Origin of the sequence: Hazenella coriacea (assembly GCF_004341825.1) — a bacterium.
GTDB classification, from domain to species: Bacteria; Bacillota; Bacilli; order Thermoactinomycetales; family Thermoactinomycetaceae; genus Hazenella; species Hazenella coriacea.
The window spans coordinates 1-54,803 of the sequence record NZ_SMAG01000012.1; the positions used below are offsets into that span (position 1 = coordinate 1).

At 39.6% G+C, this 54,803-nt stretch carries 39 protein-coding genes and 2 rRNA genes; 33 read left to right on the plus strand and 8 right to left on the minus strand.

Going from position 1 to position 54,803, the window contains the following annotated elements; translation table 11 throughout:
* Positions 1-106: ribosomal RNA gene (gene rrf, locus EDD58_RS14080) — 5S ribosomal RNA — on the plus strand; the annotation flags it as partial.
* A 358-nt stretch (positions 107-464) separates the two neighbouring features.
* Positions 465-713: a helix-turn-helix domain-containing protein gene (locus EDD58_RS14085; protein ID WP_424321683.1), complete on the plus strand. Its 249-nt coding sequence runs from the start codon at positions 465-467 to the stop codon at positions 711-713.
* A 205-nt stretch (positions 714-918) separates the two neighbouring features.
* Here the strand turns inward: EDD58_RS14085 and EDD58_RS14090 are convergent, their stop codons facing one another.
* The gene (locus EDD58_RS14090) at positions 919-1,425 is read right to left on the minus strand and encodes a PadR family transcriptional regulator (protein ID WP_131926664.1); all 507 of its coding nucleotides are present in this window, start codon (positions 1,423-1,425) and stop codon (positions 919-921) included.
* A gap of 423 nt (positions 1,426-1,848) precedes the next feature.
* On the opposite strand from EDD58_RS14090, the gene fabI reads away from it, so the two are divergent.
* The 10 genes from fabI (at position 1,849) to EDD58_RS14140 (ending at position 14,559) form a co-directional block, all read left to right on the plus strand.
* The gene (gene fabI, locus EDD58_RS14095) at positions 1,849-2,619 is read left to right on the plus strand and encodes an enoyl-ACP reductase FabI (protein ID WP_131926666.1); all 771 of its coding nucleotides are present in this window, start codon (positions 1,849-1,851) and stop codon (positions 2,617-2,619) included.
* Between the two features lie 375 nt (positions 2,620-2,994).
* On the plus strand, positions 2,995-3,648 hold the full coding sequence (locus EDD58_RS14100; protein WP_131926668.1) for a response regulator transcription factor: 654 nt from the start codon (positions 2,995-2,997) through the stop codon (positions 3,646-3,648).
* Positions 3,649-4,109: 461 nt separating this feature from the next.
* A complete protein-coding gene (locus EDD58_RS14105) occupies positions 4,110-5,042 on the plus strand; it encodes an ACP S-malonyltransferase (RefSeq protein WP_131926670.1) in 933 nt (310 codons plus the stop codon).
* Positions 5,043-5,059: 17 nt separating this feature from the next.
* On the plus strand, positions 5,060-6,520 hold the full coding sequence (locus EDD58_RS14110) for a class I adenylate-forming enzyme family protein (RefSeq protein ID WP_131926672.1): 1,461 nt from the start codon (positions 5,060-5,062) through the stop codon (positions 6,518-6,520).
* Positions 6,513-7,727 carry an aldehyde dehydrogenase family protein gene (locus tag EDD58_RS14115; RefSeq protein WP_131926674.1) on the plus strand — a complete coding sequence of 405 codons (1,215 nt, stop codon included), beginning with the start codon at positions 6,513-6,515 and terminating at the stop codon, positions 7,725-7,727. Before EDD58_RS14110 ends, EDD58_RS14115 begins: the two co-directional genes overlap by 8 nt.
* Before the next feature lie 16 nt (positions 7,728-7,743).
* Entirely contained in the window at positions 7,744-9,423 is a 1,680-nt protein-coding gene (locus EDD58_RS14120; protein WP_131926676.1) for a thiamine pyrophosphate-binding protein, read from the plus strand.
* 38 nt (positions 9,424-9,461) lie between these two features.
* The gene (locus tag EDD58_RS14125; RefSeq protein ID WP_131926678.1) at positions 9,462-10,799 is read left to right on the plus strand and encodes a cytochrome P450; all 1,338 of its coding nucleotides are present in this window, start codon (positions 9,462-9,464) and stop codon (positions 10,797-10,799) included.
* Between the two features lie 79 nt (positions 10,800-10,878).
* The gene (locus EDD58_RS14130; RefSeq protein ID WP_131926680.1) at positions 10,879-11,529 is read left to right on the plus strand and encodes a hypothetical protein; all 651 of its coding nucleotides are present in this window, start codon (positions 10,879-10,881) and stop codon (positions 11,527-11,529) included.
* 14 nt (positions 11,530-11,543) lie between these two features.
* Positions 11,544-12,827 (plus strand): cation:proton antiporter, encoded by a 1,284-nt coding sequence (locus EDD58_RS14135; protein ID WP_131926682.1) that lies wholly within the window; start codon positions 11,544-11,546, stop codon positions 12,825-12,827.
* Positions 12,828-12,993: 166 nt separating this feature from the next.
* Positions 12,994-14,559 carry an NAD(P)-binding domain-containing protein gene (locus EDD58_RS14140; RefSeq protein WP_131926684.1) on the plus strand — a complete coding sequence of 522 codons (1,566 nt, stop codon included), beginning with the start codon at positions 12,994-12,996 and terminating at the stop codon, positions 14,557-14,559.
* A 287-nt stretch (positions 14,560-14,846) separates the two neighbouring features.
* Here the strand turns inward: EDD58_RS14140 and EDD58_RS14145 are convergent, their stop codons facing one another.
* Positions 14,847-17,336, minus strand: a complete 2,490-nt coding sequence (locus EDD58_RS14145; protein WP_165875989.1) for an FtsX-like permease family protein — start codon at positions 17,334-17,336, stop codon at positions 14,847-14,849.
* The gene (locus tag EDD58_RS14150; protein ID WP_243648755.1) at positions 17,299-18,030 is read right to left on the minus strand and encodes an ABC transporter ATP-binding protein; all 732 of its coding nucleotides are present in this window, start codon (positions 18,028-18,030) and stop codon (positions 17,299-17,301) included. Before EDD58_RS14150 ends, EDD58_RS14145 begins: the two co-directional genes overlap by 38 nt.
* A 288-nt stretch (positions 18,031-18,318) precedes the next feature.
* On the opposite strand from EDD58_RS14150, the gene fabF reads away from it, so the two are divergent.
* From fabF to spo0A, 11 genes are all read left to right on the plus strand, one after another.
* Complete coding sequence (fabF, locus tag EDD58_RS14155) at positions 18,319-19,560, plus strand: beta-ketoacyl-ACP synthase II (protein ID WP_131926688.1); 1,242 nt, start codon at positions 18,319-18,321, stop codon at positions 19,558-19,560.
* A gap of 13 nt (positions 19,561-19,573) precedes the next feature.
* Positions 19,574-26,512: a non-ribosomal peptide synthetase gene (locus tag EDD58_RS14160; RefSeq protein ID WP_131926690.1), complete on the plus strand. Its 6,939-nt coding sequence runs from the start codon at positions 19,574-19,576 to the stop codon at positions 26,510-26,512.
* A gap of 25 nt (positions 26,513-26,537) precedes the next feature.
* Positions 26,538-30,500: a non-ribosomal peptide synthetase gene (locus EDD58_RS14165; protein ID WP_131926692.1), complete on the plus strand. Its 3,963-nt coding sequence runs from the start codon at positions 26,538-26,540 to the stop codon at positions 30,498-30,500.
* A 19-nt stretch (positions 30,501-30,519) separates the two neighbouring features.
* On the plus strand, positions 30,520-31,998 hold the full coding sequence (locus tag EDD58_RS14170; RefSeq protein WP_131926694.1) for an argininosuccinate lyase: 1,479 nt from the start codon (positions 30,520-30,522) through the stop codon (positions 31,996-31,998).
* A gap of 16 nt (positions 31,999-32,014) precedes the next feature.
* Entirely contained in the window at positions 32,015-32,941 is a 927-nt protein-coding gene (locus EDD58_RS14175; RefSeq protein ID WP_207903313.1) for a GHMP family kinase ATP-binding protein, read from the plus strand.
* Positions 32,935-33,954: a cysteine synthase family protein gene (locus EDD58_RS14180; RefSeq protein WP_131926696.1), complete on the plus strand. Its 1,020-nt coding sequence runs from the start codon at positions 32,935-32,937 to the stop codon at positions 33,952-33,954. The genes EDD58_RS14175 and EDD58_RS14180 overlap by 7 nt, the downstream gene beginning before the upstream one ends.
* A gap of 40 nt (positions 33,955-33,994) precedes the next feature.
* On the plus strand, positions 33,995-35,236 hold the full coding sequence (locus EDD58_RS14185; protein WP_131926698.1) for an ATP-grasp domain-containing protein: 1,242 nt from the start codon (positions 33,995-33,997) through the stop codon (positions 35,234-35,236).
* A 4-nt stretch (positions 35,237-35,240) separates the two neighbouring features.
* Entirely contained in the window at positions 35,241-36,287 is a 1,047-nt protein-coding gene (gene ltaE, locus EDD58_RS14190) for a low-specificity L-threonine aldolase (RefSeq protein ID WP_131926700.1), read from the plus strand.
* A 55-nt stretch (positions 36,288-36,342) separates the two neighbouring features.
* Positions 36,343-36,747: a 3-hydroxyacyl-ACP dehydratase FabZ family protein gene (locus EDD58_RS14195; protein ID WP_131926701.1), complete on the plus strand. Its 405-nt coding sequence runs from the start codon at positions 36,343-36,345 to the stop codon at positions 36,745-36,747.
* 444 nt (positions 36,748-37,191) lie between these two features.
* Positions 37,192-38,511, plus strand: coding sequence for a DUF4139 domain-containing protein (locus tag EDD58_RS14200; RefSeq protein ID WP_131926703.1), 1,320 nt, complete (start codon positions 37,192-37,194; stop codon positions 38,509-38,511).
* A gap of 233 nt (positions 38,512-38,744) precedes the next feature.
* Positions 38,745-39,527 (plus strand): sporulation transcription factor Spo0A, encoded by a 783-nt coding sequence (spo0A, locus tag EDD58_RS14205; protein WP_131926705.1) that lies wholly within the window; start codon positions 38,745-38,747, stop codon positions 39,525-39,527.
* A 289-nt stretch (positions 39,528-39,816) separates the two neighbouring features.
* On the opposite strand, the gene EDD58_RS14210 is transcribed toward spo0A, so the two are convergent.
* The 4 genes from EDD58_RS14210 to EDD58_RS14225 all read right to left on the minus strand — a co-directional run bounded on the left by EDD58_RS14210 (position 39,817) and on the right by EDD58_RS14225 (position 42,885).
* The gene (locus EDD58_RS14210; RefSeq protein ID WP_131926707.1) at positions 39,817-40,869 is read right to left on the minus strand and encodes a 2,3-butanediol dehydrogenase; all 1,053 of its coding nucleotides are present in this window, start codon (positions 40,867-40,869) and stop codon (positions 39,817-39,819) included.
* Between the two features lie 287 nt (positions 40,870-41,156).
* Entirely contained in the window at positions 41,157-41,396 is a 240-nt protein-coding gene (locus EDD58_RS14215) for a hypothetical protein (RefSeq protein ID WP_131926709.1), read from the minus strand.
* 40 nt (positions 41,397-41,436) lie between these two features.
* Positions 41,437-42,441: a superoxide dismutase gene (locus tag EDD58_RS14220; RefSeq protein WP_131926711.1), complete on the minus strand. Its 1,005-nt coding sequence runs from the start codon at positions 42,439-42,441 to the stop codon at positions 41,437-41,439.
* A 156-nt stretch (positions 42,442-42,597) separates the two neighbouring features.
* A complete protein-coding gene (locus tag EDD58_RS14225; protein WP_131926713.1) occupies positions 42,598-42,885 on the minus strand; it encodes a DUF2627 family protein in 288 nt (95 codons plus the stop codon).
* Between the two features lie 121 nt (positions 42,886-43,006).
* Between EDD58_RS14225 and EDD58_RS14230 the strand changes: the two genes are divergently transcribed.
* The 9 genes from EDD58_RS14230 (at position 43,007) to lipB (ending at position 53,950) form a co-directional block, all read left to right on the plus strand.
* Positions 43,007-45,073 (plus strand): sigma-54 interaction domain-containing protein, encoded by a 2,067-nt coding sequence (locus tag EDD58_RS14230; RefSeq protein WP_131926715.1) that lies wholly within the window; start codon positions 43,007-43,009, stop codon positions 45,071-45,073.
* A gap of 213 nt (positions 45,074-45,286) precedes the next feature.
* Positions 45,287-46,216 carry a phosphate butyryltransferase gene (gene yqiS / locus EDD58_RS14235; protein WP_207903314.1) on the plus strand — a complete coding sequence of 310 codons (930 nt, stop codon included), beginning with the start codon at positions 45,287-45,289 and terminating at the stop codon, positions 46,214-46,216.
* Entirely contained in the window at positions 46,213-47,310 is a 1,098-nt protein-coding gene (locus EDD58_RS14240; protein WP_131926748.1) for a Leu/Phe/Val dehydrogenase, read from the plus strand. Before yqiS ends, EDD58_RS14240 begins: the two co-directional genes overlap by 4 nt.
* 20 nt (positions 47,311-47,330) lie before the next feature.
* Positions 47,331-48,449, plus strand: coding sequence for a butyrate kinase (buk, locus tag EDD58_RS14245; protein ID WP_424321684.1), 1,119 nt, complete (start codon positions 47,331-47,333; stop codon positions 48,447-48,449).
* Positions 48,442-49,866, plus strand: a complete 1,425-nt coding sequence (lpdA, locus tag EDD58_RS14250) for a dihydrolipoyl dehydrogenase (protein WP_131926750.1) — start codon at positions 48,442-48,444, stop codon at positions 49,864-49,866. Before buk ends, lpdA begins: the two co-directional genes overlap by 8 nt.
* A gap of 18 nt (positions 49,867-49,884) precedes the next feature.
* Positions 49,885-50,874, plus strand: coding sequence for a thiamine pyrophosphate-dependent dehydrogenase E1 component subunit alpha (locus EDD58_RS14255; RefSeq protein ID WP_131926752.1), 990 nt, complete (start codon positions 49,885-49,887; stop codon positions 50,872-50,874).
* Between the two features lie 17 nt (positions 50,875-50,891).
* Positions 50,892-51,875, plus strand: a complete 984-nt coding sequence (locus EDD58_RS14260) for an alpha-ketoacid dehydrogenase subunit beta (protein ID WP_131926754.1) — start codon at positions 50,892-50,894, stop codon at positions 51,873-51,875.
* Between the two features lie 32 nt (positions 51,876-51,907).
* Entirely contained in the window at positions 51,908-53,221 is a 1,314-nt protein-coding gene (locus tag EDD58_RS14265) for a dihydrolipoamide acetyltransferase family protein (protein WP_131926756.1), read from the plus strand.
* Positions 53,222-53,266: 45 nt separating this feature from the next.
* On the plus strand, positions 53,267-53,950 hold the full coding sequence (gene lipB / locus EDD58_RS14270) for a lipoyl(octanoyl) transferase LipB (protein WP_131926758.1): 684 nt from the start codon (positions 53,267-53,269) through the stop codon (positions 53,948-53,950).
* Between the two features lie 72 nt (positions 53,951-54,022).
* Here lipB and EDD58_RS14965 read toward each other — a convergent pair whose 3' ends face one another.
* The gene (locus tag EDD58_RS14965; protein WP_165875991.1) at positions 54,023-54,178 is read right to left on the minus strand and encodes a hypothetical protein; all 156 of its coding nucleotides are present in this window, start codon (positions 54,176-54,178) and stop codon (positions 54,023-54,025) included.
* Positions 54,179-54,708: 530 nt separating this feature from the next.
* On the opposite strand from EDD58_RS14965, the gene EDD58_RS14275 reads away from it, so the two are divergent.
* A 16S ribosomal RNA gene (locus EDD58_RS14275) occupies positions 54,709-54,803 on the plus strand; the annotation flags it as partial.

The window sequence follows — 54,803 nt, forward strand, 5'->3', positions numbered from 1 at the left end:
TGGCGGAGGGGATCCACTCGTTCCCATCCCGAACACGACCGTTAAGCCCTCCAGCGCCGATGGTACTTGGGGTGCAGACCCCTGGGAGAGTAGGATGTTGCCAGGCACCCAAAAAGCTGTTGATATATGTCAACAGCTTTTTGGGTTTTTCATGAAAGGAATAAAGTTTCTTCAATGAAAATGTCGGATTTGCCAATGGAAAATAAATCTTTAGTTAAAATATTTTATAAAAAGGTCTATTATTCTTCTGAAAAAGAGTTTTTCCGTCAGACCACTCTTTAAAGCATGGTTTCAAAAGCGTTCCATTCTTACTAGCATCAGTGTTCTCTCTGATTTCCTACATATTAACTGTATAATCACTTCCACATCTAGGAGGTGTGAAATCTTTTTCGTGCTAGATGAAATCTCTCCTTGCGAACGTGTGTGCCAATAGGTATGATGTTACGCAAGGAGGTGAAAAGCAAGTGCATCAAGCCTACAAATTTCGCCTGGATCCAACGAAAAAACAAGCAACACTCATGAATAAGTGCATCGATTGTAGTCGTTTTGTGTACAATCACTTTTGGGCTAAATGGAATGAAGCATATGAGGCAACGAACAAGGGTTTAACGTACAATGCTTGTTCGAAACAACTGACCACATTGAAAAAAGAGTTGGAATGGCTAATAGCGTTGAATCTGTTAGTGCAGAAACAGAGCTGTAAAGAGTCTTAGCTGGAGAGAGTGGGTATGTGTTCCAGTTATTGATCATGTTAGACAACCGATACAACTAATAAAGGCTTGTTACAACTTGGGTGACGACCCAGCTTGATCGTTAGTTGTTCTTTTTAATAGATTGAATGTAATTAAGAATATAGATTATTTTGGATGGTAAAACACCTAAGTGATGCTATCATGATGCAACAACTACTATGTAAAGTTAAGAATCCTTTAACTCTTCTTCAAGTAGGTTTAACCATTCAATATCAGCTTCTAAGTGCAATAAAGCTGCTTCGATAATCAGTTGGATGTTTTTTTCTTTTTTTGTATGTAATCCATTTTGTAGAGTTCTAAAATGCAAAATATTTTGTATTAAACTAGAGCGATATTGTGCAATCATATCTTGTATATTAGAAAAATGAATTTCTCTGGCACAAATAAGTTTGAATAAAAAATTATCTAAAACAGAACGTGGAACAGGAGTTAATAACCAATCGTGAAGCTCACTTTTACCTAATTCTGTAATGATATATTGCTTACGCCCTTGTTGATCTTGCCCTAAAAGTTCTACTAATGAATCACGAACAAGTCTCTCCAGTGTAGAGTAAATTTGCCCTTGGTTTAATGGATGAAACTGATAAAGCATTCTTTCAAACTCCAACTTTAGTTCATATCCATAACGAGGTTGCTGATAAAGAAGTCCAAGAATCGCATGCTTGACTGACATATATACCCTCCTCTCTAAAACGAGCTTAATCCATCATGATTGACAAGGTTGTATTTCATTTTTTGTGGATACTCTTTGTGGCTTGAGTGACAGTTACTCTGTTTCACGAAATTTAAAAATTCAAATATTCTTTTTATGTTTCTAGAAGAAATGCTAGAAGATTAATCGCCATATGATTTTTCTAAGGTGATGATGAGCTTAACATTAAATGTCAGTAAATTCTCTGCGACTAGTGAAGAGCAAATCATAGTTGATACTCCTTTTCTTTAGCTATATACTAGGTACCTATATACTAAGTATAGCTTAATTAAAAAACAATAAGATCATAGATTTCGTATTTTTATTTTTTGTTCTATTGACACTGATCGCCCTTATCAGATAATGTTTAATTCGTATTTAGAATAAAATAAAGGAGATTTATAAATGGATTTATTAGAAAAAAAACGAATTGTTATAATGGGCGTGGCAAATCAACGTAGCATTGCTTGGGGAATTGCCAAATCTTTATATGAAGCAGGGGCAGAACTAGCGTTTACTTATCAAGGAGAGCGTTTGGAAAAAAGAGTGAAACAGCTTATTGATGAGCACATGCCAGGCTCTCTATGTGTAGAGTGTGATGTTACCTCGGATGAGCAATTGCAACAAGCATTTTCTGTGATCCAACAAAAATGGGGGTATTTGGATGGACTTGTTCACAGCATCGCATTTGCAAAATCGACAGATCTCGATGGCGACTTTGTCCAAACATCTAGAGATGGGTATCACCTTGCACAGGAGATTAGTGCCTACTCACTAGTTGCGGTTTCTAGAGAGGCACAACCACTGATGAAAAATGGTGGAAGCATAGTAACTATGACTTATCTAGGTTCTGAAAAGGTGATTGCTAATTATAATGTGATGGGAGTAGCTAAGGCTGCTTTAGAAGCTAACGTGAAGTATTTAGCGAATGACCTAGGTCCTCATCAAATAAGAGTGAATGCCATTTCGGCAGGTCCAATTAAAACCTTAGCAGCTAAAGGGGTAAAAAACTTCAATACAGTTCTTGATGTCATCAAAGAAAAAGCACCTCTTCGACGTACAACAGACGCTTCTGAGGTTGGAGATACTGCTCTTTTTTTAATGAGTCATCTCTCAAGGGGAATTACCGGTGAAGTGATTCATGTGGATAATGGGTTTAATATTATTAGTATGTAAAAATTATGAATTCAAAAATAATGATTTAAGTTGTAGGCACCTTTAAGGTGTCTATGTTTTATTTAAATATTAATATAAAACAATCATCAAAATGTTTATCAATTGTTTAATTAAATAATTATAGAATAATTTTTAATAAAATTAATCAAATTGTAATAGAATCTATATAAAAATGAATAATTATATACATTAAACTTTTAATTAATGCTATATTAGTATGTATTAGCAAAAAAATATTAATATACAAAATATCACTAGGAACAATAGAACGAATATTTGTTCAAGTTTTTGGTGTGAATATTCGTATTTTGTGTTGCAACAACCATTTGAAAGTCAAATCACATTTACTTAACTAATAATGGGGTGAGGGAACAAATGAAACAATTCACTCGGGTTCTAATTTGGGAAAAAAATAAGGCATTTTTATTTAGGACTCAACAAGTTCTTAGAGAAGATCCTGAGATTGAAATGGTAGGTTCTGTATCTCAGCCGCTGTTACTCAAACAGCTCATGTATTTGGATATAGATGTTGATGTAATTCTAATTGGATGCTTAGACTTGGTATACGAACAGATGCTTCATTGTATGTCGAAAAAGCCATTTCCAGATGTTGTTTTGCTTGCTGATCAGTTGTCGGAAGAGTATTTCTCATGTATTAAATATGGGATCAGCGCTTTATTGCTAAAAGACAACATTCAAGAACTTCCCCAAGCGATTCGTGTTGTTCAAAACCAAGGGCTATATTTATGTAAGGATTCCAAAGATAAATTTTGGCATAAAAATAGAGTTAGGCATCAAATGCCTAAAGAGATTCCGTTGACAGATATGGAAAAGAAAGTGGTTCAAGAAATTATTAAAGATAAAAGCAATCAAGAAATTGCTGAAACCCTTTACATTAGCCGTCGGACAGTTGAATATCATATCACTTCAGCGATTCAAAAGTTAAAAGTGAAATCAAGAGTGGGATTGGCTGTAAAAGCATTGGGGTTATATGGGCAGGATTATTGGTTAAGCACTCATTCATCATAATAATTAAAATCTAGTTGCGGAAATCCACAAAAACCTCTGCGTGATTTACTGATGTACCGTGTTGGATTATCAATTACAATAAAATTGTCAACCTAATGAACTTTTATATAAATTATATATGTTTGTCTATTGTATCTAAAGAATAGGACCTCTAAGGCAGGAGCTATATTCGATTGTCAAGAAATATGAGTTCCTGCTTAAGTCCTACTCGATCAAAACCCATTCAATTTGATCTGTTTTTGAGATCTGGAAGGGGTGAGTGAAACTATTATTCCTCTTCAATCTCGTATTTTTTACGAGATGAATTTATATACATCAATTATACATAAAAATTGAACTTTTGAAAAGTTGCTGTATGATCTTTAGTATTGTTTTCAAGGGGTTTATTGTTTTTTGCTTGGATTATAGATTGAATAAAAATTCAATTATGTTTTCACTTTACTGTTTTGGAGTTGATTTACATGAGTAAAAAAGCCTATGTCTTTCCAGGTTTAGCTGCAATGACATTTGATCAAGTGAAAATGTTTATCGAAAATAGTCAATTCGCTTGGAAGCGCTTTGCTGAGGCTGATGAGATTTTGGGTCTATCCCTAAAAGAAAACTTTAAAAATGAATTGGAAGAGTATGGTCCATTTGCACAGTGTGCTTTTGTAGCTATGAGTGTGGCGGCTTTAGATTGGGTTGAAAGTCAAGATTCTGCTCCTGCCGATTATTGTGTTGGAGGAAGTTTTGGCGGAATGGTTGCAGCTGTCTATGCTGGAAGTATCACTTACCATGATGCGGTTCAGGCTACCTATCAAAGTGCTCTCTTGGAAAGAGAGTTAAAATCTCAAATAAAACAAGATTTTGGAACCCATTTTCTATATCGCTATCCTCTAGAAAAAGCAGAACAACTGGTGGAATACTTTTCTTCTAAGGGGGAATGGCTAGAGATTTCAGCTTACATTAATGAAAATCTACTGGCTGTAACAGGAAGCATAGATAGCATTGAGGAAGTCAAACAGATTGTAAAAGCTGAAAAACGGAGCATCTCACTGGATACGATTAATCGTATGATTCATTGTAGTCGTCTTTCTACATTAAATGAAAAAGCAAAAGAGCAAATTTTCGATCATATATCCTTTATGCCAATCCGCATACCTGTCATTTCAGATGTTGATGGTGTGATTGTGAAAGAGAGCCATTTGTTAAAACAAATGATTTTAGATGAAGTAGATCATCCAATTCGATGGGATTTAACAGTTCAAACAATGAAGGAGGTTGGGGTGACAGAAGTTTTTGTGATGGGCCCCACGGATATCTTAGGTCCAACCCTTAAGCATCATTTTAAAACTCACTTAATAACTCCTCAACATGTACTTGATGAGGAACGTAAAAGCTATTTAAGACAGTAAATGATAGGGTGAACATAATGAAAAGCGGTCGGATCATCTTGTCTAATTCCTCTTATTCCACTCATGACTTGCTACTAGCAATTAGTAGAACAACTCAGAGATTAAAAGAAAGGGGGGTTTCTGAACACGATCGAGTTTTGTTTCAATGTAGTAATTCATTTGAGTTTATTGTAAATTTCTTTTCCCTCATTCAATTAAATGCTTCGATTGTAATTATTGATAGTCAAATTACTGAAGAAGAAGTATTGCACACCTATTTCCCCGATTCACAAGCGAAGTGGATTATTACAGATCGATTGACGGAAAGTGCTCCTCATCTGATTTTTATCCATGAAGTCAATTCTTCAGATTGTCAAGATGAAAATGAACTAGTTCCATTTTTAATGGATCAATGGGTTAAAAAAGAAGATGCAATCATTCTTTATTCTTCAGGCTCTACTGGAAAGCCAAAAGGTATTGTTCGGTCAGGGCGTTCGTTTATTGAGAACATTAAACAAACAATGGAGCGAATGAATTACCACAATGATGATGTTTTTTTGCCATTGTTACCTTTTTCCCATTTTTATGGACTTTCGCTCTTGTTTATCTGGTGGTTTACTCAATGTTCGATCGTTATTACCCATGATCGATATCCAGGAAAAATTCTCAAAGCTATTTTTGATCATCAAGTAACCATTGTTGACGCAGCACCCTCATCCTATTATTCAATGATAAAAGTATTCCAAGCGAGACCTGCATTACTTGAGCAATACAGGAATTCTGAAGTCCGGATGTGGTGTGTGGGAGGAGCCGCTTTAACTGAAAAATTGGCTCAGGATTTTCAACGACAAATGGGACAGCCCTTATTAGATGGGTATGGAATGTCTGAGCTTGGCAATATTGCTTTGGCGACAGGCTCAAATCCGGTTGGATGTGGACAACCTCTTCCAGGAGTGATGATTAAAATCTTGGATCGTAATGGGCTAGAAAAGTCATTAGGCGAAGTAGGTATGATTTGGGTGCGATCAACCGCACGTATGTCTGGCTACCTACACCAAAAGGAGTTAACCCAACAAAAATTTATCAATCATTGGTTTGATACTGGAGACTTAGGGTTTTTAGATGAAAACGCCAATTTATTTGTAATTGGTAGAGCTGGACAAGCGGTGAATCGCATGGGTTACTTGATCGAACCAGCTCAACTAGAACAACGTGTAGAAAGCTTAGGGTATGTAAACAAAGTAATTACATTAGAAGATGATAAAAAGGGATCACTGATTGCCATTTTCATAGAAAATCCACGAAATAAAGAGATATCTGTAATTAGAAAAGAAATTATTAAAAGTATTCCTAACTACATGTATCCAGATTTGTTAATGCTATTAAATCAGTTTCCGCTGAATCGAAATGGAAAAGTTGATTTATTGCGGTTGAAAGAAATAGCTAAGCAGGAATTATTAGAAAGAAGAACCATGAAGGAGGAATTGATTTATGACTAACGTACTAAACCAAGAACTACAAGTTGCAGCTCCTTTTCCCGAAAGATATCAGGCTATTCAAGATTGTTTAGATTATATGAGGAATCATAAGGAAGAAGTCCTATCCGTACTTTTGCAAATTTCAAACCACTGTTCTGCTGTAGCTGAGTATGAATCATCTCTTTGTGCTTTGGAAGGAGCTTTAGCAGAAATCAATAAGAACAAACCTTCGAAAGTAAACCAAATGGCTGTTTTTATGCCTTCGAATGTGATTCTCTATTCGTATGTTTTATACTTGCTGATTCCTTCATTGTTTGTGGATAAAATCATTTTCCGTCCTTCTTCTTATGTGGCAAGTCAAATGAAGGAACTAGATGATTTGTTAAAAGCTGTTCATCAGTTGCCTATTCAATTGGAGCAAAGCAGTCAGAGGAAATTTGTAAAAGGGACGGTTGCTGAGTCTGAGATCGTTGTTTTTACAGGCACTTATCAAAATGCAGAAATTATTAAGGCTGGATTACGGAAAGAGCAACTATATATCTTTTTCGGACAGGGAGTCAATCCTTTCATTGTTGAATCAGATGCAAACATAGCCTTAGCTGTGGAAGATGCGGTTAAAATCCGTCTATTAAACTCAGGTCAAGACTGTATGGGACCAGACGTTTTCTTTGTTCACGAATCGGTGTCCGATGAATTTGTTGAACGACTGAAAGAGCGCTTAAGTCAATTGAAATTTGGTTTAAATACAGATCCTAACGCTGACTATGGAAGCATTTATTACAATTACATTTTAGAAACATTAGCTCAATATTTAAATAAACATATGAAATATATTGTACATGGTGGAGTTATAGATTTTGCTAAGAGTCGATTAGAGCCGACTTTGCTTTATAGTGATTTTGAGGAAGCTATTGAAGTTGATGAATATTTTGCACCAATCTTCAATGTAGTTCGTTATAAGGATGAGAAGAAATTAAAAGAATTACTTCACACTAGCTATTTCCGTGAAAGAGCGATGGGAGCCAGTGTCTATGGGAGTGGCTCTTTAGTTGAATTTTTGCAGAAGCGTCATACAGTCACAGTGAACCAAACATTAGGTGATATCGAAGATGGAAATGCACCATTTGGTGGGTATGGTCCGATGGCAAACTATATTTATTATCAGGGAGAGTTAATACTCAAACCAATTTTGATTTCAGAAGTGGTTAGTGAATTGATTACAGAATAAGAGGAGAATAGATTGAATGTTTGTTTATAAAAATGCTTGGGAAGCAATTGTTTCTTATCTTCAAGAGATTGAGACCAAAGTAGTGTTTGGTTTGCCGAGTGATGATTTAGATATTTTGGATGCAATGAAATCTTCGGATATCCAATTTGTTATAACTAAAGACCAACGAAATGCCGTGTTTATGGGGACTGGATATGCAAGAACTTCGAACTCCTTAGGGGTTTGTATTGTTGGGAAAGGACCCGCTTTTACGAATACACTTACAGGACTTTTAGAAGCTAAATCCCAACATGTACCTTTATTAATGATTGGGTTAGGTACTGGTAATGACCGAATGGGCATGCGAGCTTTTCAGGAAGCAGATCAGATGGCAATGATCCAATCGTTGACTAAGTGGTCTTATCGAATTGAACATATGGATCGATTGATCTGGGCCTTAGAAAAGGGAGTCTTTTTAGCAAGTAATGGAGTACCTGGTCCTGTTTATCTGGAGTTGCCAGAAAACCTCGTACTTAGTGAAGTAAAGCAACAGACTCCTTTTCAACAAAGAAAGCGTCTCTCGATTCTGCCTAGTGAGCCAGAGTTAGCATATAGCTTGGAAATGATCAGTGAAGCAAAGCGTCCTGTTCTATTAGTTGGAGGTGGATTAAAACAGTCCAACTCAAATAAAATGATTGAAAAGTTAGCGGAAAAATTGGGAGCGGCTTTGTTTGTAACTGCTTCGGGCAGAGGAATTGTGAATGAACAACACCCCTTGTTTTGTGGTCTATCAGGTTTGTATACTGTGGAATCCATGCAAGAGGTTTGGAAACAGACTGACCTTATTATTACGTTAGGAAGTAGATTAGAGGAAACAGCAACCTTTTATTGGGATACTTGTTCACAAGACACAAAAGTCATTCAGGTTAATGTAGAGCTTGATGATTTTGCAGTTCAGTTTCCAGGGATTTATCTTTGGGGTGAGGGAGGTGAAGTGACTCGTTATTGGTTGTCACATCTTCAAGAGGTTTCAGAACGAGCGGATTGGGTTCAGAAGATCCACAGCTTACAAAGTAAAAATGATCAACAAACTCAATCGATTTTCCAATCCTTGTCCTCATCTGAGGATGTACATGTCGCAGAGCTTCTGTCTACAATCCAACAGCTCCAAGATCAACCTGTGACTTATATCCAGGAAAACGGACTTCACGATATGTGGGGATATTTTTATCCTTATCTACAACTAAAGAGTGAGGATGAAGTCCTAGTCCCAAGTGAACAAACGAGCTTAGGCTTCGGGGCAGTCGCTTCATTAGGAGTGAAATGGGCACATCCAGATCGTGCCGTTGTAGCGATTGTAGGAGATGGAGCTTTTAATATGCTTCAAACAGATTGGTCCACCGTGATCGAATCCAAATTGCCGATTTTTTTCTTAGTGTTGAAAAATGGTGGTTATGGATGGCTTCAATATCAGTTACAACAAAAAGAGCTAGATTCTTATGGCTATAACTTTTTAACTTTGCAAGATGAATGGACTCATTCTAATCCAGTGGGATGGAGTTACTTTGAAATAAAAGAAAAACAACAGATTCATTCCACCTTAACGCAAGCGTTGAAACACTATCGACAAGGAAAAACAGTTGTCGTGGAAGCACATGTCAAAATGAATGATGTACCGAAGGAAATTCAGTCGGTCTATAGTGTTGCGCCTATGTGATCAATTCATGCGATATACAAATAAAGGTGGAATGATAGATGAAAGAAAATGCGAGTGCTCACTCAGAGGTAGTTTTTGATGATAGTAATCTTATATTTAAAAAGAATCCACTCCAATATGTATACTCGTTATCTCTGCAACACCCTGAGAGTAATATGTTGCGTTTACGATTTGGGTTCAAGTATGTCTATATTTTAATAAATCCTGATCTTGTACAGGAGTTATTAGTTACGAAGGAGCGTTATTTTAAAAAGACAAGTGGGTTGAAAACGTTTGGAGATTTGTTAGGAGAGGGTTTACTTACAAGCGAAGGAAAAACCCATATTCGACAACGTCGCTGGATGCAACCTTCCTTTCATCCGCAAAAAATGGAAGCATTTGTTGATTCTATGACGATTCAAACTGCTCAATTTATTGAGGATTGGAAGGATGGAGAGAGTCGGATTATCACTGACGATATGATGGAGCTCACTCTAAAGCTAATTATGGGGACGATGTTTGGCTCTTTGGTACCTAAGGAAAAAATGCAAGAAATCTATCAGATTTTAATGGATATTACGAAGTATACAACACAGTGGAAAATTTTCATGAAAACTCCATTGTGGTTGCGGAAACGGCTCTATAGGAAATATTATCAGGCGATTCAAGAGCTAGACTCTGTTCTATTTGAATTGATCGATCAGTTACGAGAACGAACCAATACTCCCACAACGATCTTAACAATGCTCATGGAGACAAAAGATGAAGTAGATGGTTCTCAGATGTCCAATCAAGAGATCCGAGATCAGATTATGGGCATCTTTTTAGCCAGTCAGGAAACGACTTCATTTTCTCTTTCTTGGATGTGGTATGCTCTTTCGCAACACCCAGAAGTAGAAGAAAAGTTAGTCAAAGAGTGGGAGCAAGTTCTTGCTGGAAGAGAACTGAGTCTGAAAGATTTTGTTCACCTAAGTTATACACAAGCGGTTGTTTGTGAATCTCTACGCCTTCATGCGACTCACTTTGGTAGAGAAGTAAAAGAATCAGTAGAATTGGGAGGTTATACAGTCTCCCCAGGTGACTCAGTGATTGTGAGTCAATATGTACTTCATCGAAATCCATTTTACTTTGATCAACCTGAATCATTTAAGCCAGAACGGTTTATGGGGGATTTACTTAAAAGAATCCCTAAATATCAATATATTCCTTTTGGGGCTGGCCAGCGAATCTGCTTGGGTAAACATCTCACCTTATTACTATCAACGATTGTTTTACAGGTGATTGGGTCCAAGTATTCTTTACAGTTGAAAGAAGGACACCCAGATATACAAATGCAGCCGATCATTACCTTAAAGCCCAGCCACAAAATTGAAATGATTACGACTCATAGAAGATAAAAATGGGTCGAATTATAGGAAAATATGATAAATTATAAATGACTGTTAAAGAAGGCTTGTGATTTGAAAGGGGATCAAGATGGAGTTTATTGCAGATAACAAATGGTGGCTGCTCGTTACTGCTGAGGTTATATTTTGGATTTCGCTCGTTGTCTTTTTTGTAGTAAGATATTGGTTTCGTAATGAAGGTGTCAGTCGTAAATTATTTATAATTACCATTTTGAACGAAATTTTTATTGCTTTTTTGGCAATCGTCGACTATATGGAGACAGGTCAATTTTCTAGATTTCAGGGCCTTGTGATTTTGATTCTTATTTATGGTTTTACATATGGTAAAAAGGACTTTGCTCGTTTGGATCTATTTATTAAACGATTTGTAGCGAATCTACGTGGAGAGCATGATCCCACTTTGGATCGTCAGTTAAAAGAACAAGAAGCAGAGAAATACGGGACTGCTCACGCAAAAAAAGAGCGGAAGCGTACAATCATGCATGTAGGGGTTTATGTGATCGCTCATATTGTGTTCATCTTCATTGTGGGGGTACATGATGATCCTCGCCTTCCGTCTATTTTTTCGGGCGAATTCTTTTCTGTACGTTTTGAACAGCCAGAGATTGGTTTTTATCAAAGTGAGCAAGTGAATCAGGTAAGCTTGGTTTGGAGCATTTTACTTTTGATCGATGTGGTAATGGCAATTTGGTATACGCTATTTCCAAAGAATAAAAAATAGAAGGAGAGGAATTTATGCAAGGAGGTTTAATGGGATTATTTTTAGAAGTATCCTTAGCTTTGGCTGCGATTATCGCAGTTGCCCGCATCTGTGGATGGCTTGCTTATTATATCGGTCAACCTCGTGTTGTTGGTGAAATGATCGCAGGGGTTTTGGTGGGACCATCATTTCTTGGGCTGATTGCTCCTGAAATACAAGCAACAATATTCCCTAAAGATGTAATCCCTGTTTTATTTGTTCTTAGCAATATCGGACTAGCCCTATATATGTTCTTAGTAGGAGCTGATGTAGATCATCAAAAATTAACAGGAAAAATGTACAAGCATTCCATGTGGCTTTTCGCTTCGGGACTGATTCCTACCTTTGTATTGGGTGGAGTGATCGCCTATTTCTTTTATGACACGCTATCCTTGCCACATGTAAATCCTATTGTATTTGCTATTTTTCTAGGTGCTTCGATCTCGTTGACTGCGTTTCCTATGTTAGCACGGATTTTACAAGAAGAGAATTTAACACATTCACGGATCGGAACGCTCTCATTAATAGCGGCTTCTCTCGATGATGCTGCTGCTTGGTGTTTAGTTGCTTTAGCTGTTGCACTTGCACAAGCTAAAAGCATTTTGATTGGTTTAATGGCAGGTTTTGGTGGTGCTATTTTTGCTGTATTGATGTTAACAGTAGGAAAACGCCTTTTTCGCATCATTGGAGAAAAAACAGAACAAACCAAAAATTTATCCCATACTCATTTAGCAATCATTCTAATATCTGTATTACTAGCCGCTTGGTTTACAGATTATATTGGAATTTTCTCGGTGTTTGGCGGATTTATCACAGGTTTGGCAATGCCCAAAAACCCTGTCTTTTTACGAGAGTTACATGGAAAGCTTTCAGATATTGTGATCGTCTTTTTGGTTCCCATTTTCTTTGTCTATTCAGGTTTAAATACACAGTTAACACTGATTAGCCATGCGTCAGCTCTAGTGATTTTCCTCATCGTTTTATTGGCTTCTGTAGCTGGTAAGTATGGTGGGTGTACACTGACGATGAAACTACTTGGGTATTCATTCAGAGAAGCATCTGCGATTGGAGGTCTCATGAATGCACGAGGTCTCATGGTTTTAATCTTAGTTAATATCGGATTTATGTATAACATCATTACCAAAGACTTGTTTGCAGTCCTCGTTCTAATGGCGATTGTCACAACTGCATTAGCGATGCCAATTTATCGATTCTCTTATCCACGAGCATCGAAAAATAAGGTGAAAGTAGAAGAAAAAGAGCTCATACAGCAGAACTAGTTATGATTTATACTACACTACATCTGGAATTGCGGATTTCCGCAATTCTTTTTGCGTTGATTACTAATTTCATTCAGAGTCATTCACTATTAAAATAGCCTTAGTTATCAAAAAATTGAGTTAGGTAGATGAAGTTATTTATACAATAATCATAGGGGGAGTACAGATGAATCAAATGTATGATGTCATCATCTTAGGCGCAGGTCCTGGTGGATTACAGGTTGCGATCACTTTGAAAGAGCTGGCTGAAGAGAATAATCATCCTTTAAATATGCTGATCATCGAATCAGGTAAACAAGCTGGAACGTTTTTTACCCAATATCCTGTTCATGGTACATTGATTAGTAATAATAAGTTGTACACTGGTAAAGCTCCTGAAAGCCGTTTCTCTGAGCGCTTCGACTGGAATAGCTTAGTTACTAAAGAGAAAAAGGTATTAATGCGTCAATTTAGCCGTGAATTTTTTCCAAAGCGAGAAGCTTTAGTAGAAATGTTGAACAAGCTGGTAGAAGAGTATCAACTGCCTGTGATGTATGAAACGGAATGGAAAGGAACTTCCAAAGACGACCAAGGGAATTTTACCGTTCAAACCAATCAAGGTGATTTTCAAGCAAAGCATTTAGTTGTAGCGACTGGAATGAAGCCTTATGTTCCGGAAATTCCAGGAATTGAAAATGCAACGATCTATAAAGATATGAAGGAAAAAGAGTACTATCGTGATAAGCGTGTGTTAGTGATCGGTAAAGGTAACAGTGGGATGGAATCGGCTCAAGAAATTTTAAATGAAGCAAGTATGATTATGATTGCTAGCCGGAGCTCTACTCGATTAGCTTATAAAACCCACTACGTGGGAGATGTTCGTTTAGTGAACGCTTGGCTAGTAGATAACTATCAGTTGAAACACCAAGCCGCTTTGCTCGACTGTGAGATTGTTAATATTGAAAAAGTAAATGAAGGCTACAATGTAACAGTTGCTTATAATCATGCGATGGGTGAAACAGAAATGCTCTATTTCCACGAAGTGATTGCGGCGACTGGATTCCGTGCTAATTGTGAGTCTTTAAAAGAAGACTTAGGTGTCAAATTTGTGATGGATAAATACCCATCAATCAAAGGAAACTTTGAATCTACTGAAGTTGAGGGACTTTATTTTGCTGGGACACAAACGCATAGCTTAGATTATAGAAAAACATTCAGCGGATTTATTCATGGATTCCGTTATAATTCGAAGCTATTGTCCCATCGTTTAGCTGAGCGTTTAGAGATCCCATTGAAACAGAATACAGTTGCTAAAGAGGGAATTGTACAACATATCTTAGATGAGCTGACTGAATCAGGAGATATTTATTTACAGCCCGGATACCTTTACTATCTCTTGGAGTATTCTCCAGAGGGAGAGTGGAAAGAGTTAGGTCACGTTACTGCTTTGGAATATAAAGAACTCCAAGCGAAAAAAGGTCATATTTTATTAGCTGCTTACTTGGATTATGGTGATATCAATCAGTTTTCCGACCCATTAGCGATTCCACGTGAGCCTGGTGATCCAACGAAGAGTGTACACATTCATCCTTACATCTGTGCGAAAACAGAAGGTGGTAAGGAATGGATGATCGAACTGGAAGAGCATTTAGAATCCCAATTTAGCGACTTGGAACCACACAAAAAAGAATTGGGGGAATTTATCAATAGTCTTTACCAAACCTTAGATCATCCAGTAGGTTCCGTGAACTGAAAGTATCAATAAAAAGCTAGAACCCATAGTTAGAAATCGATATTTCGCCCGAAATACCATTGTACTGCTTCTGAGCTCTCCCTTCCCTTTGATGAAGGAAAGGAGAAGACAACACTTCATGGATATGTGTCTATTTACATCGAAGGTTAGAGCAGACTTGTCCTCTTCCTCGTTAGGTACAAGTACATGGAAGGTAAAAATCGAGCTCCGATTCCTTGAGGGTTAATAAAAAACAAGCAGGAACGCCACAGCGCCTGCTTGTTTTTATTTGATTAAACCATTTCCCTTTATTCATATTTAAGTGCTTGATTTAAATCCATTTGGTTTGCGCGATGTGCTGGGAGTAATGCCGCAATTAGACTGGTACAGATTCCTAGAACACTAGATAGGATGAGCATAGGCCATGGAATTAAGAAGTCCATATCCCAATTCGAATCTCCATGAGCAGCATTCACATAAATGAGTAGGATCCCTAATGCAAGACCACTGATGACACCTGTCACTCCAATAATAAGCCCTTCACCTAGAATCATCTTTCTAACTTGTCCTTTGGTAAATCCAATGGAGCGCATCACTCCAATTTCCCTGATTCTTTCCATCACGTTCATCAGAAGCGTATTGACGATCCCGATGCCTGAAATAAGGATCGCTAAGAATAATAAGCCATTAAAGAGGGTGTTCACTCCTGGTAATGCACGTTTCGTTCGCTCAATGTTCTGGTTGACTGTATTGAGTTCGACGATTTGATTTCCGTACAGTTTTAATAGCGTTTCTCTTACAGAATCTTCTTGTGCGGGTGATTGAAAGGAAAGGAGTATGTCTTTTGTAAAATCAACCCCAAATGTTTGTGTAAAATGAGTATCTGAAGTAAAAGCTACATAGCTGTTATACTTAGAGGTGTTGACAACTCCGATTACTTTGAATGTTTTTTCTCCTTGGAAAGTACGTATTTTGATGGTTTCGCCAACTTTTCCACCCCACTCAGAAAATGCATATTTCCCGAGGATGACTGTGTTGGGTTGCGATAGTTGTTTCATCAGATCAGATACGGATTGCTTTTCTGGAGTAAACAAAGGGTGTTTCATCATCCACTCTTGATTTACACTCATAACTGTAAATTGACGTTCTTGCTTTTGCGCTTCCCATAATACTTTTGCTTCTTTATAGGTAGTTAACTCTGCCACTCCAGGAATTTTCTGAATCTGTTTGATGGCCGCTTGGTCAATCGAATTTTCAAGCTGTAAATGTAGGTCGCCGCCAAAATTTTCTCTAATGGTATCACCAATGCTGTCATTAACGGATTCAAAAGCTGAAGTAACAAACAGAGCTAGACAAATCCCAAATGATAAGATCGCTGACATATTGGCTGTACGATTGATGTGACGGGATACGTTTTGTGAGGCTACTGATCCTTCATAACCTAAAATCCAACTATTCACAGGAGAGAACCATTTGCGAATAAGTCGTAATACAAAAGGAAAGAGTAAGGTCGCACTTGCAAAAATAGCTAAGAAATTAAGCATGTTGTTATTGATGACACCTACAATGAGGAGCAATAAGCCTAAAATCAAGCGCCACTTTTGGTTTTTATCGGCTTGTTGTTGAATTTGGTTCTTTAGCGCATAAACAACACTGACACGACCTGCTTGGATGACGGGGAAAAGAGCAGCGATGATTGGAATAACAAGCCCAGTCACCAAGGAAAGTGGAATAGCTAAGCTTAACTCTGTAGTATAAGAGAAGCTAACATTAAAGGAACTAAACAAAGCAGATTGTAATTGTTTAGCCATTTCAATGCCAAGTGGAATCCCAATCAGAGTTCCTAGAGCAGATAGCAGGAGTACTTCTAACATGATTACTTGACCTACTTGTGCGGGTGTAAAACCGATTGTTTTCATAATGGCAAACTCTTTTTTACGTTCACCGACACTGACGAATAGAGTATTGAATAAGATAAAGCCGCTAATGAAAATGGCGAGTCCAGCGATCAGATAGAAGAGCAGATATAGATCATCCAGTTGATTGGTTTGTCGCTCATCTAGAACAATCGGCTGTAGATAGATCTCAGGATTGTTGACTGCTATTTTAATTTGATTTTCTAATTGAGGATTAGCTGCATTGGGGGCTGCTTGTATTCGAATTTCTTGCACATGGTTTTCTAATCCATACCATTCTTGTAGCTGTGCAATGGGGATAATAACTCGCCAATTTTTCCCTTGAGCACTTTTCCAGTCGGAAGGTCCTTCTAAAAAAGGAGTATCTTTTACAACTGCGGCAATCGGTATGGTTTTCAACCCTGTGGAAGTTGAAAATGAGATGTCATCACCAACGTTTGCTTTCCAAAGATTTGCTGTTGTCTCTGGTAGGATCGCTCCTGTTTGTTGAAGGTCACCTTGCAGAACATGTAGTTGTAATAAACTATTATCTAAAGAACTAAGTCCAGCTAGTCGAACCCGATTATTGGTAGCATCCAGTTGAGATTGATTGGCTATTTGAACCTGAGATTGTTTGTAGAGAACTGCTGAGGCATCTGAGACCCCATCCACTTTTTTAACTTTGGAAAGGATCTCGATTGGAAATGTGTATTGGGTGCTTAAAAGGGAGTAGTCAGCATTTCCTGCAATCAGCTGCATTTGTTTTTCTGTCATTTTTTTAGCAGTGTCGACAGAACTAATCACAGCTAATACCGTTGCGACTCCAAAGATAATTGCAAAAAGCGTGAAAAATGTACGTAATTTTTTACGCATTAAGTTTCGCCAACAGATCCTCCATGACACGACTATTCTCACCTTCCTTTTTCGAAATATCTGATTTGATTTCCCCATCTTTTAAGAGTAGAACACGCTCTGAGTATCCAGCTGCATATAAATCATGTGTAACCATAATAATGGTAAGCCCTTCTTCTCGATGTAGCTGTGAAAGGAGTTGTAAAATTTCTTTACCTCGTTTTCGGTCCAAGTTTCCAGTTGGTTCGTCTGCTAAAATTAACCCAGGTTTCATGGCTAATGCACGAGCAATTGAAACACGTTGTTGCTGTCCTCCGCTTAATTGAGAAGGGAAAAAATTTTCTTTTCCCTCAAGATCTACAGCTTTAATGAGCTCAGATACACGGCTTTTTTGTTCTGTTTTAGGCACTCGATCTGCAGCCATTGGAAAAGCGATATTCTCTTCAACTGTCATCGTCGGAAGCAACTGATAGTTTTGAAAGATAAATCCCAATTTTCTTCTACGAAAAAATGTTCGATCTTTTTCGGATAAAGAGGCTAACGAAACATCTTCGATTTTAAGAGTTCCATCAGTTGGGATGTCTAGCCCTCCTAGTAAATGAAGCAGTGTACTTTTTCCTGAACCACTAGGTCCCATAATAGATACAAATTCACCACGATTGATCGTTAAGTCAATTCCTTTTAAGGCGGTGAAAGATTCTTCTCCCATTTGATAAACTTTTTTTAGCTTAGCGGCGTGAATCAAGCGTTTTTCCTCCCTTGGTAGGTTATCTATGTACTGAGTACTTATATACCTAGTATATACTTTCAGGAATGGGAATCAACCAGTGTATTAATAAAAAAAGATTCTGAATAAATGTGGGTATCTATATAATTTCCACTACTTAATCCTTCAGCTATAGATAAGGAAATTGGAATTTTAAAATATATAGATGGACATGTTGCGGTATTTACGGATGTTTCTTCATCATGCAACTATGTAAAATGAAAATAAATTGTCAATTCTTGCTTACTGTTAAAGGTGGGAGAAATTTTGAAAAAACGGGTGGTTATTACAGGATATGGGTGTATTACACCCATCGGATTAAATCCCCAGGATTTTTGGAGAGGTTTGATCGAAGGAAAAAGTGGGATCGGTCCTATTACGCTTTTTGATACCAAAGAATTTCCCACTACCATTGGAGCAGAGATTAAAGGTTTTGAGCCTGAAAAATATATTTCACGTAAAGAGGTTCGTCGTGTAGATCCATATACGCAATATGCGATCGCTTCTGCGAAGCAAGCTGTTGAGCATGCCCAACTTTCAATTACAGAGGAGATTGCAGAAAGAGTGGGTGTCATCGTTGGCTCGGGGAGTGGTGGTATGAATATGGTTAAGGAGGGGTATCAAACTCTTTCTGAAAAAGGACCTAAGCGAATTAGCTCCTATCTTTCATCAGGGATGCTGATCAATTCGGCCGCTGGGGAAATTTCCATTATTTTTGGCGCTAAAGGGCCATCTTCAGCGGTAGTAACTGCATGTGCAACTGCCAGTAGTTGTATTGGAGAAGGAATGCGGATGATTCAGTATGGGACAGCAGATGTGATGATTGTCGGAGGAGCTGAGGGAGATTGTACTCCTTTAGACTTAGGGTCTTTTTCTAAGATTAGAGCCTTATCTCGAAGAAATGATGAACCGACCAAAGCAAGCCGCCCTTTTGATAAGGATCGAGATGGTTTTGTATTAGGTGCAGGGGCAGGTGTTTTAGTTATCGAAGAGGCTGAATTTGCGATGAAGCGGGGAGCGACAATCCTAGCGGAGTTGGTAGGATATGGAGCCACCACAGATGCTTATCATATTACAGCGCCAGATCCAGAGGCTTCACAGCAAGCTCGCGCGATTCGAATGGCCATTGAGGAGTCTGGGATGACACCTGATGAGATTGATTACGTTAATGCACATGGAACTAGTACCCAACTCAATGATCAACTCGAAACGACGGCCATAAAAAAAGCGTTGGGTGAGCGAGCTTATGAAATTCCTGTAAGTTCTATTAAGTCTTCGATAGGTCATTTGTTGGGTGGAGCAGGAGCAGTAGAACTCATCGCTACGATTTGTGCGATCCAAGAGCAAAAAGTGCCACCTACATTAAATTTAGATGAGCCTGAAGAGGGATTAGATCTAAATTATGTGCCTTATCAACCTTTGGAGGTTCCTGTCCGTGCTGCAATTAGTAACTCATTTGGCTTTGGTGGGCACAATGTTTGCTTAGCTGTTCGAAAATGGGAAGAATGAAGGGGGGAAATCCGTGAACACATTTGTAAGTCTAAGTGAAGAAAAGCTCAGAGAAGAGCTTCTCAATCACCCTTTAGTCTCTGATTGTGTAGTAGTGACGAAAGAAAAGGGGAATCAGTCGATTCATGTTGCATACCTAGTTACAGAAGAAACTGATAATTCGATTGAGGAACTAACTTCACTTTTAAAAAGCAAGATGTCCGTTTCAGTTCAACATACACATTTTATTTTCTTAAAAGCTTTTCCCAAAACACCAGATGGGAAAATTAACTTTTTTATGCTTCCAGATCTTGAAGAGATGGAGCTTTCCCCTTATACACCCCCTCGAAATCAACTCGAGGAAGATGTAGCACAAATCTGGAAAGAGCTACTAGAAATAGAGCAGATCGGGATTCATGATTCGATTGTAGAGCTAGGCGCTAATTCGATTATGGCTATGCAGTTTGCATCCCGTGTGAAAGAGTCTTTTCAAGTAGAATTGCCGATCCGTATTATGTTTGAAGCTACAACGGTTGCTCAAATTGCAGAGCAGATTAAAGAAGCGATGCAATTTGAAACTATGCCGCTTTTAACGCCTTTATGTCGATCAGAACTTGAAGGTGCAAGACCCCTCTCGTTTGCTCAGAAACGATTATGGTTTGCGGACCAACTAGACCCAGGAAATCCGCTTTACAATATCACAGTGACGATGAATATAGAAGGAAATGTGAAACGGGAACTTTTAGAAAAAAGCTGGGAGCAAATCGTGGTTCGCCATGAAGCTTTACGTACTCGATTTGTGGTCAAAGATGTAGAGCCTGTTCAATCGGTTATGGACTTATGGGAGATTGATTTTAATTTTTATGATTTGAGACAGTTAACAACAAAGAGTAAAGAGATTGAACGAGAACAAATTATTCAAAATCAGACTCTACAACGTTTTAATCTAGAAAAGGGCCCACTTTTTGCGATTAGTATGATCCAATTGGATGAGGCTCAATATCAGCTTTGTATAACGACTCATCACATTATATCTGATGGATGGTCGATGGATGTAATCGCTCGGGAGTTGGTTCATGACTATCAATCTCTAGATTCAGGTCCAGGCTCAGAGTCACTAGAATTACCCATTCAATTTAGTGACTATGCGATATGGCAACATGAGAATTCCTATCAGGAGATGGTAGAGAAACAGATGGAGTATTGGATAGATAAATTACAAGACAAATTACCTGTACTCCAACTTCCCACAGATTACCCACGTCCTCCAATGTTGAAACACGATGGAGAGATTTATCGCTTTGAGATTCCTGAGACTCTAAAAATTAAGTTAGAAGAAATGAGTCGTAATCATGGGGTAACCTTGTTTATGACTTTATTGGCTGCTTATCAAACATTATTATCTCGATACTCAGGGGAAAAAGATCTATTGATTGGTACTCCTTTTGCAGGACGGAATCATTCTGCAGTGGAAGATCTGGTCGGTTTTTTTGTCAATACGCTTGCTTTACGAACAGACTTATCAGGAGAAATTAGTTTCTCTGACTTATTACAAAGAGTTCGTGAAGAAACAATTCAATCTTTCTCTTATCCAGATGTTCCATTCGATCAATTAGTTGAAGCGATTCAACCTGAACGAAACCCAAGCTATACTCCCATTTTCCAAGTGATGTTTGCCTATCAGCAAATGCCAACAGATCCATGGAAATTTTCTGATCTCACAATCCATCGTCCAGTAGAAGTACCCACTGGATTATCAGAGTATGATCTAACCCTTTATATCGATGAGGGAGAGCAATTGTATGGTCGATGGGAGTATCGGACAGACCTCTTCGAACGGGTCACGATTGAACGGATGACAGATCACTTGATCCAGTTGCTTCATGAAGTGTGTAAATCTCCTGAACAGCCTATTGAAAAGATTTCAATTATTACGGAAGCGGAAAAAAAGCTTGTTCTTTATGATTGGAATCAAACAGAAGTTCCATTTCCTCGTGAAAAAGGTTTACATCAGCTTTTTGAAGAGCAAGTACTTCTCACGCCTCATCATACAGCTGTGATCTATGGAGATCAAACGCTCAGCTATGATGAATTAAACCGTCGTGCGAATCAATTGGCTCACTTTTTAAGGGAGAAGGGGGTTCAGGAAGATCAAGCAGTAGGTGTTTGTATTGAGCGCTCTTTTGATTTGATCGTTGCTTTGATGGCGATTTTAAAAGCAGGGGGAGCGTATCTTCCATTAGATACGGAAAGTCCAGCGGCTCGTTTAGAGCAGATCTTACAAGATGCAGACTCTTCGTTCTGTCTGATACAAGATCAGTTTCAAAAGAAGTTTGCATCGATGAATGTAGAGAGTATTGCGCTTAAACAGAGCTGGGAGACCATTGAGACGTATTCAGAACAGAATATAGATCTAGATGTAAATCCTGAACAACTGGTATCCATCTATTACACTTCTGGTTCAACTGGAAAACCAAAAGGGGTAGCAAGTACTCATGAGGGTTGGGTCAATCGAATGGTTTGGATGCAAAGGAAACATCAGATGGTGGAGCGTGAAACAGCTTTACATAAAACAACGCTTACCTTTGATGATTCTGCGGTAGAAATTTTTTGGCCATTGATGGTAGGGGCACGAATCGCTTTAATTGAACCGGGTTTACATCGTGACCCACGAGCCATTATTGATGCTGGTATTCGGTATCAGGCCACATTAATTCAATTTGTACCCAGTATGCTAAGAATGGTTTTGGATAACATGACCCCTGAAGATAAAGAACAACTATCTTGTGTTCGAGTGGTCATATCAAGTGGAGAAGCACTTCCAGCAGGATTAGTAGAAAAGTTTTTAGAACGAATGCCCGGAACGTTGTTTAATACATGGGGAGCGACAGAGGTATCAATCGATTCCACGGTACATACTTGTTCAGAAGAGGATGTCCAACGAGGTGGGATTGTATCAGTGGGACGCCCCTTTGATAATAATATGGTTTACGTTTTGGATGATGATCTCCAGCCAGTGCCGATTGGTGTTCCTGGTGACTTATATTTAGCAGGGATCGGATTGGCTAGAGAGTATATCAATCAGCCTGATAAAACCAAAGAGGCATTTATAGAAAACCCTTTTGTACCTGGTACTCGCATGTATCGGACAGGAGATCGTGGTTATTTTCTCAAAGATGGCTCGATCATTTTCCTAGGCAGAAAAGATAATCAAGTAAAAATTCGGGGAATGCGCGTGGAGCTAGGAGAAATTGAGAGTACTTTGCGTCGTGATCCTGGTGTGAAGGAAGCAGTCGTTATCGTTCAAGAACATGGGAATGTAAAACGATTGGTTGCTTATATAGCTACTCATGTTGTAGGGGGAGTGGACATCCAGTCATTACGTTCTTTTATGTCTGAACAATTGCCCAACTACATGGTTCCTAGCTATTACATGCTCCTTGATGAACTACCTCTAAATGCGAATGGAAAAATAGATCGCCAAGCACTTCCTCAACCTGATTTGTCAGAAAATGTACTTGATCATACAGTCGAGCCTACGACTGAGGCAGAAAAATCACTAGCTACCATTTTTTCTGAGATTTTAGGAGTCCAACGTGTGGGAATTCATGACGACTTTTTTGTATTAGGAGGACACTCATTACTTGCAGTGCAGGTAGTTTCTCGTATCCAAAATACTTTCAATGTAAAAATACCATTACGGTCTATTTTCGAGTCGCCTACAGTTGCGCAATTGATTGAGGTGATTGAGAAAGAAAAAGCTACTTTATGTGATTTTAAACAGTTACAAAAAGTAGATCGTACACAAACGCTTCCTGTGTCATATTCACAAAAGCGTATGTGGTTTCTACATCAGTTGGAGCCATTAAGTACGGCGTATCATATGCCATTTTGTATTCACTTACAAGGGAAGTTGGATGTTGAAGCCCTTACTCAGGGCCTACAACAGATGATAGATCGTCATGAAATTTTGCGTACAGTGTTTCAAGAAAGTGAAGGAGAACCAGCCCAGTCAATCTTAGAGACTATTCATGTAGATTTACCAGTTATTCCATTTTTCCATATTCTGAAACACCAGCGAATGGAACAAGCGAAAGCTTGGTACTTGGAGCAAATGAAAGCGCCGTTTGATCTTAAAGAGGGACCTTTAGTTAAATTTACGCTTCTCCAAATTGATGAAGAAGAATTTGTCCTTGTTATGATTCTCCATCATATCTTAGCAGATGGCTGGTCGTTAGATATCATAAAACGAGAGTTGACGCAAGTGTATCAAGGGATTGTGGAAAAGCAAAATTTCTCCTTACCACCTCTTCAAATTCAATATGCAGACTTCGCTTATTCACAACGGAAGTGGATGGAAGGGGAAGAGTTCCAAAACCAATTAGCGTATTGGAAACAACAACTATCTGGTGAATTACCACGAATCTCATTACCGATGGATGAAGGGATTGGTACGGATCAACCTTCAAGACATACACTCCAACTTTCACCTGAATTAAGCACGCGCTTGCGAGAGTGGAGTCAAGCGGAAGGTGCAACCTTGTTTATGACTTTGTTGGCGGCATTTAAATCCTTCCTTTATCGGATTACTGGTGAGGAAGATATGATTGTTGGAACGCCAATCATTGATCGTAGTGATGAACAGTTGGAACCTTTGGTTGGAATGTTTTTAAATACTCTCGTTTTAAGAAACCAAGTTTCAGATGAAATCAGCTTTAAAGAGTTTGTAGGACAAGTTCGTGAGACCACCCTTCAAGCTTATACCAATCAAGATGTTCCATTTGAGATGCTAGTTGAAGAGATTCAGCCAACTCGGAGTTTAAATCGAAATCCATTGTTCGATATCTTTGTTAACTATGTCAATTTTGAAGATATTCAAAAGCCAAGTTGGTCTTTACCACAGTTGAAAGCTGAAACCTTGGATTGGCATGATCCAGAGTCTAAGTTTCTACTCACACTGTATATTGTAGATCTAGAAGATGGAATCGAATTAGATCTCGTTCATCCTACAGGTGCTTTTTCAAATGAACGAATGATCCATTGGTTAGACCAGTTTAAGTTTCTTCTGGAACAGCTGGTTCAAAGTCCAGATCAACCACTTAACTCCTATTCTTTGGCAGGAGAAAAATCGAAGCATTTACTGCCAGATCTAACTGAATCATTGGATCGACCTTCGTTGGAGCGAGTATGGGATTTAATCGTGTCCCAACAAAAACAGTTCGCATATCAAGTAGCACTCAGCCATCGAAACCAGACGTTAACGTATGAAGAACTGATTCAAAGAGTGGAAGAGATGGGAGAACACCTCCAGTTACAAGGAGTGAAACCAAGAGAGGTTGTGGCCATTCGAGGGCAAAGAAGTATTCCACTGATGGTATCCCTGTTAAGTGTCTGGAAAACTGAAGCAGTATTCCTATTGATCGATCCCGACTTACCCGCTTCAAGGCAAGAATTGTTGCTCGAAGAGTCTGCAGCTTCCTGGTTAATTGATCTCCATACAGAGCAGATCGACGTTGGTTTCGCAGAACAATTCTCTATCCAGCGCTTAACGTCCAAACAGATCCCCAGTGATTGGGAACACCTCGAGCTTGATCCGGCGTATATTTACTTTACATCTGGGACGACTGGGAAACCCAAAGGTGTACTGGGCAGTCATCAAGGATTAAGTCATTTCCTACAATGGCAACGATCTGAATTTGCAGTGGGACCTAGTGATCGAGTGGGGCAATTAACCAATCTTTCGTTCGATGTCTTTTTGCGTGATAGTCTGATCCCATTGATCAGTGGGGGAACTCTTTGTATTCCAGATCACCCTGAAGATATCAGTGGAGAGTATGTGATTCCGTGGTTGGAAAAAGAAAAAATTACTCTTGTGCATACCGTTCCTTCCATTGTACAAACTTGGTTGTCTCGATCTGAGTCATTTGAATCACTAGCTTCGTTACGACTTCTATTTTTTGCGGGTGAGCCTTTGACAGGTTCTCTAGTTCAAAGGTGGAGAAGGCAGTTCCCACAATCAGGGAAGATCGTTAATCTCTATGGACCGACAGAGACGACATTAGCAAAATGTTTCTATGTTGTACCTGATAGGGTTCCGCAGGGAATGTTACCTGTAGGTCAACCCATCCCACAAACACAAGTCTATGTGATGGATTCAGCAGAAAGAATGTGTGGAGTGGGAGAGACAGGTGAAATCGTGATCCGAACTCCGTTCCGTAGTCTGGGGTATTTGGAATCATATGCTTCCACATTTGCTCCTCATCCAGTTCTTGATGATGAAAATGATCGAGTTTACTATACCGGTGATCGAGGAAGACTTCGCCCCGATGGACTGCTTGAGGTGTTAGGGCGTTCAGATGAACAAGTGAAGATTCGAGGGGTTCGCGTCGATCTGAACGAAATTACAAATACCCTTGTACGACATGAAGAAGTGGAGTCATGTGTTGTTTTAGCTTGTCCGAAGGAGGAAGAGTCTTTCCTTGCTGCTTATCTGGTGCCAGTGACTCATCACTCTTTAAATACAAATCGGCTACGCACCTATCTATCGGAGTTTTTACCTCCTGTCATGATTCCAACAGCTTTCATGCTTTTGGAACAACTTCCATTGACACCTAATGGGAAAATAGATCGAAAATCTCTGCCAAAACCAGAAATGTTACAAGTTACAACGGAGATGGTAGCTCCAAGAAATCAAATAGAGGAAAGAATGATTCAGATCTGGTCTGAAGTGCTTACGATTGAATCACAGCAGATCGGTATTAACAGTAACTTTTTTGAATTGGGTGGACACTCGTTGTTAGCCATGCAGGTGCTTACTCGAATCGAAAAAGAGTTTAACAAGTCGATCCCATTAAAACAATTCTTTGAAAAACCAACCATTGCTGATTTGTCTGCAGCAGTTGAACAGGTCAGTAAATTATCAAGGAAAAAACCTGTATTGCGAAAGATTTCTAGAGAGCAACATATTGAGTAGCTCAGCAAGTAAAGGAAGTGAGGCTATGACTACACCAATGACTCCTCAGGGATTGAGCACATCAGATGTGTATCTACTTCCGAGTTCATATGCACAACAACGGATGTGGTTTTTTGATCAACTGATGCCAGATCAGCCGATTTACAATATTTCGTATCTGATCGAATTTGAAGGAGCCCTTGACCTAACGGTTCTAGAGAAAAGCATTTGTCATCTTATGATGAGACATGAAGTATTGAGAACGGAATTTATACGTGTAGGGGATGAACTCAAACAGAGGGTTCTCCCCCCTCCACACTCTTTTTCAACTCCAATCACCAATCTGATGGCTGAACAAGATCCTAGGCAAGCAGCTTTCTCTCAAATTCAACAGAAAGCCCAACAGCCGTTTGATCTATCGAAGGCGCCCCTGTTCCGCACTCATCTTTATCAAATTCATCATCATTCACACTATTTATTGGTTCAATTCCATCACATCATCTTTGATTTATGGTCGATGGGGGTTTTTGAACAAGAGCTCTTAACCTCTTACCGTAGTTTTTCAATCGGTCAGGAGCCCGATCTTCCTGAGTTATCCATTCAGTATGCAGACTTTGCTCATTGGCAACGGGAATGGTTACAAGGAGAGATCTTAGAAGAACAACTCTCTTTTTGGAAAGAGAAGCTAAAGGGAGAACTTCCTGTGATTCAACTGCCCACGGATCGTCCTCGGGCTGCAAGTCAGAGTTATCAAGGAAATAAATGGTCATTTGCTCTTCCTAAAGTTCTATCAAAACAAATCATTCGTTTGGCTCAAGAAGAAAAAGTAACACCTTTTATCCTTTTATTGACAGCTTTTAAGGTTTTGTTATCTCGCTATACAGATCAAAAAGATATCATCGTTGGTACACCTGTAGCCAATCGTGATGAAGAAGAATTAGAAAATCTCATTGGTTTTTTTGTCAATACGTTGGTTTTAAGAACGGATTGCTCTGGTGAACCCAGCTTTCGCGAACTGCTTAAGCGTGTCGGACAAGTAGTCTTAGACTCTTATGAGCATAAGGATCTACCATTTGAAAGATTAGTTGAAGAAATTCAACCGGAACGGGATATGAGCTATAATCCTTTGTTTCAAGTCGTTTTCTCATACGAAAATAAGATCCCTGTCGAACTGGAGTTACCTGAATTGACAGTTCGCTATCATGAAATTGATAATCACACATCTAAATTTGACCTAGGTCTGTTTTTATATACACAGGGAGAACACTTAAAGGGTCAGTTTGAATACAGTTCTGATTTGTTTGATCCAGAGACGATTGAGAGAATGACTGGTCAACTAGAGAGTTTATTGCAAGGCATTGTTGAGCACCCAGATCAATCGATCGCAAGGCTTCCCTTATTAAGTGAAGCGGAGCAAGATCATTTGTTGTTAAAGATGAATCAGACAGATATTGATTTTCCCAGAGAGAAGACAGTGCCCCAGTTATTTCAAGAACAGGTCCAACAAACCCCTCACGCTATCGCATTATATTATGAAGATCAGGCGTTTACATACGAGGAGCTATATTTCAGCTCTTTGCAACTAGCACGGAAGTTGAAGCGACGTGGTGTACAAAGGGGAACCAAGGTCGCTCTATGCGTGGATCGATCTATTGAAATGATTATCGGAATCTTAGGCATTATGCAAGCTGGAGGTACGTATATTCCACTTGATCCTGCCCATCCAAGTGAACGGATATCGTTCATTTTGGAAGATGCTAAGGTTGAATGGATTTTAACGAAAGCTTCGGTTCGTCACGATTTACCTTCAACAAAAGCTAATATTTTTTGCATGGATCAACAAAGCGAAGAAATAGTCACAGAGGAAGAGCTTCCAGTCTTCTTATCAACAGATCCTGCCTATGTGATTTACACATCGGGTTCGACTGGAAAACCCAAAGGAGTGGTAGTTTCTCATCGCGCATTGGTGAATCATATCACATGGATGAAAACGACTTTTCCACTCACAGAGACAGATCGGATTTTACAAAATGTAACCTATAGTTTTGACCCATCATTGACAGAGATTTTTAGTGCTCTTTTGTCAGGGGCTGGGTTGGTCGTGATGAAACCAGGTGGACATTTAGATCTAGATTATTTAGTTGATTGTTTAAAAAAATATCAGATTACTCGATTACAAGCGTTCCATTCCATTCTGGACATTTTGCTAAAGCGTAAAGATTTCCTTGAAGAAACTTATTTAACTCATGTATTCACAGGTGGAGAGTTATTGCCAGTTGAACTACGTGAACGATTTTTGGAGAAGATGTCAATTCCATTAATCAATTTATATGGACCGACAGAAGCTTGTATTGTTACGACATATTGGGATTGTCGAGAAAAGTTGATCTCTCCAACGATTCCAATTGGAAGACCTGTTAGTAACACGGAAATTTATGTACTGGATCAACATCAACAGCCGGTTCCTATGGGCGTTGCTGGTGAATTATATATTGCAGGAGATTGTCTTGCAGAGGGGTATCTAGATCGCCCCGAATTAACGAAAGAGAAATTTGTTCCCCATTTTTTAGACTCAGCGACTTCATTTAAAATGTACCGGACGGGTGATCTTGTACGATGGTTGCCTGATGGAAATCTACAATTTTTAGGAAGAATTGATAATCAAGTTAAAATTCGAGGGATGCGCATTGAATTAGGTGAGATCCAATCAGTCTTGGAGTCGTTTTCTGAAGTGAAGGAAGCTATTGTTCAGGTTCAGAAAACATCAGATGGAAGTAGTCAGTTAGTCTCCTATCTGGTTCCACAGATTCAAGGTGAATTAAACATCTCAGAGATACAAAAGCGGATCAAAGAAAGATTGCCTGAGTATATGGTGCCTAAATATTGTATACAAATCGATCGAATCCCGATTACCATCAATGGGAAAGTGGATGTTCAAGCTTTACCGACTTTGACTTTTCAAGAGAGTAATACCTATGTCGCACCTAGAACCCAATTGGAATTAAAGATTGCACAGGTGTGGGAGAAGGTGTTAAAGATCCAACGCATAGGTGTGACTGATAATTTCTTCTCTATTGGTGGGCACTCCTTAAAAGCAGTAGAGATGATTGGAGAATTGAAAAAAGAGTTAGGGATTCATGTGACATTACCAACTCTTTTTTATCATCAGACGATTGCAGAGTTAGCTCTTTTCTTGGAAAAGGATGAAGTTCATCCTCATCATGGTGTGATCCCTATACAGATTGGACAAGGGACCACAACGCCGTTGTTTCTTATTCACCCTGGGGGTGGAGGAGCGCTCTGTTATATTCATTTAGCCAAATCGTTGGGAAATGATTTTACAGTGTATGGGATTGAGGCGATGGGATTTGATCATGGAGAAGTTCCTTTATCAGATCTTCATGCAATGGCCCAACTCTATGTGAAATGGATCCAAGAAGTTCAACCTGAAGGTCCATATCGATTGGCAGGGTGGTCTTTGGGAGGAACAATTGCTTTTGAAATGGCTCGATTATTGGAAGAAGAAGGAGTCAAAGTTGATTTTGTCGGATTGCTAGATGCACATGGTTTTGATTCTATGGATCCACCAAAAGAGAGTAGAAAACCATCGTTGATTTCTTGGGCGAATCTTCTAGATATCGACGAAGAAGAGATTTTGAGCTTATCAGAAGTAGAACAGAAAGAGCTTATTCTCCAACGTGCTCAAGAAAGATCGATTCTTCCAAGTAGCGCAACAACAGAAACTGTCCAACGACATTTAGCTGTTATGGAATCCAATCGGGTAGCCGCAGATCAATATCATTGTTCTTCTCCGATTCGATCTGATTTATATCTATTTCGAGTCGATGAAATAGCTGAGAAAAATCCAGTTGATCTTGTAGATCGTGGGGTGTGGCAGCAACGAACGCAAGGGGAGTTACATGTTTATGAGATTACAGGAAATCATCATAACTTAGTCGATCCACCCCATGTCGAGGTTTTAGCACAACAATTGAAAAAAATTTTGTAAGAGTGAAAGGAATCAACAGATGACTCATTCATTTTCAGGAAGGATTCAGAAAAATCCCCATACGGTACTTAATGATGAGGTTTTATATCCACAACTTTCGTATGAAGCAGAATATTTACTCCATCACTATATCCAAATCGAACAAGCTCTTCTGATGGATTACCAATGCATGGGTTTAATGACTGAGGAGGAGATCCAGTCGGTTCTCTCCTCTTTCCATTCTTTAAATGAAGATGAAATTCGCAAGAATGCGAAAGAGACGATGACAGATATTGCCTTTTGTATTGAAAAGAAAGTTTTTGATCAACTGCAACAGCCTGTAGTCAACTGGCATGTTGACCGCAGTCGAAATGATTACCAAGCTTGTGCACAGAAAATGTTTGCTCGAGAGCAATTATTACAAGTAATTCAACAGTGTATCAGTTTAACTAAGTTAATTCAGCAACGGGCAAGACAACATGTGTATACTCAGATGCCTGGCTATACTCATTATCAGTCTGCCCAAGTGATTAGCTTAGGGTTTTACTTATCAGCTTTTACAGACCAATTGATTAAAGAAATTAATAATTTCATTGATATTTGGGATCAAAATAACCTTTGTCCTCTAGGTGCAGGTGCGATGGCTGGACAAGAACTTGAGTGGGATCGAAAGCGAATGGCAGAGATGTTAGGTTTTTATGATGCCGAGACCCATGCACTTGTTTCAATTGCATCGAGGGATTGGACTCTTCGGATGGCAGCTGCATTTTCAAATTGGGGGGTATCTTTGAGTCGCTTTGTTACAGATTTCATTCATTGGGGGAGTAGTTCTTATCGATGGCTCGATTTGCCCGATGAATTGTCAGGAATTTCTTCAGCTATGCCCCAAAAGAAGAATTTCCCAATTTTAGAGAGGGTTCGTGGAAGAACAGCACATTTGACTTCTTACTATATGGATATGCTCCTTGGACAACGAAATACTCCTTTTAGTAACTTGGTTGAAGTTTCAAAAGAAGCTGGATCCCATGTATTATCGATGTTTCAAACGATCCATTCGATTTTAGCTCTTTTTCATACTTTCATGGAACATGTCACTTTTGATGAAGAACGAATGAAAAAGCTTTGTTTTGAAGAGTATTTTGGTGGATTTAGTCTAGCCAACTATTTGACGATATCTGCTGGGGTTCCTTATCGAAAAGCCCAAGTGATCGCAGGTCAATATATTACAAAGGCGATTGAGCTTAATCAGAGTCCATTAAAATGTGATGTTTCATTGTTAGAGCAAGTATGCGTTACACATGAGATTCATGTCTCATTAGACTCAGAAGTGATCTCCCAAATCTTTGAAAGGGAAGCGAATCTACAAAGCAAAAAGTCAAGAGGTTCTACTCATCCCTCTGAGGTAATTTTGATGCTAGAGCAACAAGAACATACATTAAACCAATGTGAACAAAAATGGCTAGAAAGAAGAGAGCGCTTAGATCAGATTGATCCGACATTGAGACAAGCACTTAAATAGAAAGGAGATTTCACGGATGTCCGTTAGCCAACAACCAGTTTCTAAAATCTCCTCCTCATCCTACCGAATAGGAACAGGTCAATCATTTGGTACTTTTGGTGAACTTCTCCAAGGGGTCTTTGAAGATGAAACGAATTTTTTAGTTACTCTGCCAATTGCGCGATATTCTAAGGCTTCTTTTATCTCTCATGTAGAAATAGAGGAAATCGAAGTTTTTCCTTCATATAAAAAGAAATCACAACAATTAGCTAGTCAGATCCTCCATCATTTTGGGTTGCCGGCTGGTGGTTATTTAAAAATTGAGAGTGAGTTGCCTGAGGGGAAAGGACTAGCTAGTTCCTCTGCTGATTTAGTCGCTACTGCTCGATCAATTGAAGAATGCTTTCAGATTGAGATTCCTATGGAGTTATTAGAGACACTGATGTCGAAGATCGAACCTTCTGATGGAGTCATGTATCCAGGTATTGTTTCTTACTGTCATCGAAAGGTTGAGTTATATCGTTTTATGGGAAGCTTGCCTTCTATTACGATTATAGGAATAGATGAAGGTGGAGAGGTAGATACATTAGATTTTAACCGAATTCCTAAAGAGTTCACCTTAGAAGAAAAAAAGGAATATTTTCAACTCCATCAGCAGATTACACTGGCTATTCAAGAACAGGATCTGGAGACGGTTGGAAAAGTTGCTACACGTAGTGCTGTGTTGAACCAACGCTTTCAACCCAAAGCAAACTTGGATCTGATAATGGAACTGTCTGATTCCATAGGTGGATTAGGAGTAGCTGTGGCTCATAGTGGAACTTACTTAGGCTTACTTTTATCATCTATAGATCCTCAGTATGAAGAAAAGTATCGTAAAGCATACGAATATTTATCGAAATTAGATAAGGAAATGTTGATTTGTCATTCCCTAAACTTTGAAGAGGGGTTAGAGTCATGTTAAAACATCATATGATAGATTGTATTGGACGAACTCCTTTAGTGAAATTAAAATTGGATTCAACTGCTCAAGCAAGTGTTTTTGCCAAAATGGAGCTGATGAATCCATTTGCGATGAAAGATCGAGTTGCAAAAAGAGCGATTCTTCGTGCAAAAGAAACAGGTGTTTTAAAAGATGGCATGCCCATTGTTGAAAGTTCATCGGGAACCTTGGCTTTGGGTGTAGCCATGGTTGGAACATATCTAGGGCATGAAGTACATATTGTGACAGATCCCCGAATTGATTTGTTAACATTGGCGAAATTAAAAACATTAGGTTGCCAAGTTCATATTGTAGAAAAAATGACGGCACAGGGTTGGCAAAGTGCACGGCTTGAATACTTAGCTCAATTTATGGAGAAAAATCCGGATGCTTTTTGGTTAAGACAGTATGAAAACCCAGATAACCCAGACGCTTATGAAGAATTGGCTCAAGAACTTTTAGAAGAATTACCTCAAGTAGATGTATTAATAGGAGCTGTTGGAAGTGGTGGTTCTTTGTGTGGGACTGCAAGAGCTCTAAAAAAGAGTCAGTCACATCTTCGAGTGATTGCAGTTGATGCAGTGGGAAGTGTTATTTTTAAACAACCAGATAACCCCAAACGACTGCAAGGCGGATTAGGGAACAGTTTGATTGCACCGAATGTAGACTTTTCTGTCATTGATGAAGTTCATTGGTTAAATGATTCAGAAGCTTTTGGATGGACATTAGAATTGGCTAAAAGAGAAAAAGTATTTGCTGGAAATAGTTCAGGATCCGTTTATGCTGTTGCTCAATGGCTAGCACATCAGCTTCCTGAAGATATCCATGTGGTATCGATATTCCCAGATAGTGGGGATCGATACGTTCAAACGATCTTTAATGAAGATTATCGTACCAAAAAGGGGATTGTTCCGCTAAACCCTCATCAGGAGCCCCAACGAGTCGAGTATGAAACGGAAGTCTCTCAGTGGTCCTATGCTCAGTTAGTAAAATAATGAACAGGAATATGGTTGAAAGAGGAAAGTAGGAGGAAACATGGAGCAATATTTATTATTTATAGAATCGAATACAACCGGTACAGGAATGATTGCTATTGTGAGGGCAAAGGAGTTAGGCTTCTCTCCAATATTTATTACAAACAATCCCCAGCGCTATAAAGGTTTGACTGAAACGGAGTGTAAAGTGATTCAATGCGATACTCATTCATTGTCTGAAATTCAGCAGGCGATTACTGAGAAAATCGAAACGAATCACATTGCTGGCATCACAACAACCAGTGATTTCTATTTGGAAACAGTTGCCCAACTTCAAAAAATATATCAACTCCCTGGTAACTCTCCAGAGGCGATTCGTGCTTGTCGTCATAAAGGTCTGATGCGTCAAGCATTAGAACGATCGCCACTGATACAACCTCGTTTTATGATGGTTCGTTCCGTCGAAGAATGGGAAAATGCGGCTCGCTACATGACATTTCCTTGTATTGTAAAGCCTGTCGACGATAGTGGTTCTAACGAGGTGAAATTGTGCCATCATATGAAAGAAGTTTCTGAACAGGTGAGCAGAATTGTGGCGATTCAGGCTAATGTTCGAGGACAAGCAACTGCTCAAACTGCGTTGATCGAAGAGTACTTAGAAGGTCCAGAATATAGTGTTGAGATGTTTTCTGATCAACAGGGTACACACTGTATTGGAATTACACAAAAAGAAGTGATGGGTAAGCCGTATTTTGTAGAGTGCGGACATCTATTTCCAGCTTTATTATCCAAGGTTCAGGAACAACAAATCATTGAAGCTGTCCAAACGGCATTAGAAATAGTGGGATACCAATTTGGCCCCAGTCATACAGAGGTGCGATGGACAGCCCAAGGTCCTGCGATTATAGAGATTAATGCTCGTTTAGCGGGAGGGATGATCCCAGAGTTAATTCGACTCGCAACAGGAATGGATTTATTGGAACAACAGATTTTAACCGCTACTGGAAAAAATGTGGAGCTCTCACATGAAAATAAGCGAGTAGCAGGGATTACTTTTATCATGGCTGATCAATTAGGAGTGTTGACAGATTATCAGGGAACGGAGTTAGCTGAACAAGTAGCAGGGATTCAGCTTGTGAAGCTAACTGCTACCAAAGGCTCTCAGGTTTTACCACCGCAAAATGCATACCATCGGCTAGGTTATCTGATTGCTGCGGGTGATTCGCATCAACAAGTTCAACAATCTTTAGCCCAGGCGACAACGAAGATTCAACTACACATTGAGCATCATAAGGAGGGTTAACAATATGATTGAACTTCGAAGTGATACTTTTACATTACCTACAGAAGAAATGATTCGAGCCATGTCACAAGCTAAACTGGGGGACGATGTCTACAAAGAAGATCCTACAGTGAATCGATTGGAAGAATTGTCGGCAGAAATGTTAGGGAAAGAAGATGCATGCTTTCTTCCTTCCGGAACGATGGCCAATTTAACCTCACTTCTCACTCATTGTCCTAGAGGAACAAAAGTACTTGTAGGGAATGAAACGGATATTTATATCTATGAAGCGGGCGGAGCTTCCGTTTGTGGTGGGGTCATCTATGAACCGATCGCTACACAACCAGATGGAAAATTACTTCTAGAGGATTTAGAAGCAGCTTTCCCTGTAGATCCTGAAGATCCTCAGTTTTCGCTTCCCTCCTTGATTTGCTTAGAAAACACACATAATCGCTGTGGCGGTAGAGTGTTACCTCTCGATTATTTACGGGAGGTTCAGCAATTTGCATATCAGAAATCGTTACCTGTTCATATGGATGGAGCACGCGTATTTCATGCTGCGGTAGCATTACAACGACCTGTGTCTGAGATTACTGCGTATGCGGATTCGATTCAATTCTGCCTTTCCAAAGGATTATCCAGCCCTGTAGGCTCTATGGTAGCAGGGACAAAATCATTTATTGAAGGTGTTCGGCGTTGGCGTAAACTACTGGGCGGTGGGATGAGACAAGCAGGTGTAATCGCAGCGGCTGGGATCGTGTCGCTCACTCACATGGTAGATCGGCTAGCTGAAGATCATCATCACGCGCAACAGTTTGCTATAGGGTTAAAAGATATCTCAGGAATTGCTGTCGATCTCAATCAAGTGGAAACGAATATCGTCTTTTTCAAAATTACAGATGAGCGTTTTACTTGGGAAAGCTTTATCGAAGCAATGAGAGCAGAAAATGTTTTATTAGCGGAATTGGGCCACGGACGAATTCGTGCTGTTTTTCATCGGGGGGTTTCTTCATCAGATGTAGATCAGGCACTCGCCAAAATTGACAAAGTGATGAAACAAGGACCGTTATAAAATGGATTTCCGTTGTCAGGGGATTTGATCTTTTGATCAAGGAGGAGTGAAGTGAATGGATGATCTATTATCTGTCCTGCCTCATCGTTATCCTTTTTTATTTGTAGATCGAATTGTAGAAAAGGAGCTAGGAGTGTGGGTAAAAGGTTATAAAAATTTATCTCGGAATGAATGGTTTTTTATGAATAATAAAGATGCCACTCTTCCAGGAATGATTGCTGTTGAAGCAATTGCCCAATTAAGTGCATTTGTTCTGGAAAACAATTCATCTTCATTAGGATTTTTAGCTTCCTTAAAGGGAGTTTCGATTGAAAATCAGGCACGCCCTGGTGATCGATTAGATTTGTATTTTGAAGTGACTCGCCAACGAAAAAGAATGTTGAGCGGGAGGGGCGAAGCGCGAGTCAATGATCGACTGATTGTTAGTGTGGAAGAGATGATTATTATGGAACCAGCATAATTTTCTGTTCTAGATGAGTGAGCCAATTCCTTTGGAAGGTTCACTCATCTTTCATTTTTTAAAAACAAACGATTAAAAAACTACTATACATCAATCATTTCGCTATAATTGGATCATAAATCAAAATAATTAATTAAAATATTTTAAATTAAAATAGTAATAGATTATAAAATTAAGTTAATATAGGGAAGAAGGGATATGAACTTGAAGCTGTTGCAAAAAACCACAAGATCCATTGTTGAAGTAGAGGGATAAGTAACAAACTCAATCAATAAAAGCTGGAGGGGTCACATGTTATCAACTACAACCAATCATCTACAAGGAAAAGAGAATCCAGATCAGTGGGAATGGTCATTGAATTAAGTTATTATTGGGTGGCTGAAAGAGTTTTTCGATGAAGTTAGGTCTTGTCATTCACTAATTATTTTCTTGGGAGCTGTGAGTATGTCGTATATTTCTAGCAACCGTGAGACTAAAAAACTATCTCTCACTATCTATAACGATGATACAGGTTTTGTCAAAGAAACTAGAGAAATGGACTTGTCTGATCAAGACTTAGAAGTGTGCTATCTTGATGTAGCGAAAAGAATAGAGATTGATTCGATCTTAATCGAAGGACCCCATGTAAGAGAACTTAACTATGAATATGATCTAGTGAGTGAAAAGAAACTTTTAGAAAAATACTTAGATGAGCAAATATATATCGAAGACCCTGAAACAAAGCAGAGAGAAGAATATCGTTTACTTAGTGTGATGGGTGGAGTTGTCGTAGAGAAAACTTCGACCAAAGAAATTATGATTAACCCTACAGGGCAGATGATTCTTCCGTTTCTTCCCAATGGATTGATTGTAAAGCCAAGCTTGATCTGGAAAATAGATCCTACCTCTTGTAAAAATGTGAAAGTCTCTTATTTAACAAAGGGGTTTAAATGGAAGGCGAATTATGTCGTCCACTTAAAGGAGCAAAGTCTTGATCTATTGGGCGGGGTCGAGATCAATAACGAGTCAGGAATGACTTATGAAAACGCACAGTTGAAGCTATTAGCAGGAGATATCCATCGGGTTAAAGAGTTTAGTCACCATGCTTATAGTTCTATGGCACTTCGTAGACTATCCGAAAGCAGTAGTAGTGAGTCATTTGAAGAAAAAAGTTTTGGTGATTATCATCTATATACGTTTGATGGAACTACTACCTTAAAAGATCAGCAATCAAAGCAAATCAGTTTCCTACGCAAAGAGCAAGTCTCTTATCGTAAATACTACGAGTATTACAGCTTTGGAAAAGACGTTGATATTGTCTTGGAATTAATTAATGATGAGCAGCATGGATTAGGAATTCCATTACCGAAAGGAAAAGTCAAAGTATATCTTCAAGATGAAGCAGATGGTAATTTAGAGTTTATGGGTGAAAATCGGATTCAACATACACCGAAGAATGAAACAATAAACTTAATGATCGGAAAAGCATTTGATATTAAATGCGAATCTAAGAAAATGAAAAAAACCGAGATCAATGGCCTTCAACATGAAACACATCAAATCGAAGTAAGAAATAACAAATCAGAAACGGCTTTAGTTAAATGTAATTTTTCAATTTACCCATCTAACTGGGAAATGGTTCAGTGTACAGATGAATATGTGCTAGAAAGTGCTAACCGAATTACATTCTGGTTAGAAGTAGGACCTGAAGAGAAAAAAGTGGTGGACTTTACTTATTGTTATAAAGAGGTAGTTCAAGTAGAAATTAAGGATGATACGAATTAAATAATAAGATCTCAAATAATTTTTACTTAACTTCATTGTACAATTGCCTTGATAGTTTGTCAGTTTTAACACAAGGCAATTGTACTAGAATAATATGACGAAAAACGGAAACAAACGATAATTTTTCCTTTTTAAGGGGTTTTTCCATACGGAGAAGACGAAAGAGGGAGGAAGAACCTTTCATTTGTCGAAATGGAAAAAGAGAGTGTTGATGACGGATTGGAGGGCTTTTGTTGGAGAAAATTAGCGTCATTTTAGCTGATGATAATCGAGAGTTTGCTGAGTTATTAAAAGAGCATCTCTTAAACCAAGACGATATGGAAGTGATTGGGGTTGCTAACCATGGTGGACAAGTGATTGAGATGCTCAATCAACAAGTGCCAGATGTTTTAATTCTCGATATTATTATGCCCCACTTAGACGGTCTAGGGGTTCTTGAACAAATACAAGAATTGAATATTCAACCTTTGCCAAAGATTATCATGTTGACTGCTTTTGGACAGGAGAATATTACCCAGCGAGCTGTCGAACTTGGTGCCTCTTACTACATCTTGAAGCCTTTTGATATGGAGGTTCTCACACATCGAATTCGGCAAATGAAAGGAGTGGTTTCTTCGGCTCCTCTTCTTAAAAGTCATCCGAATGGGATCGTCCAACGGAACAATAATCTAGATGCGAATATTACCAATGTGATTCATGAGATTGGTGTTCCTGCACATATCAAAGGTTATTTGTATCTTCGTGAAGCGATCACTATGGTTTACAATGAAGTTGATTTATTGGGGGCGATTACCAAAACCTTATACCCACGAATTGCCGATAAATATAATACAACTCCTAGTCGAGTAGAACGGGCGATTCGTCATGCCATTGAAGTGGCTTGGAGTCGGGGAAATATGGATTCGATTCGCAATCTATTCGGCTACACCATCAATGTGACTAAAGCAAAACCAACCAATTCCGAATTTATTGCGATGGTGGCGGATAAATTGCGCATCGAGCATAAAGTGGGATAAACCTTTTAAGTGAAAGGTTTTTACGAGAGGATTTCGAAAGGATTATTAGCGTAATTGTACTGACTAAAATTTTTTTGAACCGATGAATACGCGAGAAGGAATTAACTTTACACCGTTATTTGTTAGGAACGTTTCCAACAAAGGCGGTGTCTTTTATTTGGATAATTTCGAATTCCCTATGTCATCGTCCAAATTTATTGCCCTGGTTGCGGATAAATTGTAGTCGAACATAAAGTTGGGTAAAGAAGTTCATTATTACAAAAGGCTGCAAGTGTTTGCAGCCTTTCTTTTATCTTGGTTTAACCAAAATTTTAACCTGACTTTTACTTTGAACGAGTGCTTCAAAACCTTCGTCCACAATTTGATCGAGGTTGATTTTTTTAGTGATCATTTTTTCAGCTTCAATTTTTCTTTCGGAAATCAATTGAATGACAGCAGGGAAGATGTTTCTATAAGCTAAGGTGCCTTTCATATTCGTTTCTTTAATAACGAGGTTGTTGGGGGCAATGGCAGCTTTTTTCTCCCAAATGCTGACAATCAAGACTTGACCACCAAATTTAACGCTATCCATAGCACTTGCTAAAGTGGCTTCTACACCAGCGACTTCGAAGCAGACATCGACGCCATCTTTAGTGATTTCACGAATGACATCAACTGTATTAGCTTTTAATGGGTTAATAATATGGGTGGCCCCTAATTCTTTTGCTTTTTGTTGTCTCTCTGCAGAAATCTCTACTGCGATGATGTTGGTAGCACCAGCTGCTTTGAGACATTGAATCACGGATAGACCGATGGGACCCGTACCAAATACAGCACAGGAATCGCCTGCTCGCACTTGGCTTTGTCGTACAGCATGTAAAGCTACAGCTGTAGGCTCAACAAGAGCCCCTTGTTCATATGTCATATGATCTGGAATTTTGTGTACCATATGTTCTTTAACCATGGTTACTTCAGAGAAGCCTCCACCACCGCCAGCTAAACCATGGAATCCAATCCATTCACATATATTATAACGACCCGAACGGCAGGCAGCACAGGTTCCACAGTTTAAGATGGGCTCAACAGTTACACGATCTCCCACCTTTACTTTTTGTACACCTTCCCCGATCTCGATCACTTCTCCTGCGAACTCATGCCCCATGACAATAGGAGCTTTTTCACCAGAAAGCGGATGGGGTTCATCACCTGGGATAAAGATGGGACCTGCTAAGTATTCATGTAAGTCACTTCCACAAATCCCACACCATTCTACACTGATTTTGACAAATCCCGGTTTGATTTGAGGTTCAGGAATATCTTCGACGCGAATATCTTTAGGACCATACCAGCGAGCTGCTTTCATAACTATATCTCCTCCTATGGTTATAGAATGTACTATCCAGGGAGGTTTATTACAAATAACAATGATTTTACCATAAAATAACTCTTTGGTAATGGACGTTATAACTATAGAGATGTTGGGCATTAATGATATAAAATATGTGTATTTATTCCATTAAATGAACGTAGTCACATATGAATCCAAATCTCGTCGGATTGTTGTTTCTCTACTTCACTTATGGATCGTGTTCGCAAAAGTCGTTTGCTGGAGAAACATCGCAGACTTCAAGTCGCTATGCTCAAATCGAGTTAGTTCATCCGAACTTTCTCTTTCCGATGGATCAAGAGACGATGCTCTTCTTTTCGGTCTCTGATCTGTTCGAATATTTTTCTTGCGAGTTCATAGTTTTTAGATTTCATTGCATGCCGGTATTTTCTCTCAAGGGGAGCAACTACGTCTCGATGATATAAATGTGCTTTAAGGGTAAACTTGGGCTTGCGTGGGTTGTTTACTTGCTTGTTAGAGGTGCTTTTTTTAAACTTAGCCAATGGAAAACCTCCTTATAGAACTTGATTCATTTTCTAATGTTTAATAAGGCTTCCAAATCACTTGTCTAGCGGTGACCCAACGTTTTTCTACTTCTGGCCAGTAGACCACATCCCACCACGCTTCAATATATTCTTTTCGACGATTGGGATATTTCAAATAGTAGGCATGTTCCCAAACATCTAACGGTAAAAGAGGAATCACATCCCATTGAGATAAGTTTTGATGTTTTTCGGCTTGGAGGATTTCGAGTCGATGTGAACGGGGAGCCCAGACCAGAATGGCCCATCCGCTCCCTTCTACTTTTTCTGCAGCATTTGAGAAGTGCATTTGAAAAGCATCAAAGCTTCCAAAGTCTCGTTTGATTTGATTTAGCAATAGGGATGAGGGTTCACCACCACCTTGAGGACTCATAGTTTCCCAGAAGAGTGTGTGTAAATAATGACCAGCACCATGGAAAGCAGCTTCCCGTTCCCAGTGTTTGAGCAGTTCATAATTTCCTGTTTGTCTGGCTTTTTCCATCATTTTTTCGGCCTTGTTTAACCCATTCACATAACTTAGATGGTGTTCATCATGATGCAGACGCATGGTCTTTTCATCGATATAGGGTTCTAAAGCTGCATAGTCATAGGGAAGGGGAGGCAATTTATGCTTGCCAATCGGAACACGGGGCTCTGAAATGGGCTGTGTAGAGCGAACAGGCTTCTCTTTTTCGTTATAAAAATGGGAAGAGTCTCGACATGAGCTCTCCTTTTTTCTTGTCGTGATTTGGAGTAGCTGAGGAGAAAATTCATTTTCATCGGTGTCTAGGAGTTGTTTTTGGAGTAAAAATAATTCTGAAAACCATTGATAAAGGGATCGAGGGTCACTTTGTCTTGACCGGACTGCGACTTCCATTTGTTTCAGCTGCTTGTCAGCGTGATGAAGCTTCTCTATATTTTCGTTAGTAGTTGAATGATTTTTGATCCAGTTTCGGTAAAGGTGGATGGTCTGGAGAAGTGGGTGTTTAAACCAGTAGATGTACCAAGGTGAGTGTGAGTCGTACATGAAGGTTCCTCCTAAACTGTTCTCTTCACACCTAGGTTATGTGCCCACCTTTTGAAAGGTGCTAGGGAACGACACCGATTATTAAATTGAAGGATGACATGCAAAAATAAAAAAGCCTATTTTCTCCTTTTTAGGTCGAAAATAAGCTCCTATTTTTTAACACCCGCATCCAGGTTTTTGTTCGTAATTAGGATCTGCATCTTTACCAAGCCACTTGGGACTAATTTTGTTTCTCTTTTTATCGTGGTGAAAAATAAACCCACCAATGAAAACCAAACCAAGTAAAAATAAGATTAGTCCACCGAGAAAGGGAAACCATGCGAAACCTTGGTTTGCAAAATAATCGAACAGGATATCTCTCATTAACGTCCAACCATATATGGAAATAGCTCCAGGAATACACATGATCAAGATAGCTATAATCCGTTGATAGATTAATTTCATTGATGATACCGCCTTTCTCCACTCAAGCTAATAGTAACGCAATTAGAAAGAGAATGCCACCCTTATGAGAATGGGCATTATGATAATATATAATGGGTGGAGAAAAGAAAGGGGGGATTTTTTGCAAAAATGCCTAATCGTTGGCGGAGGTAAAGGAGGAAAAGCGATGCTTCAAACCCTCTCTTCCGTCGAGTTTATTAAAGTAATTGGTGTTGTTGATGTCTTATCTAATGCTCCTGGGATTATTGAGGCAAAAAATCAGGGGATTCCGGTTGGGCATGAGGTTGAGCCATTTCTTCATCTTTCTCCAGATGTAATTCTGGAGGTTACTGGAGATCCCAGGATGTATTCGAAGCTGATGGAATTAAAATCAACCAAAACTTTAGTGATTTCTGGTGAGATTGCCAAGTTGATGTTGGGATTAGTTGAGGAAAAGGATTGTTGGTTTCAAGCTTGGCGACAACGACAGCAAGAACTAGAAGCGATTATTAACTCTACACATGATGGTATGATCGCTGTCAATAAAAATGGTGAGATTACCTTATTTAATAAGGCTGCTGAACGAATGACAGGTGTTCAAGCTCCAAAAGCTTTGGGAAGCCCTGTTCGTGAAGTGATTCCCAATACACGACTTGATGTGTTGTTGAAGAGTGGTATACCTGAATTACATCAGAAGCTTCAGCTACCTACAGGAATTGAAATCGTTACCAATCGAGTTCTCGTTCAGGATCCGCAAGGAAATACGATTGGCGCAGTAGCAGTTTTTCGCGATGTGAGTGAATTGCGAGATCTGACGCAACAAGTGATTGAACTAGAAGATATGAAAAGTATGTTGCAAGCGATCATTAACTCCTTTGATGATGCGATTTCAGTTGTGGATACTCATGGACTAGGAATCCAAATTAATCCTGCTTATACTCGATTGACTGGATTACAACCTGAGGAGGTCATTGGAAAGCCAGCTGAAACAGATATCTCCGAAGGGGAAAGCATGCATATGAAAGTGCTTAAAACACGTCAACCGGTACGTGGGGTACATATGAGGGTAGGTCCGCATCGCAAAGAAGTGGTTGTTAATGTGGCTCCTATCATTATTAATGATGAGCTTAAAGGAAGCGTTGGCATTGTCCATGATGTGTCTGAACTTCAACAGCTCAATCGGGACTTGGAGCGGGCGCGGCGAATTATTCGTACGCTTGAGGCGAAATACACATTTGAAGATATTATTGGTCATAGTGAACCAATGCGCTTTGCACAAGAGCAAGCAAAGCAAGCAGCTCTCACCCGTGCCACTGTTTTGTTAAGAGGGGAATCAGGAACGGGAAAAGAACTTTTTGCCCATGCGATTCATAATGCTAGTGACCGAAAGTATAACCAATTCGTGCGAGTCAATTGTGCGGCTCTGTCTGAAACTTTATTAGAGAGTGAGTTGTTTGGATACGAGGAAGGAGCTTTTACTGGGGCAAAAAGAGGAGGAAAAAAAGGCTTATTTGAAGAGGCGAGTGGGGGAACCCTATTTTTAGACGAGATTGGAGAATTGCAGTTAAGTACTCAAGCTAAATTACTTCGAGTATTACAGGAAAAAGAAGTGATTCGAGTTGGAGGAACCAAATCGATTCGTGTTGATGTTCGAGTGATTGCTGCAACCAATCTTCCTCTAGAAAAGGCGATTCAAGAAAAGCGCTTTCGAGAAGATCTATACTATCGTTTAAATGTGTTACCGATCCATATTGCGCCACTTCGTTTACGTAAAGAGGATTTATATGACCTGTCTCTTCATCTCATAAAAAAATTTAATCAGGAATTTGGTCGTAATGTCGAAGAGATTGATTCTGAGGCGATTCAAGTTCTCTCTCAATATGATTGGCCTGGTAACATTCGAGAATTAGAAAATGTACTTGGACGAGCAATGATTAATATGGCATTTAACGATAAAAAAATAAGGTTTTCTCATTTACCTCCTTTAGATCTCACTCAAACATCCAATCACCACTATCATAAAGGGCATTCTTCTGATCTCCACTTGGACAATCCCCTACCTTTAAAAGAGATGTTGGCCCAAAAGGAAAGAGAATATATTGAGCGCATTTATGCCGTTTGTGGACAAAATAAAACAGAGGCAGCTCGTCAACTCGGCATTTCTATTCGTAGCTTGTATTATAAGTTAGAACGATATGGATTGCTGTAAATGTTTGCAAATTATTGCATGAAAAGAAATGCGTACCACCTGCATTATTTTGCAGGTTCTTTGTTACAAAATCGGATTGATCCCCCATTTTATGCGAAATACGTTCATTGGCATGCGTTTTGCATAATTAGTAGGTGACCGATCAATCCAAGAAATGATCACAGCAATTAACAAATCACAGACTTTAAACGGTCGGTTAAGAGGTGTATGGAAATGATCCAAACATTTGAAGAGGTAGTAAAAAAAGCAGAATCTTTACCCGCTGTCACAGTAGCAGTTGGAGTTGCAGATGATCAAGATGTTTTAGAAGCTGTACAGGCTGCAAAAAACAGGGGAATCGCGGAGTTTTTACTCTTTGGCGATAAAAAGAAAATTGAAGAACTTAGCGCAAAAATCGGACTTGAAGTGGAAGGCTCCCAAGTGATTGATGCGCAGGGTCATGCTGAGGCATGTTACTTAGCCGTACAAGCGGTTCGTAATGGCCAAGCCGATGTAGTGATGAAAGGAATGGTTCAAACCTCCGACTTCTTACGGGCGGTATTAAATAAGGAGCAAGGTCTTCGGAGTGGGAAAGTATTGAGCCATGTAGCAACATTTGAAGTTCCAGGGTATGATCGTCTCATTCATGTGACAGACCCAGCACTCAATGTTGCTCCAACCTTACCAGAAAAAGCTCAAATCGCTCAAAATATCATTCACTTTTGCCATTCACTTGGAAATGCAAATCCAAAAGTGGCCGCTATGGGAGCAGTAGAAGTAGTGAATCCTAATATGCCTGCAACGCTTGATGCTGCTGCATTAGCACAGATGAACCGCCGTGGTCAAATTAAAGGTGGGGAGATTGATGGTCCGTTCGCCCTTGACAATGCAGTTTCGATTGAAGCGGCAGAGCATAAAGGAATCCAAAGTCCTGTCGCAGGTCGGGCAGATGTATTGCTAGTTCCTGATATTGAAGCTGGTAATATGTTGTACAAATCGATGGTATACTTTGCTAACAGTAAAATCGGAGCGCTTGTTTTGGGTGCAAAAGCACCTGTAGTGTTAACTTCACGTGCCGATTCCCCTGAAGCAAAAATGTATTCGATTGCTTTGGCTGTATTACAAGCTGATTATCTAAGAAATTCTAAGGGGGAAGTTCAATGATTCTATTTGAATACATGGAAAAATATGACTATGAGCAACTGGTTTTTTGTCAAGACCAAAACTCGGGTTTAAAAGCGATTATCGCTATTCACGATACCACTTTGGGTCCTGCGCTCGGCGGGACTCGGATGTGGACATATGACTCAGAAGAAGATGCCATTGAGGATGCCCTTCGTCTAGCAAGAGGAATGACTTATAAAAATGCCGCTGCTGGATTAAATCTTGGTGGTGGGAAAACGGTGATTATCGGAGACCCTAGAAAAGACAAAAGTGAAGAGTTATTCCGAGCATTTGGTCGCTACATTCAAGGTCTCAATGGTCGTTATATTACAGCTGAAGATGTGGGAACAACTGTTGAGGACATGGATTTAATCCATCAAGAGACGAACTATGTAACAGGAATCTCCCCAGCATTTGGATCAGGTGGAAATCCATCTCCTGTCACTGCGTATGGCGTGTACAAAGGAATGAAAGCGACTGCTAAAGTAGCTTTTGGAGATGACTCCTTAAAAGGGAGAGTAGTTGCTGTGCAAGGAGTTGGAAACGTTGCCTATCATTTGTGTAAGTATCTACACGAAGAGGGAGCTCGCTTAATCGTTACAGATATTAACCAAACCAATGTAGACAGAGCTGTTCAAGAGTTTGGAGCCGAATTCGTACAACCAGAAAAAATCTACGATGTTGAATGTGACATCTTCTCTCCTTGTGCTTTAGGTGCGATCGTAAATGATCAGACTCTCGAACGTTTCAAATGTAAAGTGATTTCAGGATCAGCCAATAACCAATTAAAAGAAGAACGTCATGGAGTTCATTTAGAAGAGTTAGGAATTGTTTATGCGCCTGATTATGTGATTAATGCAGGTGGCGTCATTAACGTTGCTGATGAATTGCAAGGCTATAATCAGGAACGTGCTTTGAAAAAGGTCGATGGTATTTATGACAATATTTTACGTGTGTTTGAAATTGCAAAACGTGATGGCATTCCGAGCTATCAAGCAGCTGATCGTATGGCTGAAGAACGAATTGCATCTGTACGTAATTCTAGAAGTACCTTTTTACAAAACGAGCGTAACTTATTGAATCTTTCCCGTTAATTTGCAATGGGGAGAATGGAGTGTTTTCTGTGTACGAACCGATTCGGGTGTTGGCAATTAATCCTGGTTCAACCTCTACCAAAATAGGCGTCTTTGATAATGAAAAAGCAGTCTTAGAAGTGACATTACGTCATGAACCCGATGAGCTAGCCAAATATACCAAACTTATAGAACAATATTCTTTTCGCAATAAAATCATTTTGGATACCTTAGATCGGGAAGGGATGAACTTAACCCGTTTCGATGCGGTAGTTGCACGGGGAGGACTCCTTCGTCCCATTCCAGGTGGGACTTACCGAGTCAATCAGACGATGATTGAAGAATTACGTTCAGGACAATACGGTGTACATGCTTCCAACTTGGGTGCGCTCATTGCTTTTGAAATCGAGAATCGCTTACAGGTTCCTGCTTTTATCGTTGACCCTGTTGTTGTGGATGAAATGGAGCCCATTGCCAGAATCTCTGGGATTCCACAAATAGAACGAAAAAGTATTTTTCATGCGCTCAATCAAAAAGCGGTTGCACGACGTGTCGCTAAACAGCAAGGTACGTCTTATGAAAAAGGAAATTATATTGTTTGTCATATGGGTGGCGGAACTACAGTAGGGGTTCACCGTCAAGGAAAAGTGATTGATGTAAATAACGGATTGCATGGAGAAGGTCCTTTTTCTCCCGAACGTGCTGGAACGTTGCCTGTAGGCGATTTAATCTCTCTTTGCTATTCTGGAAAGTATAATGCCCATGAAGTGATGCGGCTGATTGTCGGGCAAGGTGGAATGATGGGTTATCTTAATACGACAGATGCGATTCAAGTGGAAGAGTGGATCAAGCAAGGAGATGAAAAGGCATCATTGATTTATGAAGCAATGGCTTACCAAGTTTCTAAAGAAATTGGAGCTTGTGCCACAGTATTAGCTGGACAAGTGGATGCGATTATCCTTACAGGTGGGCTTGCATATAGTGAACTATTTACTCAGATGATTATGGATCGAGTTGCATGGATGGCTCCTGTCCAGATTATCCCTGGTGAAGATGAACTACAAGCTCTAGCCGAAGGTGCATTACGTGTCATTCGAAAAGAAGAGGAAGCATTAATATATACTCGAGAAGATCGAGAATTGGAGGTAACTTATGGCTGAAAAAGTAGACCTCGTGGTATTGGGGGCAGGGCCTGGTGGTTATGTTGCCGCGGTCCGTGCCGCCCAATTAGGAATGAAAGTGGTCATCGTTGAAAAAGAGAAAGTGGGAGGTACATGCCTACATAAAGGTTGTATTCCTAGTAAGTCTTTGTTAAGAAGTGCAGAGGTATACCATAACATGTTGGAAAGCGAAAACTATGGAGTACGTGCCTCTAATGTCGAACTAGATTTTTCATTGGTACAACATCGCAAGGAAAAAGTGATCTCCCAGCTTCATCAAGGAGTTCAAGGGTTATTAAAAAAGTACAATGTGGATATTTATGAAGGAACGGGTCGTATTTTAGGTCCATCCATCTTTTCTCCTATGCCTGGAACGATTTCTATCGAGAAAAATGATGATAGTGAGGCTGAGCTCATCGTTCCCCAGTATGTGTTAATCGCTACAGGGTCTCGCCCTCGCTCTTTGCCTGGATTAGAGATTGATGGTCACTATATCATGAACTCCGACCATGCTTTACAAATGGAAACCTTACCTGAGTCGATCATTATCATCGGTGGTGGGGTGATTGGGATCGAATGGGCGTCCATGCTGAGTGACTTCGGTGTGAAAGTGACAGTTGTTGAATTTGCCGACCGTCTACTACCATTCGAAGATGAAGAGATTAGTAAAGAGATGACTCGTTTGCTGAAGAAGCGGAAAGTCAAAATCTACACAGGGACGAAAGTATTATCTGAAACCGCTTCCATCAAGGATGATAAAGTGATGATTCAAGCGGAGCAAGGAAGTAAGAAAATTACTTTAGAAGCAGATCGAGCTTTAGTCTCTGTAGGACGCTCTGCTAATATCGATGATATCGGTTTACCGAATACATCGATCCAAGTTGAAAAGGGTCACATTCAAGTGAATGAGTTTATGCAAACGGACGAGTCTCACATTTATGCGATCGGGGATGTAGTGGGTGGTTACCAACTCGCACATGTTGCCTCCCATGAAGGAATTCTGGCAGTGGATCATATGTTAGGTAAAGAGGTAAACCCGATACAGTCCGAGTTTATTCCACGCTGTACCTATAGTCGTCCAGAGATCGGTAGCATCGGTCTGACAGAAGTGGAGGCTAAGGAAAAGGGACATGAAGTCAAGGTTGGGAAGTTCTCGTTCCGTGGCATTGGAAAAGCATTGGTATTTGGAGAAGTGGATGGGTTTATCAAAATTATTTCTGATAAAAATACAGATGATTTATTAGGTGTTCATATCATCGGCCCTCACGCCACCGACTTAATTTCAGAGGCAGGTCTAGCCAAAGTGTTAGATGCGACTGCTTGGGAGATTGCGCAAGCGATTCATCCGCATCCAACCTTATCTGAAGTATTTGGTGAAGCAGCCCTTGCCGTTGATGGAAAGCCGATTCATGGTTAAACAAAAGGAGGATCATCCATGAGCGAATACAAACATAAAGATTTAGGTTTGACTGATGAACAAGTATTTGAGATGTATCGCTACATGCTCTTAGCACGCAAAATCGATGAGCGTATGTGGAAATTGAATCGTGCAGGGAAAATTCCATTTGTGATCTCTTGTCAAGGACAGGAGGCGATCCAAATTGGAGCTACATTTGCCCTAGATCGAGAAAAAGATTGGCTATGTCCTTATTACCGTGACTTGGGTATGGTGTTAGTTTTCGGACAAACCGCTCGAGATCAGATGTTGTCTGCATTTGCTAAAAAAGACGACCCGAACAGTGGTGGAAGACAGATGCCTGGTCATTATGGAGATCATCGATTCCGAATTTTGACCGGCTCTAGTCCCGTGACCACTCAAGTTCTTCATGCGGTTGGAATTGCCTATGCGGGTAGATTGGAGAACAAAGATCATGTGGTTCTGACTACATGTGGTGAAGGATCAAGTAACCAAGGAGATTGGCATGAAGCCTGTAACTTTGCTGGAGTACATAATCTGCCAGTGATTTTTATGGTGGAAAATAATAAATATGCGATCTCTGTTCCACTTGAACAACAGTTAGCTGGACAAGATGTGTCTAAGAGAGCGATTGGTTATGGTTTCCCAGGAGTGAAAGTGGATGGAAATAATCCACTTGAGGTTTACCAAGCTGTAAAAGAAGCTGTTGAACGTGGACGCCGTGGGGAAGGTCCTACATTGATTGAAGCCGTTTCTTATCGATTGGTGCCACACTCAAGTGATGACGATGATCGTACTTATCGTTCACAAGAAGAAGTCAATGAAGCACGGCAAAATGATCCCTTACTCACATTTAAAAACTATTTAGTAGAACAATCTATTCTCACCGAAGAAAAGGAAAAAGAGCTTGAACAGGAAATCAACCAAATCGTGAATGATGCGACTGATTACGCAGAACAAGCTCCATATCCAGATCCTGAAGATACTTATACACATGTGTTTGCCTAAAAGGGAGGAGACAGAGAATGGCAGTCATCTCATATATCGATGCAGTAACCAAAGCTCTTCAAGAAGAAATGCGACGGGACCCCAAAGTATTTATCTTGGGTGAAGATGTGGGGGTTCGTGGCGGTGTATTTCGTACCACTGCGGGTCTTTATGAAGAGTTTGGAAAAGATCGTGTGCTAGATACCCCATTAACAGAATCAGCCATTGCTGGTGTCGCTATTGGAGCAGCAGCTTATGGAATGCGACCTATTGCGGAAATGCAGTTTGCTGACTTTATTATGCCTGCGGTGAATCAAATCATTAGTGAAGCGGCTAAAATTCGTTATCGTTCCAATAACAAATGGCATTGTCCGATGGTTGTGCGTGCTCCCTACGGGGGTGGAGTTCACGGTGCTTTGTATCACTCGCAAAGTGTTGAAAAAATCTTTGCAGGGGTTCCCGGCCTGAAAATTGTTATGCCATCAACACCATATGATGTTAAAGGCTTGTTGAAAGCAGCTATTCGTGATGAAGATCCTGTCCTGTTTTTTGAACATAAGAGGTGTTACCGACTCATCAAGGGAGAAGTTCCTGATGATGATTACACCCTTCCGATTGGGAAAGCGGATGTAAAACGGGAAGGGACAGACATAACGGTTATTTCATATGGACTTACGCTTCACTTTGCCCTACAAGCGGCTGAGAAGTTAGAAAAAGAAGGGATCAGTGTTCACGTGCTTGATTTGCGTACGCTTGTTCCATTAGATAAAGAAGCTATTTTAGAAGCCGTCGCTAAAACAGGAAAAGTATTGATTGTACATGAAGACAATAAAACAGGTGGTTTTGGTGGAGAAGTAGCATCTGTCATTGCAGAAGAAGGCTTTTTTGAACTAGATGCACCCATTCAACGCCTTTGTGGACCAGATGTACCTGCCATGCCATATAGTCCACCACTAGAGAAAGAATTTATGTTAAATCCAGATAAAATTGCTGATGCGATCCGCAAACTAGCTGAATTTTAAACTTGTACTATATTTGACGAAGGAGGTCGCTTATGGCTGCCGATGTAAAAATGCCACAGCTAGGCGAAAGCGTAACCGAAGGCACGATTGCCAAGTGGTTAAAAAAACCAGGTGACCCTGTAGAAAAATACGAACCTATCTGTGAAGTATCGACCGATAAAGTAAATGCGGAAGTTCCTTCTACTATTGATGGAACCATGCTTGAAATCATCGCTAATGAAGGTGAGACGATCGAAGTAGGACAATTAATCTGCCGAATCCAAGAAGCAGGACAAGCAGAATTGGTTGATGAAAAAGCTGAAGACTCCATCGCTTCAAAACCAATGGCAACCGATCCAGCATCAACGAAAGACCAAGTGGCAGATCAGTCCATGAAAACAAGGTACTCACCAGCTGTACTCCGTTTGGCACAAGAGAATCAAATCGATCTTACCCAGCTTCAAGGTTCGGGTAAGGGAGGTAGAATTACAAGAAAAGATGTATTAAAGGCGATTGAACAAGGGGTCACATCAACACCAGCACCTCAAACGGTTCAGCCAAGTCAACAAACGGTGGTAGCTCCAATGCTAGAGCCTACTCAAGTAGAAGTCTCTCGTCCTGAGGTTAAACCAACTCCAACACCGGGTTCTACTACCAATACCGCTTGGGAAGATGGGGACATTGAAGTACCTCTAACAAGTGTTCGTAAAACGATTGCGCAACGTATGGTGATGAGTAAACATGAGGCTCCTCATGCATGGACGATGATGGAAGCGGATGTGACAGGGCTTGTTGAACTGCGAAATCGTTTGAAAGCAGATTTCTATCAACGTGAAGGCGTTCCATTAACATTTATGCCGTTTTTCATTAAAGCAGTGGTTGATTCGTTAAAAGAGTTTCCGTATTTAAACTCTGTTTGGGCAGATGATAAAATTGTGCTTAAAAAACGTATCAATATCTCGATTGCTGTTGCGACTGATGAAGCACTTTATGTGCCTGTCATTCATGACGCTGATGAAAAAAGCATCCTCGGACTGGCTAAATCGGTTCATGCCTTAGCCGAAAAGACACGTGCTGGAAAGTTGGGATTATCTGATTTACAGGGTGGAACGTTTACTGTAAATAATACTGGTTCATTTGGTTCAGTAGCTTCTACACCGATAATTAATGCTCCACAAGCAGCCATTTTATCTTTTGAATCGATTGTAAAACGCCCTGTAGTTGTCAATCAGATGATCGGAGTCCGAGACATGATGAATCTCTGTCTTTCTTTGGATCACCGAGTCTTAGATGGTTTGATGGCAGGACGTTTCCTTAAGCGTGTGAAAGAACGACTCGAATCATATGGTCCTGAGACCGAAATCTGAGTTTTACCCATCTCATAAGGCTCCCTGAATCAGGGTGCCTTTCTTTTGATCGGAGGAATTGCTGTGTTTGAAGTACAGAGATTAGGTCAAGTTCCTTATGAATCTACTTGGGACCGACAAAAGGAATTAGTTCAACAGATTGATACAGGAGTTGTTCATAATCAACTTCTCCTATTAGAACACCCACACACAATCACGTTAGGTAGAGGCTCACATTCAGAGAACTTACTCCATACCTCTGAGCAATATCAAAAAATGGGAGTAGACCTGGTCGAGATTGATCGAGGGGGAGATGTTACCTACCATGGTCCAGGTCAGTTGGTCGGATATCCGATCTTTCATCTCGGTGAAAGAGGGAACGGAGCGCACCAGTACCTTCGTGATTTAGAAGAAATGATCATTTGTGCTTTAAAGTATTGGGGAATCAAAGGAAGTCGTAAAGAAAAGTATACAGGTGTCTGGGTAGAAGATCGTAAAATTGCCGCTATTGGTGTTAAATTTAATCGAGGTCGAGTGCGTAAAGGTTATATTACTAGTCATGGCTTCGCTTTTAATGTAAACACGAATCTCCATTATTTTGATTTGATTGTTCCTTGTGGGATTCAAGAGTTTGGAGTCACTTCACTAGAAAAAGTGTTGGGACAAAAAGTAGAGATGAATGAAGTGATGACACAGATGATCCAAGCAACCGAGAAGGTGTTTGGATGGGAAACAATTAAGAATCGCTAAGCAAATATGATATAGCTAGACAAGGTTCTGGGAAACTCTCCATTTTCCAGAACCTTGATCCTTTTTTTGCGGTTAAGGTTTCCACTTTCGACTCATCAGGAGATGGACAGCAATCACCGCTAATAAAAAAATTTGGGAGGAGAGTGGATCAAGAAAATTTAATAGTAGGGGTGTAGTGACTAACGCTATGATAATGGCAAGTGATAGATATAGAAAGCGTTTATACATATGGGTTCTCCTTTATATTAAGGTCATATTTAGCAGTTACAACTTGAGTTTTGCAAAAGATCAATATTAAATCTACTAAATTTAACCAGATAATCAGTGGATTGAACAAGATTACACCTGCTTAAAAGTAAGCTCAGGTAAGTGAAACGGATAATATTAGTTTTCAACAAAACGATCCTCCTATGATAAAAAATTTGCTTATAGTGGGAATATTGAATGTGAATGGTATGATATCATTCGTCGAATTCTGTGTCTATGTAGGATGATTGATGTGATTATTTCAGTTTTAATAAAAAATCTTGTTAATGTGATGGTTTAGCTAAGCTATTATATCTCTTCTTTCTTATGTTATGATCTCCGATAATCATAACTTTTAAAAATGGTGTTGACATCTTAGTAGTAGGATGTTAGTATATTACTTGTCGCCACAAGATGGTGATAAAGAAAAATAGATTGATAGAGTGTTCCTTGAAAACTAAAGAGTGAAACCATGACCTGTTAATTTTTTGAGAGCATAGAATCAAACAACCTTTTTGGAGAGTTTGATCCTGGCTCAGGACGAACGCTGGCGGCGTGCCTAATACATGCAAGTCGAGCGGGGAGCTTCGGCTCCTAGCGGCGAACG

Excerpts from the sequence above, each read along its gene's own strand:
- EDD58_RS14090 (WP_131926664.1), bottom strand. The coding sequence starts at position 1,425 with ATGTCAGTCAAGCATGCGATTCTTGGACTTCTTTATCAGCAACCTCGT.
- fabI (WP_131926666.1), top strand. The coding sequence starts at position 1,849 with ATGGATTTATTAGAAAAAAAACGAATTGTTATAATGGGCGTGGCAAAT.
- EDD58_RS14100 (WP_131926668.1), top strand. The coding sequence starts at position 2,995 with ATGAAACAATTCACTCGGGTTCTAATTTGGGAAAAAAATAAGGCATTT.
- EDD58_RS14105 (WP_131926670.1), top strand. The coding sequence starts at position 4,110 with ATGAGTAAAAAAGCCTATGTCTTTCCAGGTTTAGCTGCAATGACATTT.
- EDD58_RS14110 (WP_131926672.1), top strand. The coding sequence starts at position 5,060 with ATGAAAAGCGGTCGGATCATCTTGTCTAATTCCTCTTATTCCACTCAT.
- EDD58_RS14115 (WP_131926674.1), top strand. The coding sequence starts at position 6,513 with ATGACTAACGTACTAAACCAAGAACTACAAGTTGCAGCTCCTTTTCCC.
- EDD58_RS14120 (WP_131926676.1), top strand. The coding sequence starts at position 7,744 with ATGTTTGTTTATAAAAATGCTTGGGAAGCAATTGTTTCTTATCTTCAA.
- EDD58_RS14125 (WP_131926678.1), top strand. The coding sequence starts at position 9,462 with ATGAAAGAAAATGCGAGTGCTCACTCAGAGGTAGTTTTTGATGATAGT.
- EDD58_RS14130 (WP_131926680.1), top strand. The coding sequence starts at position 10,879 with ATGGAGTTTATTGCAGATAACAAATGGTGGCTGCTCGTTACTGCTGAG.
- EDD58_RS14135 (WP_131926682.1), top strand. The coding sequence starts at position 11,544 with ATGCAAGGAGGTTTAATGGGATTATTTTTAGAAGTATCCTTAGCTTTG.
- EDD58_RS14140 (WP_131926684.1), top strand. The coding sequence starts at position 12,994 with ATGAATCAAATGTATGATGTCATCATCTTAGGCGCAGGTCCTGGTGGA.
- EDD58_RS14165 (WP_131926692.1), top strand. The coding sequence starts at position 26,538 with ATGACTACACCAATGACTCCTCAGGGATTGAGCACATCAGATGTGTAT.
- EDD58_RS14170 (WP_131926694.1), top strand. The coding sequence starts at position 30,520 with ATGACTCATTCATTTTCAGGAAGGATTCAGAAAAATCCCCATACGGTA.
- EDD58_RS14175 (WP_207903313.1), top strand. The coding sequence starts at position 32,015 with ATGTCCGTTAGCCAACAACCAGTTTCTAAAATCTCCTCCTCATCCTAC.
- EDD58_RS14180 (WP_131926696.1), top strand. The coding sequence starts at position 32,935 with ATGTTAAAACATCATATGATAGATTGTATTGGACGAACTCCTTTAGTG.
- EDD58_RS14185 (WP_131926698.1), top strand. The coding sequence starts at position 33,995 with ATGGAGCAATATTTATTATTTATAGAATCGAATACAACCGGTACAGGA.
- ltaE (WP_131926700.1), top strand. The coding sequence starts at position 35,241 with ATGATTGAACTTCGAAGTGATACTTTTACATTACCTACAGAAGAAATG.
- EDD58_RS14195 (WP_131926701.1), top strand. The coding sequence starts at position 36,343 with ATGGATGATCTATTATCTGTCCTGCCTCATCGTTATCCTTTTTTATTT.
- EDD58_RS14200 (WP_131926703.1), top strand. The coding sequence starts at position 37,192 with ATGTCGTATATTTCTAGCAACCGTGAGACTAAAAAACTATCTCTCACT.
- EDD58_RS14210 (WP_131926707.1), bottom strand. The coding sequence starts at position 40,869 with ATGAAAGCAGCTCGCTGGTATGGTCCTAAAGATATTCGCGTCGAAGAT.
- EDD58_RS14220 (WP_131926711.1), bottom strand. The coding sequence starts at position 42,441 with ATGTACGACTCACACTCACCTTGGTACATCTACTGGTTTAAACACCCA.
- EDD58_RS14225 (WP_131926713.1), bottom strand. The coding sequence starts at position 42,885 with ATGAAATTAATCTATCAACGGATTATAGCTATCTTGATCATGTGTATT.
- yqiS (WP_207903314.1), top strand. The coding sequence starts at position 45,287 with ATGATCCAAACATTTGAAGAGGTAGTAAAAAAAGCAGAATCTTTACCC.
- EDD58_RS14240 (WP_131926748.1), top strand. The coding sequence starts at position 46,213 with ATGATTCTATTTGAATACATGGAAAAATATGACTATGAGCAACTGGTT.
- lpdA (WP_131926750.1), top strand. The coding sequence starts at position 48,442 with ATGGCTGAAAAAGTAGACCTCGTGGTATTGGGGGCAGGGCCTGGTGGT.
- EDD58_RS14255 (WP_131926752.1), top strand. The coding sequence starts at position 49,885 with ATGAGCGAATACAAACATAAAGATTTAGGTTTGACTGATGAACAAGTA.
- EDD58_RS14260 (WP_131926754.1), top strand. The coding sequence starts at position 50,892 with ATGGCAGTCATCTCATATATCGATGCAGTAACCAAAGCTCTTCAAGAA.
- EDD58_RS14265 (WP_131926756.1), top strand. The coding sequence starts at position 51,908 with ATGGCTGCCGATGTAAAAATGCCACAGCTAGGCGAAAGCGTAACCGAA.
- EDD58_RS14965 (WP_165875991.1), bottom strand. The coding sequence starts at position 54,178 with ATGTATAAACGCTTTCTATATCTATCACTTGCCATTATCATAGCGTTA.